Annotated in this window: 50 protein-coding genes and 1 pseudogene (1 of these 51 running past the window's edge); 28 read left to right on the forward strand and 23 right to left on the reverse strand. The window is 57.8% G+C overall.

Going from position 1 to position 57,671, the window contains the following annotated elements:
- Positions 1-187: 187 nt before the first annotated feature.
- The 9 genes and pseudogenes from IJL83_06725 to IJL83_06765 form a co-directional block, all read right to left on the reverse strand.
- Complete coding sequence (locus tag IJL83_06725) at positions 188-1,459, reverse strand: HAMP domain-containing histidine kinase (protein ID MBQ6553288.1); 1,272 nt, start codon at positions 1,457-1,459, stop codon at positions 188-190.
- Positions 1,449-2,132 carry a response regulator transcription factor gene (locus IJL83_06730; GenBank protein MBQ6553289.1) on the reverse strand — a complete coding sequence of 228 codons (684 nt, stop codon included), beginning with the start codon at positions 2,130-2,132 and terminating at the stop codon, positions 1,449-1,451. The genes IJL83_06725 and IJL83_06730 overlap by 11 nt, the downstream gene beginning before the upstream one ends.
- Positions 2,133-2,236: 104 nt before the next feature.
- Positions 2,237-3,160 carry a glycosyltransferase gene (locus tag IJL83_06735; GenBank protein MBQ6553290.1) on the reverse strand — a complete coding sequence of 308 codons (924 nt, stop codon included), beginning with the start codon at positions 3,158-3,160 and terminating at the stop codon, positions 2,237-2,239.
- 1 nt (position 3,161) lies between these two features.
- Positions 3,162-6,590 carry a glycosyltransferase gene (locus IJL83_06740; GenBank protein MBQ6553291.1) on the reverse strand — a complete coding sequence of 1,143 codons (3,429 nt, stop codon included), beginning with the start codon at positions 6,588-6,590 and terminating at the stop codon, positions 3,162-3,164.
- A gap of 29 nt (positions 6,591-6,619) precedes the next feature.
- The gene (locus IJL83_06745) at positions 6,620-7,516 is read right to left on the reverse strand and encodes a class I SAM-dependent methyltransferase (protein ID MBQ6553292.1); all 897 of its coding nucleotides are present in this window, start codon (positions 7,514-7,516) and stop codon (positions 6,620-6,622) included.
- A gap of 13 nt (positions 7,517-7,529) precedes the next feature.
- The gene (locus IJL83_06750) at positions 7,530-8,822 is read right to left on the reverse strand and encodes an ABC transporter ATP-binding protein (GenBank protein ID MBQ6553293.1); all 1,293 of its coding nucleotides are present in this window, start codon (positions 8,820-8,822) and stop codon (positions 7,530-7,532) included.
- A gap of 13 nt (positions 8,823-8,835) precedes the next feature.
- Positions 8,836-9,669, reverse strand: coding sequence for an ABC transporter permease (locus IJL83_06755; protein ID MBQ6553294.1), 834 nt, complete (start codon positions 9,667-9,669; stop codon positions 8,836-8,838).
- 141 nt (positions 9,670-9,810) lie between these two features.
- Positions 9,811-11,162, reverse strand: a pseudogene (locus tag IJL83_06760) (glycine--tRNA ligase).
- A 57-nt stretch (positions 11,163-11,219) separates the two neighbouring features.
- Complete coding sequence (locus IJL83_06765; GenBank protein ID MBQ6553295.1) at positions 11,220-11,894, reverse strand: LexA family transcriptional regulator; 675 nt, start codon at positions 11,892-11,894, stop codon at positions 11,220-11,222.
- 555 nt (positions 11,895-12,449) lie between these two features.
- Between IJL83_06765 and IJL83_06770 the strand changes: the two genes are divergently transcribed.
- The gene (locus IJL83_06770) at positions 12,450-13,346 is read left to right on the forward strand and encodes a phosphatase PAP2 family protein (GenBank protein MBQ6553296.1); all 897 of its coding nucleotides are present in this window, start codon (positions 12,450-12,452) and stop codon (positions 13,344-13,346) included.
- A gap of 49 nt (positions 13,347-13,395) precedes the next feature.
- Positions 13,396-14,262, forward strand: a complete 867-nt coding sequence (locus IJL83_06775) for a patatin family protein (GenBank protein ID MBQ6553297.1) — start codon at positions 13,396-13,398, stop codon at positions 14,260-14,262.
- A 117-nt stretch (positions 14,263-14,379) separates the two neighbouring features.
- Here the strand turns inward: IJL83_06775 and IJL83_06780 are convergent, their stop codons facing one another.
- From IJL83_06780 to IJL83_06830, 11 genes are all read right to left on the reverse strand, one after another.
- Positions 14,380-14,529 carry a hypothetical protein gene (locus IJL83_06780; protein ID MBQ6553298.1) on the reverse strand — a complete coding sequence of 50 codons (150 nt, stop codon included), beginning with the start codon at positions 14,527-14,529 and terminating at the stop codon, positions 14,380-14,382.
- 113 nt (positions 14,530-14,642) lie between these two features.
- Entirely contained in the window at positions 14,643-15,107 is a 465-nt protein-coding gene (locus IJL83_06785) for a GNAT family N-acetyltransferase (GenBank protein ID MBQ6553299.1), read from the reverse strand.
- A gap of 4 nt (positions 15,108-15,111) precedes the next feature.
- Positions 15,112-15,846: a class I SAM-dependent methyltransferase gene (locus IJL83_06790; GenBank protein MBQ6553300.1), complete on the reverse strand. Its 735-nt coding sequence runs from the start codon at positions 15,844-15,846 to the stop codon at positions 15,112-15,114.
- Positions 15,843-16,133 (reverse strand): hypothetical protein, encoded by a 291-nt coding sequence (locus IJL83_06795; GenBank protein MBQ6553301.1) that lies wholly within the window; start codon positions 16,131-16,133, stop codon positions 15,843-15,845. The genes IJL83_06790 and IJL83_06795 overlap by 4 nt, the downstream gene beginning before the upstream one ends.
- 172 nt (positions 16,134-16,305) lie before the next feature.
- A complete protein-coding gene (locus IJL83_06800; GenBank protein MBQ6553302.1) occupies positions 16,306-17,700 on the reverse strand; it encodes a DUF4340 domain-containing protein in 1,395 nt (464 codons plus the stop codon).
- A complete protein-coding gene (locus IJL83_06805) occupies positions 17,697-19,298 on the reverse strand; it encodes a GldG family protein (GenBank protein ID MBQ6553303.1) in 1,602 nt (533 codons plus the stop codon). The genes IJL83_06800 and IJL83_06805 overlap by 4 nt, the downstream gene beginning before the upstream one ends.
- Positions 19,299-19,311: 13 nt before the next feature.
- Positions 19,312-20,031, reverse strand: a complete 720-nt coding sequence (locus IJL83_06810; GenBank protein ID MBQ6553304.1) for an ABC transporter permease subunit — start codon at positions 20,029-20,031, stop codon at positions 19,312-19,314.
- Complete coding sequence (locus IJL83_06815; protein MBQ6553305.1) at positions 20,031-21,026, reverse strand: ATP-binding cassette domain-containing protein; 996 nt, start codon at positions 21,024-21,026, stop codon at positions 20,031-20,033. The genes IJL83_06810 and IJL83_06815 overlap by 1 nt, the downstream gene beginning before the upstream one ends.
- 94 nt (positions 21,027-21,120) lie before the next feature.
- The gene (locus IJL83_06820) at positions 21,121-22,377 is read right to left on the reverse strand and encodes a histidine--tRNA ligase (GenBank protein MBQ6553306.1); all 1,257 of its coding nucleotides are present in this window, start codon (positions 22,375-22,377) and stop codon (positions 21,121-21,123) included.
- A gap of 27 nt (positions 22,378-22,404) precedes the next feature.
- Positions 22,405-24,588 carry a cadmium-translocating P-type ATPase gene (cadA, locus tag IJL83_06825; GenBank protein MBQ6553307.1) on the reverse strand — a complete coding sequence of 728 codons (2,184 nt, stop codon included), beginning with the start codon at positions 24,586-24,588 and terminating at the stop codon, positions 22,405-22,407.
- 116 nt (positions 24,589-24,704) lie between these two features.
- Positions 24,705-25,130, reverse strand: a complete 426-nt coding sequence (locus IJL83_06830) for a hypothetical protein (protein MBQ6553308.1) — start codon at positions 25,128-25,130, stop codon at positions 24,705-24,707.
- 120 nt (positions 25,131-25,250) lie between these two features.
- Here IJL83_06830 and IJL83_06835 point away from each other — a divergent pair, with 120 nt between their 5' ends.
- The 20 genes from IJL83_06835 to IJL83_06930 all read left to right on the forward strand — a co-directional run bounded on the left by IJL83_06835 (position 25,251) and on the right by IJL83_06930 (position 49,828).
- Positions 25,251-26,273, forward strand: a complete 1,023-nt coding sequence (locus IJL83_06835) for a class I mannose-6-phosphate isomerase (GenBank protein MBQ6553309.1) — start codon at positions 25,251-25,253, stop codon at positions 26,271-26,273.
- A 65-nt stretch (positions 26,274-26,338) separates the two neighbouring features.
- Positions 26,339-28,756 carry an N-acetylmuramoyl-L-alanine amidase gene (locus IJL83_06840; protein MBQ6553310.1) on the forward strand — a complete coding sequence of 806 codons (2,418 nt, stop codon included), beginning with the start codon at positions 26,339-26,341 and terminating at the stop codon, positions 28,754-28,756.
- Positions 28,757-28,762: 6 nt separating this feature from the next.
- Positions 28,763-31,807 carry a fibronectin type III domain-containing protein gene (locus tag IJL83_06845; protein MBQ6553311.1) on the forward strand — a complete coding sequence of 1,015 codons (3,045 nt, stop codon included), beginning with the start codon at positions 28,763-28,765 and terminating at the stop codon, positions 31,805-31,807.
- A gap of 18 nt (positions 31,808-31,825) precedes the next feature.
- Entirely contained in the window at positions 31,826-32,953 is a 1,128-nt protein-coding gene (locus IJL83_06850) for a peptidoglycan bridge formation glycyltransferase FemA/FemB family protein (GenBank protein ID MBQ6553312.1), read from the forward strand.
- Positions 32,954-32,973: 20 nt separating this feature from the next.
- Positions 32,974-34,068, forward strand: coding sequence for an alanine racemase (locus IJL83_06855; protein MBQ6553313.1), 1,095 nt, complete (start codon positions 32,974-32,976; stop codon positions 34,066-34,068).
- Positions 34,061-35,374, forward strand: coding sequence for an aminotransferase class I/II-fold pyridoxal phosphate-dependent enzyme (locus IJL83_06860; protein ID MBQ6553314.1), 1,314 nt, complete (start codon positions 34,061-34,063; stop codon positions 35,372-35,374). The genes IJL83_06855 and IJL83_06860 overlap by 8 nt, the downstream gene beginning before the upstream one ends.
- A 4-nt stretch (positions 35,375-35,378) precedes the next feature.
- Entirely contained in the window at positions 35,379-36,377 is a 999-nt protein-coding gene (locus tag IJL83_06865; protein ID MBQ6553315.1) for a hypothetical protein, read from the forward strand.
- 29 nt (positions 36,378-36,406) lie between these two features.
- Positions 36,407-37,267: a stage 0 sporulation family protein gene (locus tag IJL83_06870; protein MBQ6553316.1), complete on the forward strand. Its 861-nt coding sequence runs from the start codon at positions 36,407-36,409 to the stop codon at positions 37,265-37,267.
- A gap of 125 nt (positions 37,268-37,392) precedes the next feature.
- Positions 37,393-37,563: a 4Fe-4S binding protein gene (locus tag IJL83_06875; GenBank protein ID MBQ6553317.1), complete on the forward strand. Its 171-nt coding sequence runs from the start codon at positions 37,393-37,395 to the stop codon at positions 37,561-37,563.
- A gap of 147 nt (positions 37,564-37,710) precedes the next feature.
- Positions 37,711-38,421: a methyltransferase gene (locus IJL83_06880; GenBank protein ID MBQ6553318.1), complete on the forward strand. Its 711-nt coding sequence runs from the start codon at positions 37,711-37,713 to the stop codon at positions 38,419-38,421.
- 4 nt (positions 38,422-38,425) lie between these two features.
- Positions 38,426-39,256 carry a 16S rRNA (cytidine(1402)-2'-O)-methyltransferase gene (rsmI, locus tag IJL83_06885; GenBank protein MBQ6553319.1) on the forward strand — a complete coding sequence of 277 codons (831 nt, stop codon included), beginning with the start codon at positions 38,426-38,428 and terminating at the stop codon, positions 39,254-39,256.
- A 9-nt stretch (positions 39,257-39,265) separates the two neighbouring features.
- Positions 39,266-39,712 carry an acyl-CoA thioesterase gene (locus tag IJL83_06890; GenBank protein MBQ6553320.1) on the forward strand — a complete coding sequence of 149 codons (447 nt, stop codon included), beginning with the start codon at positions 39,266-39,268 and terminating at the stop codon, positions 39,710-39,712.
- A gap of 13 nt (positions 39,713-39,725) precedes the next feature.
- Positions 39,726-40,892, forward strand: a complete 1,167-nt coding sequence (locus IJL83_06895; protein MBQ6553321.1) for an iron-containing alcohol dehydrogenase — start codon at positions 39,726-39,728, stop codon at positions 40,890-40,892.
- A 90-nt stretch (positions 40,893-40,982) separates the two neighbouring features.
- The gene (locus tag IJL83_06900) at positions 40,983-41,801 is read left to right on the forward strand and encodes an SDR family NAD(P)-dependent oxidoreductase (protein MBQ6553322.1); all 819 of its coding nucleotides are present in this window, start codon (positions 40,983-40,985) and stop codon (positions 41,799-41,801) included.
- Entirely contained in the window at positions 41,798-42,253 is a 456-nt protein-coding gene (locus IJL83_06905) for a GNAT family N-acetyltransferase (protein ID MBQ6553323.1), read from the forward strand. The genes IJL83_06900 and IJL83_06905 overlap by 4 nt, the downstream gene beginning before the upstream one ends.
- Positions 42,254-42,456: 203 nt before the next feature.
- The gene (locus IJL83_06910; GenBank protein ID MBQ6553324.1) at positions 42,457-43,194 is read left to right on the forward strand and encodes a hypothetical protein; all 738 of its coding nucleotides are present in this window, start codon (positions 42,457-42,459) and stop codon (positions 43,192-43,194) included.
- Positions 43,184-45,028, forward strand: a complete 1,845-nt coding sequence (locus IJL83_06915) for a TIGR03960 family B12-binding radical SAM protein (GenBank protein MBQ6553325.1) — start codon at positions 43,184-43,186, stop codon at positions 45,026-45,028. The genes IJL83_06910 and IJL83_06915 overlap by 11 nt, the downstream gene beginning before the upstream one ends.
- Entirely contained in the window at positions 45,015-45,638 is a 624-nt protein-coding gene (locus IJL83_06920) for a DUF2344 domain-containing protein (GenBank protein ID MBQ6553326.1), read from the forward strand. The genes IJL83_06915 and IJL83_06920 overlap by 14 nt, the downstream gene beginning before the upstream one ends.
- A gap of 46 nt (positions 45,639-45,684) precedes the next feature.
- The gene (locus IJL83_06925; protein MBQ6553327.1) at positions 45,685-46,509 is read left to right on the forward strand and encodes a hypothetical protein; all 825 of its coding nucleotides are present in this window, start codon (positions 45,685-45,687) and stop codon (positions 46,507-46,509) included.
- Positions 46,510-46,735: 226 nt separating this feature from the next.
- Positions 46,736-49,828: an RNA polymerase sigma factor gene (locus IJL83_06930; GenBank protein MBQ6553328.1), complete on the forward strand. Its 3,093-nt coding sequence runs from the start codon at positions 46,736-46,738 to the stop codon at positions 49,826-49,828.
- Between the two features lie 214 nt (positions 49,829-50,042).
- Here IJL83_06930 and IJL83_06935 read toward each other — a convergent pair whose 3' ends face one another.
- Genes IJL83_06935 through IJL83_06945 form a run of 3 tightly spaced genes read right to left on the reverse strand, consistent with a single transcriptional unit; the run spans position 50,043 to position 53,751 of the window.
- A complete protein-coding gene (locus IJL83_06935; GenBank protein ID MBQ6553329.1) occupies positions 50,043-50,942 on the reverse strand; it encodes a DegV family protein in 900 nt (299 codons plus the stop codon).
- 10 nt (positions 50,943-50,952) lie between these two features.
- Positions 50,953-52,617, reverse strand: a complete 1,665-nt coding sequence (locus tag IJL83_06940; protein MBQ6553330.1) for a DAK2 domain-containing protein — start codon at positions 52,615-52,617, stop codon at positions 50,953-50,955.
- A 15-nt stretch (positions 52,618-52,632) separates the two neighbouring features.
- Positions 52,633-53,751, reverse strand: coding sequence for a hypothetical protein (locus IJL83_06945; GenBank protein MBQ6553331.1), 1,119 nt, complete (start codon positions 53,749-53,751; stop codon positions 52,633-52,635).
- A 288-nt stretch (positions 53,752-54,039) separates the two neighbouring features.
- Between IJL83_06945 and rplS the strand changes: the two genes are divergently transcribed.
- The 6 genes in view from rplS to IJL83_06975 are tightly spaced (at most 53 nt apart) and all read left to right on the forward strand, a layout consistent with a single transcriptional unit that may run on beyond the window.
- Positions 54,040-54,384, forward strand: coding sequence for a 50S ribosomal protein L19 (rplS, locus tag IJL83_06950; GenBank protein ID MBQ6553332.1), 345 nt, complete (start codon positions 54,040-54,042; stop codon positions 54,382-54,384).
- Between the two features lie 53 nt (positions 54,385-54,437).
- Positions 54,438-55,346: a signal peptidase I gene (gene lepB / locus IJL83_06955; protein ID MBQ6553333.1), complete on the forward strand. Its 909-nt coding sequence runs from the start codon at positions 54,438-54,440 to the stop codon at positions 55,344-55,346.
- Complete coding sequence (gene ylqF, locus IJL83_06960) at positions 55,333-56,199, forward strand: ribosome biogenesis GTPase YlqF (protein ID MBQ6553334.1); 867 nt, start codon at positions 55,333-55,335, stop codon at positions 56,197-56,199. The genes lepB and ylqF overlap by 14 nt, the downstream gene beginning before the upstream one ends.
- Entirely contained in the window at positions 56,189-56,800 is a 612-nt protein-coding gene (locus IJL83_06965; protein MBQ6553335.1) for a ribonuclease HII, read from the forward strand. Before ylqF ends, IJL83_06965 begins: the two co-directional genes overlap by 11 nt.
- 3 nt (positions 56,801-56,803) lie before the next feature.
- Positions 56,804-57,196, forward strand: coding sequence for a YraN family protein (locus tag IJL83_06970; GenBank protein MBQ6553336.1), 393 nt, complete (start codon positions 56,804-56,806; stop codon positions 57,194-57,196).
- 47 nt (positions 57,197-57,243) lie between these two features.
- Positions 57,244-57,671: the start of a threonine synthase gene (locus IJL83_06975; GenBank protein MBQ6553337.1), read on the forward strand. The gene runs 1,048 nt beyond the window's last position; the window shows 428 of its 1,476 coding nt (coding positions 1-428); its start codon is at positions 57,244-57,246; the stop codon falls past the right edge of the window.

Consider the following 57,671-nt stretch of genomic DNA (forward strand, 5'->3'; position numbering starts at 1 on the left):
AAACTGCTCCGCATCTTAAAAAGAGAGATTTTTGTGTCGGACAAGGCGAAAGCGCGATGGAATACTGTATGTATTCCGAGCGCTTTCAACGCAGTCCGGCGCGAAAAGATCCTTTTTAAGACCGGCGTATCCCTGATTTGCACGCCCTAAGGCGGCTTCTTTATATTATTAATGTTACATCGTGTGTTTACGCTTTCTTTGTCGGCAGCGTTACGGTGAAGACGGCTCTGCCGTCCTTGAAGTCGGCGCGGATCTCGCCCTTGTGGGCTTCGGCGACCGCCTTGGCGATGGAAAGCCCGAGCCCGTAGTGAGAGCCGGCGTCGCCGCGCGCCTCGTCGCCGCGGTAGAAGCGGTCGAAAAGGCGGGAGGCCTTTTCCGCGTCGAGCCCCGCCGCGTCGTTGGCGACCGCGAGGACCGCGGAATGCTTATCGCGCTTGAGCGAAACGGCGATCTCATCGCCGGTCCCGTGCGAAAGCGCGTTGTCGAGCAGTATCGAAACGAGCTGCCGGAGCTGGTTCGGGTTGCCTTCGACGGTGACGCCGTCCTCGACGTCGGATTCAATCCTCACGCCTTTTTCAAAGGCGAGCGGCTCGAAAGGGAGCACCTCTCCGCTTACGAGCTGCGAGAAGTCCAGCGTTTCGGTCGGCAGGTCGCCGTTTTCCGCGTGGGAGAGCGCGAGCAGCTGCTTGACGAGCTCGCTCATTCGCCCGTTTTCGTAGTCGATGTTGTCGAGCCATTCGCTTTCTCCGCCCTGCCTGCGGAGCAGCTCGCTGTTGGCGGAGATGACGGCGATGGGCGTTTTCAGCTCGTGTCCCGCGTCGGAGACGAAGCGCTTCTGCCGCTTATCGTTCTCCTCAAGCGGACGGACGATGCGCCGCGCTATGAAGATCGAGATTACGAAGAGCGCCGCCAGCGCCGCAGCGCCGATTATCAGCATCAGTTTTATCAGAGTTTTCTGGTTGTTGTCGTTTATCGTGCCGTCGAGCATGGCGACGAGGGTGTAGTCCTCGCGCTCCTCGAGTATATACGTCATACTGCCGACCGCGCCGCTGCGCTTTCCTTTTTCAAGGACCGACGACGCGAGCTCGAGCAGCGATTCGTCGCTCTGCATATTCCTGTTGCCGTTGTTTATCGCGAGCACTTCGCCGCTTTCGGAGTACGCTACCGAATAGAAGGTCGAGAGGCGGAACGCCGGTTCGATCCTTCGGAAAGCGTCGTTGTCGCGCGGCTCCGGCGGCGGAGCTGAGTCGGGTTTTGCGTCGGGCTTGTCGCTTTCGTTCGGGAAGGCCGGCTGTCCGTCGAGCGTGAAGCGTTCGACGTAGGCGTTCAGTATGCTCTCGCTCTCGCGCAGGAGCGCGGCGCGGTTGGAAAAGTATATCGTCCCGAGAGTTACCGCCATCAGCGCCAGCAGGGACAGAACGACGGTGAAAACTATCTTTCTTCTCGTTTTATTGAACATCACGGCACCTCAATTCATAACCTATCCCGCGTATCGCCTTTATCTCGCAGCGCGAGCCGACGAACGCCAGCTTCTTGCGCGCGAAGGAGGTGTAGACCTCGACGTTGTTGTATTCGGCGTCGCTTTCGTATCCCCACACCTTGAGCGCGATCTGATCGCGCGTCAGGACGCGCCCCTGATTTGTAATAAGATATTCGAGAATGCGCATTTCCTTTTCGCCGAGGCGCACGCTCTTGCCGTTTTCGCAGCGGAGCTCCGCGTTTTTCGTATCGAGTGTTATATCGTCAAATTTCAGGCGGCCGTCGTCCGTCGGAACGTTGCGCCTGCCGAGCGCGCGGAGCCGAGCGAGCAGCTCCTTCGTCAAAAACGGCTTCGTCAGATAGTCGTCCGCGCCGCTGTCGAGCCCCTCGACCTTGTCGTCGAGCTCGCTTTTGGCGGTCAGCATGAGGATGGGCGTGCGGATACCCGACCTGCGCGCGCTTTTCGCCACGTCGAAGCCGTTCATTCCCGGCATCATGACGTCAAGCACGATAAGGTCGTAAAGGCCGCCCTCGATCTCATAAAGCGCGTCCTCGCCGTTTTCGACGGAGGTGACTTCGTAGCCCTCCTGGCGAAGTATCTCGCAGAGCGCGCGGTTCATTCTTTTTTCGTCTTCGGCAAGCAGAAGCTTCATGCTTTGTCCCTCCGTTTCACAGTAATAATAACTGGCGAGGATTGAAGAAAGATTGAAAAAACGCGGTTATATAACGAAAACGGCGCAGTTTACGCCGTTTTGCGTCAATAGGTCATTTTCTTTGCGTCGCGGCGGCCTCTGCGGACGGCACGGAGCATCTTTATCCTGCTGCGCTTGCGCGGATAAAGCAAGAAGCGGAGCAGCATATCCCTGAAATTCACCCATCGGTTGACGGTGGGTGATTTCACCTTGTGCTTCTTCAAAAACCACCTGTAATTTCGCGCGATGTAATAAAGGCGGAAATCCGAATGGACTGAATAATACTTCGGCCCGTGGTACTTGTGATCGCCGATGAAACGGTAAAGTAACTTATAAATCTTTATCGGTACGCGCTCGCCGATCTCCTGCACGATATACGTATCATTAGCGCGCAGGATGCGATACCCTGCGGACATCAGGCGGTAGTTGAAATCGAAGTCGACCGCGTCGATGAAAAGTTCGTCGTTCCAGCCGCCGATCTCCTTCGCCGCCCTGACGTTCGTCAGCGCAGCTGAGGTTATGCATCTGCCGAAATCGTCGATGATCTCCGTCTCCGGCATATTCCCGTCTTTGTAATGCTCGGGGGAGTTGCTGCCCCTGTGGATGATGAACGGGGAAACGATGCCGATATCCGGCTCACCTATGTAACGCCTGTATACGTTTATCAGATTCCCGTCACAGACGGTGTCCTGATCAAGTGTCAATACCCAGTCGAAACCCTCGTCGCTTGCGGCGTCGAGCACGCGGTTGAGCGCAAAGGCAATGCCTTTATTCTCACCGTTTTTTATGAAACGCACTTTGCCGTTGCCGGAGAAATGCGATTCGAGAGGGGAGAGGTCGTCCGAGCCGTTGTCGACGATGAAGAAGGCGTCAACGGATGGAAGGACGTTCTCAACGTTTGCCGCGGCTTTTTCGAAGTCGCCGTTGAAGACGACCATCCCCGCGCATATACGATCGCCTGCCGGCTGTCTTTCGATTGAATTACCCATATTAAACTACCTTATCAGTTCTCGGCAGATATTCATTGCTGTCAAGCCGCAGATTCTTGTTGAAGAAGGGGTCGCCCGCGGAAAGCTCGGCCGCCCACTTTGCTTGGAATCTGTCGATTTCGGTCTTGAAGCGTTTGATTTTTTCGGGGGTATCGTCGTCGCGCCCGCGGGATTTGGATTCGTAATGGTAAAGCCGCGCATATGGGGTATATACTATTTTCCCGCCATTCGCGCGGAGCTTCATACAAAGGTCGATATCGTTGAAAGCAACGGCGAATTTCTCGTCGAATCCCCCCGCCGCGTCGAATGCATCGCGGCGCACGAGCATACACGCTGCGGTGACTGCTCCGACCTCGCGTATGCTTCTGCCGTAGCCGAAGTAGCCGCAGTCGCTGTCGTCAAACATCTTTTCAATATGTCCGGCGACGCCGCCCAGACCGATGATCACCCCTGAGTGCTGCACCGTATTGTCGGGATAGAGCAGGCGCGCGCCTACGGCGACGACACCATCCTGCATGAGCACGGACGCCATTTCGGAAAGCCATTCCGTTCCTATCGCCTCGATATCATTATTCAACAGGAGCAGCAGTTCGCCGTGCGCTAAGGAAGCCCCGTAATTGTTTATCGCCGAGTAGTTGAAGCCGTGGTTTTCATAGCGGGCGACGGTGATTCTCGGATCAAGTGAAAGCTGATCATAAAGCTGCCTGATCTCCGCGGTTACGCTGTTGTTCTCGATAATGACTATTTCGATATTATCGTAATCGGAAGCGAGCACGGAATCGACGCACTTTTTCAAGTCTTTGGCAGAGTCTTTGTTGGGTATAAGCACGGAAATAAGAGGTTTGTATGTCAGCGGATATCTGACGCGGTAGCGGAAAGGCATATCTGAACTCAGCGCCTCACCGTCTATTCCTACGCGCTTGATGTGCGCTTCAACAGCCCTGCGCCCCGCCTCTTCGGCGTAATTCTTGCTGCCTGCGGTTGCGGCGGTGGAGGATGGGTGTACGCGCCAGTGATACAGCGGCTTCGGGATATGCTTTATCAGCGCCGCCCTTTCCGCGGCGCGCAGGAAGAGGTCATAATCCTGGGCGCCGTCGTAGCCCGCGGCAAAGCCGCCGATAGCGTCAAACAGCGTCTTTTTCAGTGCGGTGAAATGGCAGATGTAGTTGAAGGATCGCAGCGTGAAAATCGAAAAATCCGGTTTAAAATGCGGCTCAAAATACTCACCGTCGATATCGGTGAATTTGTCCTCGTCGGTGTAAATGAAATCTGCTTCCGGCTCGGCATTCACGGCATCCGCCATTTCGTACAGTGCGTCCGGCGCGAGCGCGTCGTCGTGATCGAGCAGCGCGATAAAGTCCCCGCCGGCGAGCTCGGCGGCGGCGTTCGTATTTCCTGCAATACCGAGATTGTTATCAAGGCGAAGGTATTTTATGCGCGTGTCCTTTTCGGCAAAGGAACGCGCGACTTTGCCGACATAGTCGTGCCTGGCGTCACTCGCGTCGGTAAGACAGAGCTCCCAGTGCGGATAGGTCTGCGCCTTGACGGAGGCAATCATTTCCTCGAGCATCTTTTTGTCCGTGTTATAGAGAGGAGTAAGTATGCTGAACACCGGAGTCGACGAAAACGCGCGGTTTTTCTGATTTTCAAGGGCTTCTTTATCCGGAGAGTTGCGCTTTATCCAGAGCGAATAGGCGGTTTCGGGATTATTTGCGGCAGAGTTCTTTTCGCGGCGAAGTCTGTATTTGCATCGAATGTAGTTGTACGGCGCGAACACTGTCTTGATAAATTTGTGGAGCTTTGGATGAGCATGCATGTAGTTTATGCTTCTCCTGCGGAGTTTTTTGTTTTCAATTGCCTTCAGCTCGCTTCGCAATCCGATAATGGTCTCTTCTGCCGTATAAATGTCTTTGCGTAGGGATTCGTTGCTCTGCCTGAGCGTTTCCTTATCGCTCTCGGCGGTGTCGAGTTGCGCCTGAAGCGCGCCTATGCGCTTGTCGGGTGAGACGCGGCGCACGGCATACCACTTTTTATAGAAGTCGCTGTAAACCTCGTCGGCAAAGGCGCGGTTCAGCTCTTCAAAAAGCGGCAGATATGCGGAAATTCCGAACAGCTCTAAGAGATCCTCGCTTACCGTTTCAAGAATAGCTTCGCTGTTGGTAAGCGCTCTGAAAATTACGTATTCGAGCGGCGTGTTATCAAAACGCCATTCTTGATCGTAGAATACACAGCGCCCGTCCTCGACGAAACAATTCTGAAAGATCATATCCATATAGCCGCGCTTGAGAAAGTGCAGCTCGGCACGCTGCTCATCGGTCAGCTCGACGGAGAATCTGTCGAAAATTGTGTCTGTGTTACCGCCCTCGCCGCATGCGTCGGATACGGCGGCAAAGAAATCATCCGCCGCCTTTTTTAAGGCGCTGATTCCATCCCGGCGGTATTCGGCGAGCAGATGCATATCGAAGGGCTCTCCCTCGCATATGCGGCTGGTAACGACGTGATCGGAATATGAATCGGGCGTTTCGATGTCGTTTTCAGCGAGCTCGGATATGTTTCTGCCGACGCTCTCTATATGTGGGTACGCCTCCGGAACGGCGGCGTACTTATACGCGTTTTCGTCGCTGACGACGGTGAATACCTGGTATTCCGGCTTGCGGTAGACGGAGAAGCAGACGAGCTTCGGGGTCTTCGGCGCTTCGGAGCGCGACGCCTCGACGAGAAATGCGTCGGCAACGAGCGGATATGAGTTCCTGTCGGCTTCTATAAGGCGGCGCAGGTAGGCGTTTTCGCTGAACGTCGCTGTCGGATCGGACGGAAAGTATATCAGCCGGCGCTTTATGCTTTCGCTGTCGGGCAGCTGGCGGTCGCTGAATATCACGTTGGTGAAGCGGTAATCCGGAGCTGGATAAAGCATAGAAGAATACTTCAGTCCCGCGCTCTCAAGTATAGTGCGGAACTCCGCAAGCGAATAGCCCTTGCGCGTATAGGTTTCGGCGGCTCTGCCGGAGAGTCTGCCGGCGGCAAGGGAGTTATCGACCGCGATGATAAGTTTTCCGTCGGGCTTGAGGTGCTCACAGACGCGTTTCAAGAAACCGACTTCGTTGCCGTTCGCGCAGTCCTCGAGCGAGCCGATCAAAACCGCGCAGTCGAAGTCGCTTCCGACGTTGTCGAGCACGCCCGCAACAGTGGCTTGAGGATATCTCTCACGCAGTGCGGCGGCGCGCTCGGGGTCGGCTTCGACAGAAGTTACGTCGCCCTTGCGGAGGAGCGCGCCGGTGACAGCGCCGCGTTCCCCGCCTATCTCGAGTATCCTTCCGCCTATGTCGCACCATGCCGCTATGTTTTCGCGTATCGGCGAATAATTGTATATGCTTTCGTAGTCGCTTCCATTGAATTGACTACAGTGCATCTTGTTTTCAACTTCACTCATAATAACGTGACCTCATTGTCGAAATTATGCTAAAAGCCCGCTTCTACGAAAAACGAATTAGAGAAAAATGGAAAGACGCCGTTTTTCACAAGCGGAGGTATAAGCGCCTTCTCGTCGTAAATAACCGGAGATTCATACGGATGCGGATCGACTATTCCCGCAAGCGCACCTGCATCGTCCGGCAGATTGTCGTCGCTGAAAACCGCGAGCGGCATTTTATAGTCGGGATAAGGGTAATAATATTTGAGCGCGCCGAAGCCGGAGGAATTGAGGAGCTCGGATAACTCCGCCTTTCCGAACGTGCGCACAAAACTGACGCCGTCGTATCCGTTTATTCCGTCGAACGGCTTCCCGGTATGGTCTTCGGGAGCGCCGCACCAATACTTCAGCCCGTAACGGTTTTCAATCGCGATCAGCAGCTTGCCGTCGGGCTTTAGCAGGGACCCGACGGCTTTGAGAAAATCTTCATAGGGATGCTCGGATGCAGTGAACGAAAGCGCGTATTCCAGCACTCCTATCAGCGTGATATAATCAAACTTTTCGTTAAAATCGATATCGTTCAGGTTTCCGACGATGATGTCGAGGTTTTTACGCTTTTTGTGGCGTTCATAGAGCCCTTCCGCGCGTCGCTTTGACAGCTCAACGGCTGTCACGCGCTCCGACTTGTCGCAAAGCGCGCCGGTCACGGCGCCGAATCCCGCACCGACCTCAAGCACGGAGGAGTTCGGCTTGAAGGAGTAGAAGTTGACTATGTTTTCGCGCAGCGGCGTCAGATGGTAAAACGTTGCCCAGCAGTCGTCTTGCTTGAACACCTTTTCAAGATGTCTGTTTCCGTACTTTTTGAAATAACCGAGAATATCGTTTTCGATATCCCCGTCGCTGTATTCGTCGGTGCCGGAATACCATTTGTAGTTTATGGTTGCCATAACGCGCCTCCGGTTATCTTTCAATGGTTATTCGGCTTTCGAGATCGAACAGGCCTACCGAATTGGGGCGGGCGGCTATGTCGATAAAGAAAGCGTCGTAATGACGGCAGTATATTTCGAGAGCTCCGTCATCGTTGTAGCTGGTGCAGCCGAACGATACGGAATATTTGTTAGTTGCGAGCGGAACAGTCAGGGAAAACTTGACGTCGGCAGTCTGTCCCTTGTCAAAGTGGCCGGTCTCAACTTTGTGGCTGAAAGTGTTTACGCCGCAGAGCTCGAGCCCCTGGGCGTTCTTGAATCCGACGGCGAAGATGGGCTCGTCCAGCGGCTCGTTGAACTTTACCTTCATTCTGATGGTTATCTGCTCGTGGCTCTTGATAGAGTTAGTCGGCTTGCCATCTGCTCCGAAGAGGCCATAATCGATGATTTCGGCCTTTTGGTTGCCGTAGATCAGAATATCGCCGTTGAGCTCGTGGTTCTTCTTCATTTCGCCGCTTTCACACTCCGCAGATAACTCGACGGATGCGTCTGCGGCCGCTTGCCGGCCGGTTTCTCCGTTGCGGTTTTCGTTCATATCGATACCGCTCATCAGCTTTTTGTACCGTTCTACGCCTTCCTTGGCGTCGCCGTCGAAGATGCACCTGCCTTGCTGAAGGATTAGTGCGCGGGTGCAGTTAGTGAGAATATCGTTGACGTTATGCGAAACGAAAAGTATCGTCTTTTTGCGCTCCTTGAACTGCTCGAACTTCTTGAAGCACTTCATCTGGAACGCCATATCGCCGACGGAGAGCACCTCGTCGACGATCAATATATCCGGGTCGACATTTATCGCACACGCGAAAGCGAGACGCGCGAACATACCGCTCGAATACGTCTTGACCGGCTGGTTTATGTGGTCGCCGATGTCGGCGAAGTCGATTATCTCCTGTTCGCGCGCCTTGATCTCGGCGTTCGTCAGACCGAAGATCTGGCCGTGCTGATAGATGTTCTCAACGCCGGTAAGTTCGGGGTTGAACGCTGTGCCGAGCTCCAGCAGGGAACTGACGCGTCCGCCGAGCTTTATTTCGCCCTCGGTGGGCGCGACGACGCCGGTTATCATCTTCAGCAGCGTGGATTTGCCCGCGCCGTTGCAGCCGAGGACGCCGACGGATTCGCCCGGATAGACGTCGAATGACATATTATCGACCGCCGTGAAGAGGGAGTGGCGGTTCGCCTTCGGGAACATCGCCTCGACTATGATGTCCTTCTTGCGCCCGAAGACCTTGTAACGCTTGCTCAGGTTCTTTACGCTGATAATTGGCTCCATGTCCGCACCCCCTTTAAAGCACGTCGGCAAAGTCTTTTTTGTTTTTGTTAAAGACGTAGTTGCCGTAGAGGAAAACGAGCAGGGTTATTGCCCAGAAGCCCGCGGTGTAAAGCCCGTATTTCGCCGTTATTATAGGCAGGTAATCCGCCGTAAACGCCTGGCGGAAGCCGTAGACGAGGTAGGTGAACGGCGAGAAACGCAGTATCTGTCCGAGCACCGGTACCTTCGCGTCGAGTATCTTTATGTCCCAGAGGATCGCGGAGAACCAGAAAATTATCTGGATGAAGATATTGATGACCGCCGTAACGTCCGCGACCTTAGTCGCAAGCGCGGAGGTCAGGCGCGTCAGCGCCGCGAGGAAGATGAACGCGGAGGGTATGATATAAAGGGCGAAAAGAATGTTCGGGAAGAGAGGTATGCCGGAGACCGCTCCGTAGACGGTGCAGACGATGCCGGCGATGCCGAAGACCACGAGCGACACTATCCCGTTCGAAAGCAGCGTGAACACCGGAATTATATCGACGTTGAATACCGTCTTTTTGACGAGGTAGGAATAGGTGCGTATCGAGGTCGTCGCGCTCGTCAGTCCGTCGCTGATAAAAAGCCACATCGAGAAGCCGCTTAAAAACCAGACGACAAAGGGTATCTGCAGTCCGGACGGCGTGACGATATCGCCGCTTTTGAGTACGTAGTTGAATATGACGTAGTAGATCGTCATAAAAACGAGCGGCACGGCGAAGCCCCACACCGTTCCCAGCGACATGCTGGAGAACTTGTTGCGGAAGTCGTTGCGGCTCATCTGCCATACGAGCCGACGGTTTTTGAATACGTTTTTGATAAAATTCATTTTTCTTTCCCGTTTCGTAAGTTTCCCGCGCTCAGCGGTGCGCCGCGTGAGCGTCAAGCCATTATATTACTTATGGTAGGAAATGTCAATACGGCAAACGGACAGGGCGCGCTCGCCTTGCCCGTTTGAATATGCGCGTTATCAGAAGCGGAGCTTTTCGGCGATATACTTCGCGGCCTCGCTCATCGGGATGCGGACCTGCTCCATGGTATCGCGGTCGCGGGCGGTAACGCAGCCGTCCTGCTCGCTCTCGAAGTCGTAGGTGAAGCAGACGGGCGTGCCGATTTCGTCCTCGCGGCGATAGCGCTTGCCGATGGAGCCGGCGTCGTCGAAGTCGACGTTGAATTCGCTCTTCAGCGTGCGGTAGAAGGCGAGGGCGCCTTCGTTGAGCTTCTTGGAGAGGGGCAGCACCGCCGCCTTGAAGGGCGCGATCGCCGGATGCAGGCGGAGCACGACGCGGACGTCGCCTTCGCCGACGGTCTCCTCGTCATACGCTTCGATCATCAGCGCGAGCGTGACTCTGTCCGCGCCGAGCGACGGCTCGATGACGTAGGGCATATATTTCTCGTTCGTTTCGGGGTCGAAGTATTCAAGCGGCTCGCCGGAATGTTCGCTGTGCTGACGCAGATCGAAGTCGGTGCGGTCGGCGATGCCCAGAGCTCGCCCCAGCCGAAGGGGAAGAGGTACTCGAAATCGGTGGTCGCCTTGGAGTAGTGCGACAGCTCCTTCTGCTCGTGCTGGCGGAGCTTGAGGTTTTCCGGCTTCATGCCGAGGGAGTAGAGGAAGTCGCGGCAGTAGCCCTCCCAGTAGTCGAACCATTCAAGGTCGGTGCCGGGCTTGCAGAAGAACTCCAGCTCCATCTGCTCGAACTCGCGGATGCGGAAGATGAAGTTGCCGGGAGTGATCTCGTTGCGGAAGGACTTGCCTATCTGGCCGACGCCGAAGGGGATCTTGCGGCGCGTGGTGCGCTGGATGTTTTTGAAGTTGACGAAGATGCCCTGCGCGGTCTCGGGGCGCAGGAATAGTTCGCTCTTGCTGTCTTCGGTGACGCCCTGGAAGGTCTTGAACATGAGATTGAACTTGCGGATATCGGTGAACTCCTTGCCGCCGCAGGCGGGGCAGGTGATGCCGTTGTCGCGTATGTAAGCCATCATTTCCTCAAAGCTCATGCCGTTCGGGTTTCCGCCGGCGGCCTCGATGAGCTGATCCGCGCGGTGGCGCGCCTTGCAGCTCTTGCAGTCGGTAAGCGGGTCGGAGAAGCCGCCGACGTGGCCGGAGGCGACCCAGACCTGAGGATTCATAAGTATCGCGCTGTCGAGACCGACGTTCGTTTCGGATTCGGTGACGAACTTCTTCCACCACGCGCGTTTGATGTTGTTTTTCAGCTCGACGCCGAGCGGGCCGTAGTCCCAGGCGTTCGCCAGGCCGCCGTAGATTTCGGAGCCGGGGTATACGAAGCCCCTGTTTTTGCAGAGGGCGACTATTTTTTCCATCGTTTTTTCGGTGTTGTTCACGGTAATATCTCCTTTTTAATTATTATCTGTTCGGGATTATACTATCTTGCGGCGCAGCTCGACCGCGATCCCGCCTATAACGAGGGGAAGGGCGGCTATCTCGCGCTCGGAAAAATAGAGCGTGCGGTACGCCTGGTTGTTCGGCTTCAGCGTGACCGAGCGGTTGAAGTCGAGGAAGACCTTTTTCAGCGTGCCTTCCTGCTGACCGATGAAGACGAAGGCGTCCTGCCCGTTGCTGCAGACGGTCTGACGGCGGATGATAACGACGTCGCCGTCAAGATAGCGGGGCGCCATGGAATCTCCGCGCATGAGGATGCCGTAATATTCTCCGTTCCAGTCCTCGGGAATATCAAGAGTCTGTATGACCTCGGCGTTGCCGGAGGCAAACTGCGCGGCGTTCAGCGAGGAATAGACCTTGATATATCTCGTCGGCTCCGGCGGAGGCGGCGCCTGCACCGGCGGCTGGACGAAAACGAGCTGCGCGCCCGCTTCGGGCAGCACTCCGGGCGGAGTGCCCTTCGGAACGTCTCTTCCGAGCACGTAATCAATGCTGACGCCGAAAAGATCGGCGAGCAGGATCTGCTTTGCCGTATCGGGAAGAGCCCTTCCGCATTCCCAGTAGGAAACCGCGGACTGGTCGACCATCAGTTTTTCGGCAAGCGCTTTCTGCGTCAGCTTATTCTGCTTGCGCAGTTCGCATATTCTGTTCATCGTTCGCCTCCCAATTAAGACTGATTGGCGGTAAGGGCAACACGGTTTTGAACGACAGATTTTGCCCCGTTCCGTGTTAAAATGCTCGGCAATACAGCAAGTATTGCCTTGCGCTTTTGCCTTGAACGAAACAAAATCGGTCCGTTCAAAACTGCTCCGCACCTGAAAGCGAGGCAAATCCGAGGGATTTGCGGCGCGGAGGACGACGGCGGGCTGGCGCCCGCCGAGGACAACAAACTGCAAAGCTCCGGATTTGACCGCTTATCAGGCGTATTGTCCTTATCGCCAATCAGTCAATGACAATAACACATAATGACACTAATAATCATTATTATACCCATTATATGAGTCAACTTCATATTTGTAAAGGGTTTTTCTGAAAATAATTCATAATATGAACGAAATTCATACAAAAAGCGGGTTTTGATGTGTTATAATCGAGGAGAAACAGGGAAAACCGTCGAATTGTCAACAAAAATCGACCAATTTGACTGACAATAGGTTATTTTATGTGAAATACGCGCCGTTTGCGGCTTTTTATACCGGAGGTATGTGATGGAGCTTGATATTCTGCAGTTTATTCAGAAGATAGGCAGTGATTTTTTCGACTTCTTCTTCGGCATTTTCTCAACTCTCGGCGGAACGGCCGTAGTCGCGGCTTTTGTTCCGGTTATTTACTGGTGCTTTGACAAGGCGATGGGGGAGGAAATTGCGCTCGACGTTTTCTCCGGCTGCTACGTAAATTCTTTGCTGAAGGGAATAATCGCAAGAGCGCGTCCGGTCGCGACTCACGAGAACGAACTGCGCAGAGGCAAATACGATTACATTTACGATTCGCAGCTGCACGACGGCGAGTATCTCGCCGAATCTTTCCCGAGCGGACACTCGCAGGCGTCCGCCTCGCTTCTTTCCGGTATTGCTTACAGAAAAGGTCCGAAAAAGTACTGGCCGCTTCTCCTGATTCCCGTGCTGGTCGGCGTGTCGCGTCTTTACTTCGGAATGCACTGGCCGACGGACGTACTCGCCGGGCTCGCCGTCGGATTCTGCGTCAGCGCGGTCGTGCATATCTGCGTGAAGATCAATAAGAAAAAGACTCTCGTCGCGATCCCGATTGTCGCCTCCGCGCTTATGTTTTTGAACTTTTTCGGAGTCGAGAGAAAGCAGCTGCTTATCACCGCCGCGCTGCTCGCGCTGATCTGGGGCGGCTGCCTCGGGATGTTGACGGAGAATAAGTATATTGAGTTCTCCACCGGAGACATAAAGTGGTGGATGCGCGTCCTGCGCCTGCCGGTCGGACTCATTGCCGTCGGGCTTTGCGCGGGCGTGGTATTCCTGCCTCTGTGGCTGCTCGGAGCGGACAAATACGTTATGATGATACCGGTTGCCCTGGTGGGCGGATTCGCGATGGCGACCGCCGCGCCGCTGGCGTTCAGGATGTTCCGGCTGATATGAAAAACGTCCCCGCGCCTCGTGCGCGGGGATAAATGCAAAGGACGGAATCATGACGGAAGCGAAAGAAAAAACCGCGCTCATTATGGAGGGCGGGGCGATGCGCGGGATGTTCACCTGCGGCGTCATCGACGTGATGATGGAAAACGGAATAGACTTCGAAGCCGCCGTCGGCATTTCCGCGGGGGCGGCGTTCGGCTGCAACTACAAGTCGCGCCAGATCGGCAGGGCGATAAGGTATAACAAAGCGTACTGCAAAGATCCGCGCTACTGCAGTCTGCGCTCGCTGCGCAAAACGGGCGACCTTTACGGCGTGGACTTCTGCTACCGCGAGCTCCCGCTGGAGCTTGACGTTTTCGACCGCGAGACCTTCGCCGCGGACCCGATGGACTTTTACGTCGGCGCGACGGATATAAACACCGGCGAAGCGGTATATCACAAGTGCTCGGACGGCGGCGAAGCCGACTTCGAGTGGATGCGCGCCTCCGCGTCGATGCCGCTCGTTTCGCGCGTCGTGGAGATCGACGGCCGCGAGCTGCTCGACGGCGGCGTCGTCGACGCCGTGCCGTATCGCTTTATGGAGTCGCTCGGCTATAACCGGAACGTCATAATTCTGACTCAGCCGAAGGGCTACCGCAAAAAGAAAAGCAGGGCGCTGCCGCTTGTCAGACGCAAGCTCCGCAAATACCCGAAACTCGTCGAGGCGATGGCGGAGCGCCACCTGATGTATAACGGACAGATGGACGAGATCGACGAACGCGAACGCGCCGGCGCCGCCCTCGTTATCCGCCCTCCCGAACCGCTGAATATAGGCCGCACGGAGAAGGACCCGGACGAACTCGAGCGCGTTTATCAAATCGGCAGGGCGGAAGCGCTGCGCAGACTTGACGAACTGAAAGCGTTTCTCGCCGGAGAATAAGCGCTTAAATAAATCCGATAAAAAACAGAGCGTGGTATCACGCTCTGTTTTGGTATTCCATCAGTTTTGCGACGGAAATGAATACCGGACACAAAACGATAGCCGCCAGCCAGACGCTCATTCGTCTTCTCCTCCTTCGTAGTCGTAATCGGGCTCGGGATCGGTAAAATCCTGCTCTTCCGCGGCGAGCAGCGCGAGCAGCATTTCGCTGAAATCGACGTCGCCGAGGCCGCTGTCGTCAAACAGTTCGTCAATATCCTCCTCCATTTTCACCACCTCTTTCCGCGGAGTTTTTTCCGCTTTACGACCGTATTATAAAACGGCCGCTGTCCGATAAACAGGACAGCGGCCGCGTTTTTTATTCTTTTTTGAAATTGCCGTTACAGCTTCAGCTCCATGTGCCTGCACTGCGTTATGAAGCCGAGTTTTTCATAAAACGCCTTCGCGTCGGCGTTGGCCTCCCAGACGTTCAGCTCGAGCGAATCAGCGCCGATCTCGGCCGCGTATTCGCGTACGAATGCGATCAGCGCGCCGCCGATCCCGCGTCCGCGGAAGGCGGAATCGACGCAGAGGTCGTCGAGGTAGAGCACTTTGCGCGGAAGCATCTGCGGCGCGGCGGGCTGCCGTATCTCGCAGAGCGCGTAGCCGACGCAGACGCCGTCCTCTTCGGCGGCGAAGGAGGGGCGGTCGGGGCGCGTCAGCAGCGCCTCCAGCTCGGCCGTGTCGAACTTCTCGCGGTCGGCGCGGAAGACGTCCGGCCGCAGCTCCGCGTGCAGGCGCAGTATCTGCCCGAGCAGCTCGTGTATGCGCGGTATATCGCGTTTTTCAACGGGTCTGATAAGCATAGCGTTAAACCTTTTTGAAAACGTAGTGGATGCGCCGGCTGTCCGCCTTCGGAGGCGAAAGGGTGTAGGCGTCGTACTCCGCATCGGGCGCGAAACCGCACTCCTCGAGCGTTGAAACGAGCTCATCGCGCGTCCAGCAGCGCTGCTCCTGCTCCTCGTCGAAGCGGCGCCACGTGCCGCCGTCGCGCTCGAACCAGGTCAGCTCGTACCTCGCCTTGCGCGTGCGGGGAGAATACCCGGTGTTCCAGACGAGGTAGAGGTCGTCGAGGTCGTAGGTGTACGTCCCGTCTGCAAGCTCGTCGGTGAACTTGCGTTCGCCGTCGGCGTCGAAGATGAAAACGCCGCCCTTGTCGGTGAAGATCGCGAGCCGCTTGAACGCCGCCTTCAGCGCGGTTTTCGTCGTGATATAGTTGACGCTGTCCATCGTGCAGAAGCAGACGTCGACGGTGTCGTTCAGGTCGAGCTCGGTCATGTCCTGGCAGAGCAGGAGCGTATCGGCGGGCAGACGCTCCTTCGCGAGCGAAAGCATCTCGGGCGAGCCGTCCGCGCAAACGGGATCGAAGCCGAGCTTAACTAGCTCCGCCGCGAGCCGCCCGCTTCCGCAGGCGAGGTCGAGCGGCTTGAGCATCGGACTGCCGTGCTTTTTCGCGAGCTTAACGAGGTATCCCGCCGCGCCGGCGTAGTCGAAGTCGCTCATCAGCCGGTCGTAGACGGCGGAAAAGCTGCCGTATCCGCTCATTTTTGCTCCAATCTGTCGGCGCCGAGCTTGTAGCCGCCGCTGCCGTATTTCAGGCAGCGCTTGACGCGGCTGACGGTGGCGGTCGAAGCCCTCGTCTTCTCGACTATGTCGGCGTAGACGCCGCCCTTGAGCAGCAGCCGCGCGACGGCGAAGCGCTGCGCCATCGTGTTGATCTCGTTTTCGGTGCATACGTCGTCGAAAAATACGTAGCATTCCTCGCGGGTTTTCAGAGAGAGTATTGCGTCAAACAGGCAGTCCGCCTGGGAATCTGCGGTCTTGTTAACCATTTCGTTGCGGCGCGGATTATCCGCGCGTCCTTTCTATATAATAGCGGAGCGCACGAAAAAATGCGTACGCTCTCACATACGCATTTTAACACTAAAAAGCATAAAAGTAAACACTTTTTTGCGATATTTTTCAAACCTTAACGAAAGACGAAAAATACTTAAAAAAGCATTGTCAAATTGTGCTCTTGATCGGCTTGTTCTGCGCGACGAGCGCGGCGTCTGAGATTATCGCGTCGACCTGCGACTTGAGCACGAAGAAGACGCCTTCGCCGTCGATGAGGTAGGCGTAGCGCATGTTGTCGACCGGTACGAACTCGACCTTGACGTCGGCGCTTCCGTCGTTGAAGGAATAGGTGAGCGTCAGCGCCGCGGGCGCGGCCGGAACGGAATCCAGGCGTCCCTCTGAGAGCGTCATTATCAGGTTCTCGTAGAAGAGCTTGAAGTTATCCGCGTCGAGCTTCAGTTCGCCGCAGTAGGGGATTATTCCGCCGCCGTCGCGGTCGACTTTGAAAACGTGGGCGCCGCCCGCGTAGTTCACGGTGAGTCCGGAGAGGGCGGAGAGCTTCTTTGTGAAGGTCAGGCGCGACATATACGTGTCCGCGGGGTTGGAGAGGAATGAGGTGTAGGTCGGATAGGCGGTGAATACCGCGTCGAATCCGTCCATCTTCGCGTAGCAGAACTCGCCCGCGTCGGCGAAGCCGATACGCACTTCCTTGTCAGCGAAGCGGAAAACGAGAGTGTAATCGGGATCGTCGAGGCCGTAAAACGCGACGCGTTCGGGAGTCGGGCGTATCTCGACGCATTCCGTGAAACTCATTCCCGAAGCGTAGGTCACAAGGTCGCCCGTCGTCGTGGAGTTGACGGGGTAATCTATCGGCTGCGTCATGACGTAAGGCGTCGACGCCGTTTCGTCGCTGACGTAGTTCGGATCCATGATTATCTCGACGTTCTCGGCGCGTTTTTTGCCGCCGATGAAGACGTATTTGACGTTTGTATCCGTTCCTTCGGGGAAGTCGTCTTTTGAGGGGATAACGTCGGTCTCGACGTAGGACGCCGCCGAGCGCGTCAGATAAAGCGGCAGGTTGTGGGTGACGATATAAACGCCGTCCTCGCCCTGAAGGGACATATAGCGTCCGCCGGAGGGGGCTTCGTTGCCGAGCAGCAGCGTCTTCGCCGCGCCGTCCGCGAGCTCCACGCGGCAGGTCGCGGCGGGGGAGTCGAGCCCGTATTCCGAGAGCGCCCCGGGCGAAGCGACCGTGCGCGAAGCGTTCGGCGCGAGCAGCTTGTCGCCGACCCAGCTTGTCGAGTACGCGTTCGTTTCGAAGCCATCGTCTTCCTTAACGGTGTAGCCGTCTGCGGTTTTCACAAGCGTGAAGCCGCCGGCTCCGTTGCTCACGGAGGCGCTTACGAATTCGTCGCGGGTGACGGAGTAGATGAGCGTCGCCTCGCTCGGCTCGTCGGAGGAAACGGTATCCTCCGGCGCGGTGAGGAGTATGACGGCGACGCCCGCGGCGAGGACCGCGGCGATCGCAAGCAGTATTAAAAGCAGACGTTTGTTCTTGCTCACAGGTTCTTCCTCTTGACGAAAACGAACGTACCCACGCCGATGATAACGGCGGGGAAGAGTATGGAGAATACCAGCGCGAAGATCCTGACCTGATTGTTGGTCAGATCGATTACCTCGGTGGCGAGATCCTTTTTGACTATCGTAACGGGATCGGATTTTTCCTGCATCGATTCAAGTATGCTCGTGATCAGTGTGCCGTTGCCGTAGGTGTTGGAGGAGCCGGAATTAAAGTAGAAGTCGATAAAACCGTCGCTCGTTACGAGTACTCCGGAAGATTCTTCGACCGGCAGATTGGTGTTGCGCTTGCGCGTAAGCGTCATAACGGCGAATTCGCCGGTCACGTCGTCGTCGCGTTTCGTTATCGCCGCGGCGGATTCGCCATCCGGCGTTTCGGAAACGGCGCGCTTGAACGCGGTGTCCGAAGTGGTCAGCAGGGAGGTTACGGTGCGTATGTCGCGTTCTTTCCAGAGAATCTCAATCGGCTCCGGATTCTGTATGACCGTCTTGACACCCGCGTTGTTGAGTTCTTTGGTTATATCGCTGTCGGAGTCGTATTCTGTTATGACGTAGAACGGATAAACGATGCAGTTATCCTGGTCGTAGACGCGGGAATTCGGGTCGATCCTCACGCCCCAGTTCAGTTCGAGGTATCCGTAAAGATTCGGCAGGTCGGCGGTGCCGCCGTCGAAATAGAGCAGGTTGCGGCCGTAGTCCTTGCCGTTCTGCAGGAACTCGTCGAGCTTGGTTACCTCCGCCTGCGAGAAGTCGCGGGTAGGCGCGACGACGGCGAGGAACTTGGCGTTCTGCGGGATCGCGTCCTTCGCGAAGTCGATGCTCTCGACGCTGAGCCCGTTGTTCTCGAATATGCCGCTGATAAAAGCGAGGTTGCTCTCGTCCTCGGTGCGCTCGCCGTGTCCGTTGACGACGGCGACGGAAACGACTTCGTCGCGCAGCACGTAGCCGACGGCGTTGATAAGCGGCTGCTCGGTGAAGTAGTAGTAGGTGTAGCTTTCCGAGTCGGTCTTATAGCTCGTCGTTTCTCCGAAGTCGGTGTTGATGAAGTCGGTCAGCTCAACGAGTTTGTAGCGCTTGGGGCTTTCGACCAGAAGGAACATTTCAGGGCGCGACGGCTGTGAGATCATATCATACTTGTTCAAGAAGTTGGGGTTGGCGTCCATATCGACGTATTTGACGGTGATGCGCTCGTTTTTCGCGACCTCGGAGAGTATCTCAGGCAGGCGGCGTATCGGCGCCTCGTAGATCGTTCCGTCGTAGCCCGCGTCGGAGAACGCGGAAAAGGCGCGCAGCTTCGCTTCCGTTGTCAGCGCGGTTATCGTCACGTCGCCTTCCACGGAGTCGAAGTACGCCTTCGCCTCGTCGGTAAGCGAGAAGAGGCGGTTCGCAGTGATATCGAAGCGCAGATCGGCGCGTTCGCCGATGAGCGTGACGGCGACGTTGAGCAGGATTATCACGATTATGACGACCGCGGTTATCGCCGTCGCGAGCGAGCCGTGCTTGAAGCGCGGGTTGGAGAAGAAACGCTTCTTCGGCGTTTCCTGAATGCTGCCCTTGGGGGCGCCGTTGAGATTGCCGTTCATATCCGCGCCTCCCTTAAGACCATCTGCGCCGTTCCATTACTCTCACGGTGAGGAAAAGGAAAACGGCGGTGAAGCTTATATAAAACAGAATGTTGCTTATGTCGAAAATGCCGCTTGTGAAGTCGACGTAGCGCGTGTGCAGTGAAACAAGCCCCAGCAGCGTTTTCAGCACGGGGCTCGAAACTATCGAGGAAAGCAGCACCGGCACGAAGGTCAGCACTATCGCGCCGAAGGTCGCGAACGCCGCGACCACCTGGCTTTCCGTAAGCGCGGAGATGAATTCGCCGACGGCGATGAGCGCCGCGCCGATAAGGAGTATGCCGACGACCATCCCTATATACTCTACGAAGTTGAGCTTGCCGAACGCCGCGATGACTATCGCGAAAAACGCGGTCGTTCCGACGGCGATGGAGTATATCGCGAAGGCGGAGAAGAACTTGCCCATGACTATCTGCCCGAGACCGACGGGGGAGGTGAGCAGAAGTTGATCGGTCTTCTGCTTACGTTCCTCGCTCAAAAGGCGCATGGTCAGCACCGGAACGAGCAGCACGAGCACGAAGTAGATGAAGCCGAAGAAGTTAGACATACCGCTCGAAACGACTCCGCTTTTCTCGCCGCCAATGATAGAGACGTAGAAGAACACGCCGTAGAAGATCATAAAGAGCGTGAAGAAAACGTAGCCGATGACGGAGGTGAAATAGGTCTTGAACTCACGCCTGAAAATCGTAAGCATCAGAGATCGGCCTCCTCTCTCTTTTTGACGGAACGCTTCGCTTTTCCGCCCGGCGCCCTGCGGGAGCCGCCGGTAAGGTTTATGAAGACATCCTCGAGCGACGAAGCGACGGGGTGTGTTTCGATAAGCGGAGTGCCGAGCGAAACGCAGACGTTGAATATCGCCTTGCGGATATCGGTATCTTTTTCCGCTTCCACGAGGTACTCGAAGGTGCCCTTTTCCTTCTCCGCGATGCGCTTGACGGAGGTGACTCCGGCGATGCCGCGCAGCGCGGCGATCACCTGTCCCTCAGCGCCGTCGATCGTGACGGAATAGGCGGGCTTGCCGCCGGCGTTGCGGGTGAGGTTTTCGGCGGAGTCGTCGGCGACGAGCCGCCCGCGGTTGATGACGATTATGCGTCCGCATACCGCCTGCACTTCGGGGAGGATATGCGAGCTGAGTATGACGGTGCGCTGTTTGCCGAGGTCTTTGATGAGGTCGCGTATTTCGATTATCTGCCGCGGGTCGAGCCCGACGGTCGGCTCGTCGAGGATGAGCACCGGCGGATTGCCGATGAGCGCCTGCGCCAGTCCGACGCGCTGCTGATACCCCTTAGAGAGATGCCCGATTATGCGGCCGCGGACGTCGGAGAGCTTCACGACGTCGCATATCTCGGCGACGTGGGACTTCATATCGAGGTCCTTGCATTTCTTGAGCTTAAAGACAAACTTCAGGTAGGCGTCCACCGTCATATCGGAGTAGAGCGGCGGATGCTCGGGGAGATACCCGACGAGCTTTTTGACCTCGTTGGGATTCTCGAGTATGTCGAAGCCGCCGACGGAGGCGCTGCCGGAGGACATCGAAAGATACCCCGTCAGAATGTTCATCGTCGTGGTCTTTCCCGCGCCGTTCGGGCCGAGAAAGCCGACGATCTCGCCTTCGTTGACCGTGAACGAGATGTTGTCCACGGCGGCTTTTTTGCCGTATTTCTTTGTCAGATTCGTTACCGTGATCAAGCGGACGTCAGTCCTTTCGGAAGAATGCGGCAAGCCGCTTCTTGAATTATCTTATCGCGTAATGGTGAAATATCCGTTAATGCCGGGTGAGAGATCAGCGAAAAAAGCCGACGAGGTCGGAAATTTTGATTTCCCGCGTTTCGCCGTCGCTCATGCGCTTGACGCGGCAGACGCCGCTTTCAAGCTCGGAGTCGCCGAGCACGACGGTGTATCCGGCGCGTATCTTGTCGGCGTATTTCATCTGCGCCTTGACGCTTCTGCCGACGGAGTCGTATTCGGCGGCGACGCCCTCGCGCCGCTGCGCGAGCGCGAGGCGGAACGCTTCCTTCTCCGCCTTTTCGCCCATCGAGCCTATGAAGACGCGGCAGCCCTCGGCGGCTTCGGGGAAGAGCCCTTGCTTCTCGAGCAGGAGCAGCATGCGCTCCAGCCCCATGCCGAAGCCGAGCCCGCATATCGGGGAGCCGCCCATCTGCGCGGCGAGCCCGTCGTAGCGGCCTCCGCCGCAGACGGTGCCCTGCGCGCCGATGTCGCTTGAAATGAACTCGAAGACGATGCCGTTGTAATAGTCGAGCCCGCGCACGATGCGGGGATTTACGGCGAAGCCGACGCCGCTTTCGGTCAGCAGCGCCTTGACCTGTTCGAAGTGCTCGCGGCAGTCGCCGCAGAGGTAGTCGGTGATCTTCGGCGCGTTCTCAACGTCGCCGTCGCAGTCGGGATCCTTGCAGTCGAGCACGCGGAGCGGGTTGGTGTTCAGGCGCTCGCGGCAGAGCTTGCAGAGCTTGTCCTCGTGCTTTTTGAAGTATTCGACGAGCGCTTTTCTGTATTCGGCGCGGCATTCCGGGCAGCCGATGGAGTTGATGCTGAGCGAAACGCCCTTCACGCCGAGGCGGCGGATGCACTCGTCGGCGAGCGCGATTATCTCGCAGTCCGCCTTTGGGGTCGCCGCGCCGAAGAACTCGACGCCGAACTGGTGGAATTCGCGCAGACGGCCGGCCTGCGGCTTCTCGTAGCGGAAGCAGGGGATGAGGTAATACGCCTTGACCGGCAGAAGTCCCTTGTCAAGACCGTTTTCGAGCAGGAGGCGCACCGCGCTGGCGGTACCCTCCGGGCGCAGCGTGATGCTTCTGCCGCCCTTGTCCTCGAAGGTATACATCTCCTTCTGCACGATGTCCGTCGTGTCGCCGACGGAGCGGTTGAAAAGCTCGGTGTGCTCGAAGGTCGGGAAGCGTATCTCGGAGAAACCGAAATCCGCCGCCGTCTTCGCGAGCGTGCTTTCGAGCCATTGATTTTTGAAGCTGTTTTCGGGAAGCAGGTCCTGCGTCCCTCTGGGTGCGGTGGTGATAAGCGCCATCGTGTTTCACCTTTCTTTATGTAAAAGTTATTTTTCTTTTTTCGCGTTCGGCTTGAAAAAGCGCAGTCGGAGCGAGTTGCCGACGACGAAGAGCGAACTGACGCTCATCGCGGCGGCAGCCCAGACGGGGGAGAGCTCCCAGCCGAGCAGGGAGGAATACGCTCCCGCCGCGAGCGGTATGCACAGGGCGTTGTAGAAGAGCGCCCAGAAGAAGTTCTGCTTGATGTTGCGCAGCACGGCGCGGCTGAGGCGTATCGCGGTCGGCAGGTCCGCGAGGTCGTCGCGCAGCAGCACTATATCCGAGGAGCGCAGAGCGATATCCGTTCCGGCGCCCATCGAAATGCCGATATCCGCCTTCGCGAGCGCGGGTGCGTCGTTTATGCCGTCGCCCGCCATCGCGGTGATTTCTCCGCTTTCGCGCAGGGCGGTCAGCGCCGCCTCCTTGTCCTCCGGCAACAGGTCGGCGCGCACGTCGTCGATCCCCGCTTTCGCGGCGATGACGGCGGCGGTGTTGGGGTTGTCCCCGGTGAGCATAAGCACTTTTATGCCTTCGCTCTTCAGCTCCGCCACCGCGTCCGCGGAGGTGGGGCGTATCGAATCGGCGGCGGCGATCAGCGCGGCGAGCGCGCCGTCCGCGGCGAAGTAGATGACCGTCTTGCCTTCGGCTTTCAGCGCCTCCGCTTTTTCGGCGGCGGGGGAAATATCTACTCCGTTTTCCTCCATCAGCGCGGCGTTGCCGGCGAGGCAGCGCGCGCCTTCGACTACGCCGGAAACGCCCCTGCCGGTGAAGCTCTCGAAGCCGGATACCTCCGGCAGCCCGAGCCCTTCTGCGTAAGCGCAGACGGCAGAAGCGATCGGATGCTCCGAAAGCTTCTCGAGCGCCGCGGCGGCGGGCAGGGGATCGCCGTCGCCGTAGTTTATGACGTCGGTTACCTCCGGCTTTCCGCCGGTGACGGTGCCGGTCTTGTCCAGCGCGACGGCGGTTATCTTGCCGGTGCGTTCGAGGATTTCGGCGGAGCCGTAGAGTATCGAAAGCTGCGCGCCTCTGCCGGTGCCGACCATGACGGCGACGGGGGCGGCGAGTCCAAGCGCGCAGGGGCAGGAAATGACGAGCACGGATACCGCGTGAAGCAGCGCGGATTCAAATCCGCCGCCGACGAGCATCCATATCGCGAATGTGAGCGCTGCGATACCCATTACTACGGGTACGAAAACGCCGGCGATCTTATCGGCGAGGCGCTGGATCGGCGCCTTCGACGCCGCGGCTTCGGAAACGAGCTTGACTATGCGGGAAAACGACGTGTCCTCGCCGACCTTATCGGCGCGGAAGCGCAGGTATCCGCCATGGTTGACGGAGGCGGAGATTATCGCGTCGCCCGCCTGCTTGAATACGTATTCGCTTTCGCCAGTGACCGCCGACTGATCGAGATACGAGCTCCCTTCGACGACCGTTCCGTCGACGGGCGCGGACATGCCGGGCTTCAGCGCGATCACGTCGCCGACGCGCAGTTCGTCCGCGGGTATCTCGGTTTCTGCTCCGCCGCGGACGACGATCGCCGTTTTCGGAGCCATATCCTCGAGCGCGTCGAGCGCGTCGCCCGTGACGCGCTTGGAACGCGCCTCCAGGTATTTGCCGAGCGTTATCAGCGTCAGTATCATCGCGGCGGAATCGAAGTAATAATGCTCGCCGCCGGTCAGCAGGGAATACAGACTGTAAAGGAAGGACGCCGCGGAGCCGGTCGCGATCAGGGCGTCCATATTCGGCGTGCCGTGAATAAGCGATTTGCCGCCGCCGATGAAGAAGCGGCGGTTTATGACCATCACGGGCACGGTCAGCGCAAGCTGTATCCAGCCGACGACCTTGTGCGTCATAAAGTCCGGCAGCTTCGCGCCGAACATATGCAGCATCATTATCGCCATCAGCGGGATGAGGAACGCGAGAGAAAGGACGAAGCAGCGCCACAGCGTCTTTGGCTCGTCGTTTTTCGGGCGCGGCTTGCCGTCCGCTTTTTCCGCCTTGTAGCCGGCGGCTTTGACGGCGGCGCGGATATCCTTTTCCGAGAGCGCGTTTTCGTCGTATTCGACGACCATCGATGCGCCGAGCAGGTTGACGTCGGCGGAGGAAACGCCGTCAAGCCGTTTGACTGCGCGTTCAACTGCGGCCTGGCAGGCGGCGCAGTGCATTCCGGTAACGTTGAATTTTTCGGTCATAACGATCCACCTCGTGGGGAAAGCGGCACGAGCCGCAGTTTTTTACACATATATTATAACCGAAAAAAATGAAAATTCAACCATTATGTGAAAATAATGGCGTTTCACCGGCGCTTTCAGGCGTATTTTTCGTAGACGGCGCGCAGCTCGGCGAGCTCGCCGTCGGTCAGGCGCTCCGCCGCGAGCGAGTTGAAGTACGCGCGCTCCTCGTCGCTGACTCCGTCGGACGCCATCGCGACAAGTGCCTCAAGCTCCGCCTCCGTTACCTTCGACGAGAAGAGGGTATAGAGCCGCATCTTTTCCGTCGCGTTCATCTTTTCGTAGACGGCGATCATTTGCGAAAACTCCGGCTCCTGCGCCGAAACGGCGGCTTTTCCGCCCTCTTCGCGTCTTGCCGAATAGTAGGGCGAGACCGGCCCCTCCGCGAGCGCCTTCGTCGGGAAGATTATCCCGAAAATCAGCGCGAAAAACAGCAGCGCGATGAGAAACACGACGACGAAAAGCGCCGCGTATTTGACGGTTCCGTTTAACCTTTTTGCCATAAAAAAACCACACCTTTCGGACTTTATAAAAAATACTATGCGGAAGCGCAAAAGATTAAAACAATCGTTGACGAAACCGATATTATGTAGTATAATATAAAATCAGAAAGGAATGATTAAATGGAACTTCTTAAACTCAAACCCGTTTTCAAGGAAATGATATGGGGCGGCGGCAAGCTCGGAACGATCTACGGCAAGCCGATCCCTTCAGACCGCACCGGCGAAAGCTGGGAGGCCGCCGAGCATAAGAACGGCTGCTCCCTCGTCGACGGCGGCAAATACGACGGAATGAAAATAACCGAGGCGCTTTCCGATATGGACGGAATGGGCTCGCTCAACGCGGGCGCGGAAAAATTCCCGCTGCTTATAAAGTTCATCGACGCCAACGACAAGCTCTCCGTGCAGGTGCATCCCGACGACGCCTACGCCGCGGAGCTCGAGCAGGGCGAGCTGGGCAAAACGGAGATGTGGTACATACTCGATGCCGCGCCCGGCGCTAAGCTCATCTACGGGTTCGACCGCGACGTTACCCGCGAGGAGTACGCGGAAGCGATAAAGGAAGGCCGCCTCAACGAGCTGCTCAACGTCGTCGACGCGCGCAAGGGCGACGTCTTCTTCATCCCCGCCGGCAGAGTCCACGCGATATGCGACGGCCTGCTCATCGCGGAGATACAGCAGAACTCCGATACGACTTACCGCCTCTTCGACTGGAACAGAGTCGACAAAAACGGCAACCCGCGCCAGCTTCACATAGAGAAGGGCGTGAAGGTATCCGACGTCGCCTCCAGCAAGGGCAGGGAGTACACGACTCCGCTTGAATACGCGGCCGGGGACGCGGAAATCTCCGTGCTCGCGATGTGCCGCTACTTTGCCGCCGAACGCGTGAGCGTCAGCGGAAAAGCGAAGTTTGAATGCGGCTCCGGCAGCTTCAGCATCTTCACCGTCCTCGAGGGCGAAGGCGGGATCGCCGGCAGCGCCGCGAAGGCGGGCGACAGCTTCATTATGCCCGCGGGCTTCGGCGGATACGCCGTCACCGGCGAAATAACCTACATCAGATCCTACGTTCCCGATCTCGCGGAGGAGCGCGCGCGGCTCGAAGCCGCCGGCTTCACCTCGGAACAGATCGACGGAGTCATTAAATAACGGTCAACGTTTCGGCCGCGAACCCCGCGCAAGCGGGCGAAATGCAGAAAAGCAAAGGAAAGCGTATGAAAAAGCTTGTATCGTTCATTTTGATATTCGCGTTCGCTGCGGCGCTGATACCGGCGGCGACGGCTTCGGCGTACCATAACTTCGTCGAAACCGCGCACGTCGATCCGACCTGCACCGAGGACGGCTACGTCGACTACGTATGCGCCGGCGGCTTCGTCGTCGAGGACCCGCTTATGATCCTGGGCGACATCGTGCTGACCGCGGAGGATCTTTACGCCTATTCCGAGCCGCAGATTCCGAATATGCGCCTGACCTGCACGATCGAGGAGCTTATAAACTACTACCTGACGATCGGCGCGAAGTATCACCTTCGCGGCGACCTTGCGTACCTGCAGGCGATAAAGGAAACCGGATGGTTCAAGTTCAACCGCCCGCAGAGCTACCTCGCGCCGGACGGCGAAGGCGGCTGGGTGCGCGTATACGAGCCGCGTCCGGAGGGACTTTACGCCGTGCCGACGGATAACAACTTCTGCGGACTCGGCATTACCGGCAAGCTCGGCGACGAGGCGAGCTTATGCCGTTTCGCGACCGCGGAGCTGGGCGTTACCGCGCATATCCAGCACATTTACGCTTACGCGACCGCCGCCGCGCTTCCGGAAGGGGAAGAGATCGTCGATCCGCGTTTCTACTATATGGAGCACGGCAGCAAGCCGTCCTGGATAGAACTCGGCACGAACGACTGGACAAGCGATCCCGATTACGGCGGTTCGATCATTGCGGCATACACCAAGGCGCTCACGAAGACCGCGCACGGCGAAGACTGCGGCGAAACGAAGCACGAAGTACTGCCTGCGACGGGACACGACTGGGGAGAGTGGATGGTAACCGTTCCCGCCGGCGAGGAAACGCCCGGCAGCAAGGAACGCGTCTGCGCGACCTGCGGCGAGAAGGAGACCGTTGAGATCCCTCCGACGACGGAGCATACGTGGACGGAATGGCGCGTGACCGTTCCGGCGACTCACACGACCGCCGGCGAAGAAACGCGCGTCTGCCCGCATTGCATGAAGCGCGAAACGCGCGCCGTCGAAGCAGTACCCGAACGCTGGGGCGACTTTGACCGCGACGGCGTGACGACGGTTTCGGACGCGCTCGGAGTTCTGCGCGGCGCGGCGAAGCTCGCGGAAGTGTCCGGCGCGCAGTTCATTCTTTCCGACGTCGATCGCGACTGTAAGATTACGGTCGCGGACGCGCTGACAGTCCTGCGCGAAGCGGCGCGGATCGAAGCCGTGCCGCAGCGCGAATACCCGACCGGCAGGGCGGCGACGCTGAAAAACACCCGCAACGAAACGTTTAAACCGACCCCGAACGACAGCGACACGAGCTATCCTCAATATTTCTGGCTGCCGGGAGGCACCACGGATTACATAACCGGCGAATCTATATGCTCGAGCGACAATACGCTGAGCTATTTCACCCTGCGCGGCGGCCACCGCGTTTATCAGAAGGATTCGGAGGTAAAGAACGGCGTCAGCATCCTCACGAACGAGCTGCTTGCCGCCGAGCTGAAGAGCGAGGGCAAATACACTTATTTCACCGTCGCGACGACGCAGAAGACGCCATTCAAGGTCGTCGTTCACGGGCTCTACTCCGGCGACACGGCCGCGACCGACGCGTACTGCTCGAACTTCACCTCCGTCAGCGTGACGTTCAGCGACGCGGCGGGCGCTCCTGCCGTCAGCGCGGACGCGAACCCGCTTTTCTCCGCCGCTTCGGTCGCGGAGGCGGACGGGGCGGTGAAATATACCTTCACGCTGAAGCGCAAGGGGATGTTCTGCGGCTTCAACTCTTACTACGACGCGAGCGGCAACCTCGTTCTGCGTTTCCATAACCCGATAGACGCCTCAAACGGCCGCCTTGACGGCGCGGTCATCTGCCTCGACGCCGGACACGGCGGTTACGACACCGGCGCGAGCGGCAACGGACTGAGCGAGGCCGAAGAAAACGTCAAGGTCGCCAAGGCGCTCCGCACGAAGCTTCAGGCGCTCGGCGCGACGGTCTATATAACCCGCGAGGAACAGTTTTACTTCACCGACGGCGTGCGCGTCAACAAAGACACCGAGCGCGTGCACCGTCTCGAGCTGATCTCTTCCTACGATCCCGACCTGCTCATAAGCGTACACCACAACTACTATGAGAACACCTCCGCAAACGGCACCGAGGCGCTGTATTTCTACGGCTTCAATCAGGCGCTGGCGCAGAAGGTGAGCGACGCTATGCACGACGTCAGCGGGATGAAGAACCGCGGAGGCAAGTATCATAACGTCTTCGTCTACCGCAACCACGATTTCATGTCGATACTGCTCGAATGCGGATTCCTGTCAAATAAGAACGACGCCGCGTGGCTCAAGGCGTCAGGCAACACCGACAAGCTGGCGAACGCCGTCGCGAACGCTGTCGTAGAGTATTTCAGGTAAAGGATTATGAAAAGCAAGGTTCTCAAAAAAACAATATCGTTTCTAATGTCCCTGCTGCTTTTCGCGGGTTGCTTCGCATTGCCCGCGTATGCGGACGGGGAAACGAACGGCTGGAGCATCGCCGAAACCGACTACGCGGGCGGAACGCTGACCGTGGAAACGTGGTCGCTTTCGGCAGGCGAAATGACGCTCACGCTTGACGGCGCCGCCGTTTCCGGAGGCGCGGTCACGCAGTCGGAGGGCTACTACCGCCGTGCGTTCACCGTCGATACCACCGCTTACACTGACGGGGAAAAGACTTTCGTCTTCTCGGTAGGCGGAGAGCAGGCGGCACAGAAGACTGTCCGCTTCGACAACACCGCTCCGTATATCAGAAGCTGGGAAGCCATCGACGCCCTCGGCCGCAAATACACGGCTTACGATATGGAGATATATCCCGACGATATCATCGTCCTGAGCGACGGCCAGACCATAGATATAACATTTAACCCGACGGACGACGGCTGCGGCGTCGCGTCGGTCACCGCCGTGCTTGACGGGCGGGACATTACCCCTCCGTACGAGCTGGAATACGACTTCATCACCGGCGGCTACCACAATATGAGCTATACGCTGACGGATAACCTCGGCAACAGCGCGACGAGCAGTCTGCGCTTCGAGGTGCGCAAGCCGGCGCCGGCGTATTCGAATATGAAAGTATCGGCCGTGGACGGCGGCTACCGCCTTTCCGCCAAGCTGACCGGCTCGTTTACCCGTTATGAAGCAAAGTTCTGCCTCGCGGAGATCTTGAAAGCGTCTGCAAGCGAGAACGTGACACACGCTGATATCTCCGCCGAAGTCCCCGCGGGTGAACGCCCGATCAGAGCGGAAAAAGACGGAGGGTTTCTTACCCGTACCGAGACAGGCGGCGAGATTTACCAGACCTTCGGTATCGACGTTTCCGGCAAGAACGGAAAGGTCTGCGCCGATTTCACCGGAGAAGCCGCGGTCGGCGACAGAATCGAGATGAGTATTTTCAACGGCGTTTCGGGCGAATGGGAAGTCTTCAAAACCAAGACCAGCTTTACCGGAGAGGTGAGCTTCAACCTCGGCAAAAACGGAGTGACCATCGCGGACTACGCCTCCGGCGGCGTGATGAAGATTCGCTTCCGCGTCGTTTCCGACAGCGCAGTGAAGTATCTGAAGACGACGTCCTTCGTGCCGAGCGTCCGCTTTAATTCGCAGATAGGCGATACGCAGTCCGGGCTGAAAAACAGCACCGCGGCGGTCGTTTATACAGGCAACGTTACGTCCTCGCTCGGCTGGTACATCTACGGTACCGCCGACCTTTACAACTCATATTCGCCGACGAGACCGTTTGAGATTCCCGTAGACAATTCCGCCGCGCTGGAGCAGTTCAACGCTACCTTCGTGGGCGATTCCGCCACGCGCGTTTCGCTGACGTGGCAGTCCGCGTCGGATATGAAGACCCACGTGCAGCTGCTGCCTTACGGAAGGATCTATCCCGATTTCAACTCTAATGATACGAAAAACTACACCGGCAGCACGACTTTCAGCGAAGAGACCGGCAAATATATCCATAAGCTGCGTATTACCGGTCTGAAAGCCGGCACTCGCTACTGGCTGCGCTACGGCGATAAGAATCAGGGCGTATGGTCGCGTCCGTGCGTGATCGAGACCGCCTCCGCCGACGAGACCTTCGCCTTCGCTGCCGTCGCGCCGGGCGGAAGCGAAAGCGCGACGGACGCCGCATGGAACGCGGCGTACTGGTCGGCCGCGCCGTCCTTCCTGCTGACTGCCGGCGGCGAAGCGTCCGGAGAGGCGGCGTGGAAGGAATACTTTTCAACGATGTCCGGCGTTTTCAATAACGTCCGCTGTGTTCCCGCCGCCGGCGCTTCCGACAGTGCCGTCTGGTGGACGAAGTACAACCTTTCCGAGCAGACCGGCGCGGGTCACGCGAACGGCATCTACTACTCGTTCGTATACAAAAACGCGCTTTTTATCGTCCTTAATTCCAACGACGTCGACGCTGAAGGCAAACTGAATTCAAAGCAGCTCCGCTGGCTTGAAACCACTCTTAAAGCCGGCGTTTCCGACTGGAATTTCCTGCTGTTGAACACTCAGCTTACCGGCGGCTCATCCGGCTCCGCGCTCGCCGCGCAGCTCGTTCCGCTCGCGGAGCAATACAATGTCGACGCCGTGTTCAGTTCGGGCGGTGCCGCCGTTTCCTGCGAAACGGGCAATGAAACGGTAACGCTCGACGGCGTCGATTACTTCGCCGCCGCGGGCGTCGCTTATGTGAATCTCGCCTCCGCCGCGCAGGGGATGGCAACGGTGAGCATAGACGGCTGCAAGCTGCGGCTGAACTACGGCGAAACCGCGCTCGACCTTTTCTCCGCGTCGCGCTTCGAACGCGTCGACGCGCGCATAGCCGCGCTTCCCGCGGCGGAAAATATAACGCTCGCGAACGCCGCGGAGATCGGCGCGATTCGCGAGGCGTACGACGCGCTCGATCCGGATCTGCGCGAGCGCTTCGTGACCGACCTCGCAACTCTCGAAGCCGCGGAAGCGGCTCTCGCGGCAATCATCGCGGCGATACCTCCGGTGATCACGGTAAGCGGCTCGATACCGAAAAAGGCGGCCCTCGGCAGCGTTTTCACTCCGCCCGCCGCATCGGCGACGGATAATCCGGACGGCGAGATAGCCGTTACCGTGAGCGTAATCGATCCGGACGGCGCGGAGGCGCTCTCCGGCGGCTCGGCGACTTTCGATAAATACGGCGTTTACGCCGTAACGTATACCGCCGTCGACTCGGACGGCAACGAAACGAGCGTTTCTTACCGCATAACCGTGCGCGAATACACGCGCTTCGATATGAACAACGACGGCTTCGTGACCGTCAGCGACGCGCTCATGGCGCTTCGCATAGCGGCGAAACTCGTTACCGCCGACACGCTCGATATCGCGGCGGGCGACGCGGACGGCGACGGCGTGATCACCGTCTCGGACGCGCTTCAGATACTCCGCGCGGCTATCGGCCTGAGCGACTGACAAAGGGAGACAAACGTAATGGAAATACTCAAACCGGAGAATTACGCTGAATTCGAGAAGTTCAACAGAAGCCACCCGCGCGGACACTTTATGCAGTCCGCGGAGTGGGCGGCGCTCAAAAACGACTGGAAGCGCGAGGTCGTCGTCACACGCAACGGCGACGGAAGCATACGCGGAGGAATATCCATCCTCGTGCGCAAGATACCCATGACGCCGTATACGCTCATGTACGCGCCGCGCGGCCCGATTTTTGACGAGGGCGACTCGGCGGCGTTCACGGATATAGTCAACGGCGCGCGCCGTCTTGCCAAACAGCACCGCAGCGTCTGCCTGCGTATGGACCCCGACATCCGCGCCGGTTACGAGCCCTTCAAAAAGGCGCTCGAATCAATGAAGCTGAAGGTCAAGGGCGGCAAGAACTTCGAGACCACCCAGCCGCGCTTCGTCTACCGCATGGATATCAAGGGCAAGACGGAAGACGAGGTCATGGCGAATTTCACCTCAAAAACGCGCTATAACGTGCGCGTCGCCATCAAAAACGGAGTGGAAACGCGCGTTGTCAACGGCGATCCCGAAGCGATCGCGCAGTTCCACGCGCTGATGAAGGTAACCGGCGAGCGCGACGGCTTCATCTGCCGCTCAAAGGAATACTTCGAGCGCCTGCTCAAATCGCTCGGCGAGGACGCCCGCCTTTACGCCGCCTACTACAACGGCGAAATGATTGCCGGCACGCTCGCGATAAGATACGCCGACAAGGTCTGGTATCTCTACGGCGCCTCCTCCAATAAAGAGCGCAACAGGATGCCGAACTACCTGCTGCAGTGGGATATGATACGCTGGGCGATCGAGAGCGGCGTTTCCGTCTACGATTTCCGCGGCGTCTCGGGCGATATGGACGAGAGCAACCCGCTTTACGGGCTTTACAGATTCAAGCGCGGCTTCAACGGCGAGCTGGTCGAATTCGTCGGCGAGATCGACGCGGTGTTCAAACGCTTCGGCTATTCCTTCACCGAGTTCGGCACGCGCACCTTCAAGCATCTGCGCAAGCGCCGCTTCCTCGCGAAGACGAAGGATAAGCGCCACAGCGTTCCCGCGCCACAGCACAAAGAAGAAAAGCGGGAAGGTGGAGCCGAAAAGGCGGAGTGATTTCGCCGGGAGGAGCAGAAATGGGAGCAAGATTGATTGTCGAAAAGGACGCCCTTATAAGAAACTACCTCAAGCTGCGCGAAACGTGCGGCGTTGAGGTCATACCCGTGCTGAAGTCGAACGCCTACGGGCTCGGTCTGCTTCAGGCGGCGGGCATATACGTCGAGCTCGGCGCGAAGCGCATCGCCGTCAGCAGAGTGGGGGAGGCGGAGCTGCTTTCCAACTACGGATGCGAAGCGGAGCTTATACTGCTTTCGTCCAGCGATCTGCGCTCGGATATCGAACGCGCGGTCGCCACCGGCGCGACGCTTGCCGCCGGCAGTATGCTTTCACTCAAGCTCATCAACGAGGTCGGCGACAAAGCCGGCAAAAAGGTGAAAGTGCATCTGCTCATAGACACCGGATTCAGCCATTCCGGTCTGCGCGACTTCGAATACGAGCGCGCCGCGAATATGCTTCCCACGCTGCGTTACGTCAACGTCGCCGGCATCTTCACGCAGTTTACCGAGAGCCACGCCGAAAAGCCGCTTTTCACGGAGCTTCAGAACGAGCGCTTCGAGAACGCCGTCAAGTTCTTCTCAAAGAACGTCGGCACGAAGCTGCTCGTCCACGCGGCGAATTCCTGCGCCGCGGTGAAATACCCCGAAACGCGCTACGACGCGGTGCGCATCGGCTCCGGTCTGCTCGGAAGGATGCCCGCCGGCTTCGACGCGGGTCTGACGAAGATCGGCCGCCTCGAATGCGACGTCGCCGAGGTGAAACTCATAGAAAAAGGTCAATACGTCGGCTACAGCCGGCAGTTCAAGACAAAGCGCAAGACCAAGCTCGCGCTGCTGCATATCGGTATGTCCGACGGGCTCGCCGAGGGCAAGCTGCCTTACGGCAGGAAGCGCATTTCAAAGCTGAAGGACGCCGTAAAAGGGCTTTTCAGAGCGTTTGACGACGACAGGATCTTCGGCCGGGTGAACGGCAAAAAGGTCCCCGTCGTCGGCAAGATCTCACAGCACTGCCTCGCGCTCGACGTGACCGACGTTGAATGCGAGGTCGGCGACGTAGTGCGTTTCAGCGCGAACCCGCTGTTCGTTCCCGCCGGCGTGGAGAGAAAATATGTCTGAGCTTGAGCGCGTGATAAGAGAACACGCGGAGGGCTCGTTCGCCTCGTTCCATATGCCCGGCCACAAGGGCAGAAGGCCGGACGGCGTCCTGCCGTACGAGCTTTACGGCTTCGACGTGACCGAGCTACCGTTTTCCGACGAGCTTTTCGAGGCGGACGGCGCGATCGCGCAGCTCGAAGCGGACGCCTCGCGGCTTTTCGGCAGCGGCGCGACGCTGATCTCGCCCTTCGGCGCGACCTCGTGCATACAGGTTATGACTGCGATCGCCGCCGCGAAGGGCAAGCTGCTTATCCCGCGAAACAGCCACTATTCCGTTTTCAACGCCGTCGGACTCTGCGGCGCGGAAGCGGTGCTGCTCACGCCCGAGCCGAGCGGCGCGACGCCGGCGGGCGTCGTTTCGCCCGAAGCGGCCGAAGCGGCGTTCAAGGCGGACGGCGGCATTTCCGCCCTGTTTCTGACCTCTGTCGATTATTACGGATACATCGCGGACGTCGCGGCGTTCGCGGAGATATGCCGTAAACATAACAAGCTTTTGCTGGTCGACAATTCCCACGGCGCGCACCTTCGCTTCGTCGAAGGGTTCAGGCACCCGCTTGAATGCGGCGCGGATATCGTCACCGATTCGATACATAAAACGCTGCCGGCGATGACCGGCTCCGCGCTGCTACATTTTGCCGATCCCGCGCTCGCCGCGGAGGGCAAAAAACTGATGAAGCGCTTTTGCTCGTCAAGTCCGTCATACCCGATAATGCTCTCGATCGCCGCGGCGCTCGAATGGGCGAAGGACGAGGGCGAAAAGGCGTATAACACGCTCGCGGAGCGGCTCGGGCGGCTGAAAAAGGATATTGAAGACTACGGTTACTCCGTAACGCGCGGCGAGCCGTGCCGCCTTTACGTGACCGGCGGAAGCACGGGCCTTTCCGGCGCGGAAATATCCTCGCGCCTTGCGCGGTTCGGCTGCGTGCCGGAGTTCGCCGACGAAAGCGGCGCGCTGCTTATGTTCTCCCCGATGAACACGGAGGAGGAGCTTTCGCGGCTGACCGGAGTTTTCATCGGCGCGGAAAGGAAAAACGCGGTATTGCCAAAGCCGGCGCGGCGTGATATAATACCCCGCAGGGCGATGAGCGTCGCGGAAGCTTTCCGAGCTGAATGCGAGTGCGTTCCCGCCGCAGAAAGCGCAGGCAGGATCGCCGCCGAATGCGTCGGCGTCTACCCGCCGGGACTTCCCGCGGTGATAACCGGCGAATATATCGAAACGCTCCCGGAGGGGCTGAATATGAAACGAATCCTCGTGGTAAAGGAATAGCGGTATGCGGCTTGATCTGACTGAACTGAAAGGGAATAAGGCGCTGCTTTCCGCGTTTTCATCCGCGGTGACGGCGGGAGCCGTGCCGCACACGTGGATAATCGAGGGGCCGGACGGCTCCGGCAGACATACCTTCGCGTCGCTTTTCTGCCGCGTGATGATGTGCGAGGGCGAAACGCGCCCCTGCGGCGTCTGCGGCAACTGCAAACGCGCCGCGGCGGGACACGTCGACGTGCATTATATCGTTCCGCTGAAAAGCGAGAACAAGACCGTCGGCGTCAGCGAGATCCGCGCTTTGCGCGAGGAGGTCTACGTCAACCCCACGAGCGCGAGGTGCAAGGTGTATATCGTCGAGGATGCCGAGGCGGTGACTCCGCAGGGGCAGAACGCCCTGCTGAAACTCGCCGAGGAGCCGCCCGATGACGTATATTTCCTGCTGCTGACACATAACCGCCACGGCCTGCTGCCTACGCTCGTTTCCCGCGCCGTCTGCTACTCGATGGAGCCGCTTTCGGAAGCGGACGCGAGAGCGGCGCTGGGCAAGGTGAGGGGTGCCGACGACGCGAAGATAGAGACGGCGATCCGCCTTTCCGGCGGCTTCGTCGGAGCCGCAAAAAGCTTTCTGAAGGGCGAAACGCTCGCCGCCGGCATAACCGCGGCGGAGAAGTTCCTGGGCGCGCTCGCCGCGGGCGACGAATACGCGCTGATGATGACCTTCTCATCGCTTCCCGACAGCCGCGACAAAGCCCGCAGTCTGCTGACGGCGATCGCGGCGGCGGTCGCGGAAACGGTGCGCGTCAAGGCGGGCGCGCCGGACGCGTCTAAGCTGCCTATCGAAGCGGCGGAGCGCAAAGCCGCTTCGGCGGTAGGATACCGGACGCTGATCAACGTGTACGAATCCGTTACGGCGGCGGAAAACGATATTTCCGCCTTCGTCAACGTCAACGCGGCCGTGACCGAGCTGACCGTAAAGGTCGCCGCGGCGCGCCGTGAGAATAAATGAATAACGCTCGGTGAGCGAGAGGTGATATTATGACAGAAGTAGTAGGCATAAAGTTCAAGGAAGGCGGAAATATGTACTATTTCGCCCCAAACGGACTTAAACTTTCTCTGGGCGAAAACGCCGTCGTCGAGACCGCCCGCGGACTCGAATACGGTTCCGTCGTCCTCGCCAACAAGATGCTGGACGACTCCGAGATCGTTTCTCCGCTGAAAAATGTCGTCCGCAAGGCGACGAAGGCGGACGACGAGGTCTACGAGAAGAATAAGGAAAAAGAAAAAGAAGCGCTCCGCATCTGCGAGAAGAAGGTCGCGGAGCACGGGCTCGAAATGCAGCTTGTCGACGTCGAATACACCTTCGACCGCGGCAAGATACTGTTCTACTTCACCGCGGACGGCAGAGTCGACTTCCGCGAGCTCGTAAAAGACCTCGCGGCGACCTTCCGCACGAGGATCGAGCTGCGCCAGATCGGCGTGCGCGACGAGGCGAAGATGATCGGCGGGCTCGGCATCTGCGGCAGACCCTTCTGCTGCTGCGCGTTCCTGGACGATTTCAAGCCGGTCTCCGTCAAGATGGCGAAGGAGCAGAACATGAGCTTGAATCCCGGCAAGATCTCCGGCACCTGCGGCCGCCTTATGTGCTGCCTGAAATACGAGGAGGAGGCCTACCGCTCGCTCTGGAAAATGACTCCCAAGGTCGGCGCGCAGGTCAGAACTCCGGACGGAAAGGGCACCGTCACCGAGGTCTCGCTGCTCCGCGGCGACCTGAAGGTCACGCTCGATAAAGCGCCCGAGAGCGTCAGAAGCTACAAGCGCGACGAAGTCAAGCTCCTGAAGGACGGCGACATCAAGGTCGACAAGAAGGAAATGGACGATCTGAAGGACCTCGAGTAGCCGTTTGCCGCGCGAAATACGCGCCGCGGACGCCTTTGCGCCGCGATTTTCGGCGGTTTTTTGAAAAAAAGTGTTGCATATTTCAGAATATGTGCTAAAATGTTACTCAAACGGAGGTGTTATGAATGGCTTATTTTATCGGTGAAGAGTGCATCGCCTGCGGTTCCTGCGAGGCGGAATGCCCCAATTCCTGCATTTCTATGGGCGACGACAGATACGTGATCGACGCCGAACAGTGCATCGAGTGCGGCGCTTGCGCGTCCGTGTGCCCGGTGGATGCTCCGAAGCAGCAGTGATCTGCGCGCTTTGAGCTGAAAAATCGTACGCAACAGGGTGCGAGGCTGAAACGGAAAACGGAGATATCCGAGTCTGTTTTGTGCCGTGCGCCCTATTGTTGTATATAGACGGTATTTGCCGGCCGCGCGGCCGGCCTTGAGGTGCTTATGAAGGAAACGGTCGATCTCGGCGGCGGTTACACGCTCTTTCAGCCGAAGGGGGTATATCCCTGCGGCACCGACGCGGTGCTGCTCGCCGCCTTCGCCGCGGAACGCGGAGAAGGCAGCCGTTTCTGCGACCTCTGCTCCGGCAGCGGAGTAATCCCCGTGCTCGTATGCAAACGCAGACCGGAGGTATCCTTCGCCGCCGTGGAAATATCCGGAACCGCCTGTGAAGCCGCAGTAAAAAACGCTTCCGTCAACGGCTTCGGCGGCAGGATAAACGTGATAAACGGCGACGTCGGACGGGTTGACAAGCTGCTTGAAAAGGCGACTTTCGACTGCGTCACCGTCAACCCACCGTATATGAAGGCGGGCGGCGGCAAAGCGCCGTCGGACAGGATGACCGAGATAGCCGTTCGCGAGACGCTCTGCACCGCGGCTGACGTCGTGAAGGCGGCGGCGTTTCTGCTCCGCGACGGCGGCAGTCTGTTCATCGTCCACCGCGCCGAACGCAGAGAAGAGATACTCGCGCTGATGCGCGAAAACGGCCTCTGCCCGAAGCTGATCCGTCCTATCGTGCACGAGCGCGGCGCGAAGGCGAAAACGTTCCTCGCGCAGGCGGTAAAGGGCGCCTCCGGCGAAGCGCAGGAGCGCCCGTTCATACTTTACGAAAACGGCGCGTACACCGCGGAAGCGGCGCGCGTCTACGGAGAGTGAAGCTATGGTTTTTGAAAAAGGCACGCTCTATATAGTCGGAACGCCGATAGGCAATCTTTCCGACCTTTCGCCCCGCGCGGTCGAGGTCTTCGAGAACGCCGACTTCATCGCGGCGGAGGACACCCGCGTGACGATGAAGCTGCTTAACAGCGTCGGCGTGAAAAAGCCGCTCGTCAGCTATTACGAACACAACGAAGCGACCCGCTCCGGCGAGATCGTCGAGCGGCTGAAGGCGGGGGAGATATGCGCCCTCGTCAGCGACGCGGGAATGCCGCTGATTTCCGATCCGGGCGGCGAAATCGTCGCGCTCTGCGTGAAAGAGGACGTTCCCGTCTGCGTAGTCCCCGGGCCGAGCGCCGTGATTTCCGCGCTCGCGGTCAGCGGGCTTGAAACGGGCAGGTTCGCCTTCGAGGGCTTCCTCTCGGTCAACGCCAAGCGCCGCAGGGAGCATCTGGACGAGGTGAAAAACGACCGCCGCACGCTCGTGTTTTACGAAGCGCCGCACAAGCTCCGCCGCACGCTCGCGGATATGCTGGAGGTGTTCGGCGACCGCCGCGTCGCGCTCTGCCGCGAGCTGACGAAGCTGCACGAAGAAACGCTGCGCACGACGCTTTCGGAGGCGTGCGCTTACTTTGAAGAAACCCCGCCGCGCGGCGAGTTCGTGCTCGTCGTCGAGGGCGCGAAGGAGCAGGCGGAGCCGGACTCCGCCGACGCGGAAGCGGTAATGCGCGAACTGCTCGCCTCCGGAATGAGCCGCAGCGCCGCGGCTAAGGAGACGGCGAAGCGCACGGGGCTTTCGCGCGGCGAAGCGTACAAGCTCTGCGCCGGCGAATAGGAGGCATATATGCTCGTTTACAAACGTAAAGCGCACTATCACGAAGTCGACAAAATGGGCGTCGTCCACCACTCCAACTACGTCAAGTGGATGGAAGAGGCGCGCATAGAGGCCGTCGCGGAATTCGGGATCAGCTTCAAGGAGGCCGAGGAGAACGGCATTCTGTCGCCCATCGTCAATATTTCCGTCGACTACAAACGCCCCGTCGCGTTCGGCGACGAGGTCGAGATCCGCGTTACGATCCTGAAATACAACGGCGCGGTCATGGAGCTCGGCTACGAGTTTTACAACCTGACGGCCGGCTGCCTCTGCACCGTGGCGACGTCGCGCAACTGCTTCGTCGTCGGCGGGCGCGTGACGTCGCTGAAAAAGGCGGCGCCGGAGGCGGACGCGAAGCTTCGCGCGATCTACGAAGCGCAGCAAACTCAGGCCGCGTCTGAACGCGGCGGCGACTAAAAGGAGGTCAACTATGCTCAATTACGTCCACAGTATCCCCACAAAGCTTTACTTCGGAAAGGGGCAGATCAGCCGCCTCGACGGTATCCTCCGTCAGTTCGGCAGCAAAGTCCTGCTTACCTACGGCGGCGGCTCGATAAAGAAGATCGGGCTTTACGACGAGGTGACGCGTATCCTAAACGACGGCGGCTTCACCGTGACCGAGCTCGCCGGCATCGAGCCGAATCCGCGGATCGAATCGGTCGAGGAGGGTGTCCGTCTCTGCAAGGAGAACGATATCGACGTCATCCTCGCGGTCGGCGGCGGCAGCACCATCGACTGCTCGAAAGCCATCGCGGCCGGCGTCTTCTACGAGGGTGACCTCTGGCAGATGGTCGCTTCGCGCCACGGCGCGCTGAAGGCGCTTCCGCTCGTGGATATCCTCACGCTCAGCGCCACCGGCTCGGAGTTCGACGGCGGCGGAGTCATCACGAATCTTAAAACGAACGAGAAGCTCGGCAATATGTATACCTATCCCGCCGCGTCCATCTGCGACCCGACCTACACCTTCTCGGTGTCGAAGTATCAGACCGCCGCGGGAACCGCCGACATAATGAGCCACATCTTCGAGGGCTACTTCTCGCGTACGGAGGACAGCGACCTTTCCGACTGCATCGCGGAGGGCGTTCTGAAGACCGCGATAAAATACCTTCCCGTCGCGCTCGCGGAGCCGGATAACTACACCGCGCGCGCCAACCTGATGGCGATAGCGTCCGTCGCCTGCTCGGGCATTCCAGAGTACGGCAAGCAGGATACCGGCTGGCCGTGCCATTCGATGGAGCACGAGCTTTCCGCGTTCTACGACATCACCCACGGCGTCGGGCTCGCGATACTGACTCCGCGCTGGATGCGCTTCATACTGAAAAAGGACCCCTCCTGCGCGTGGAGGTTCGTCAGATTCGCAAAGAACGTCTGGGGCATCGACGGTGAGGATGAGCTTTCTCTCGCGAACGCGGGAATCGACAAGCTCGAGAGCTTCTTCAAAGAGTCGGGCATCCCGATGACGCTCCGCGAACTGAACATTGACGAAGAGCACTTTGAAGAGATGGCGGCGCACGCGAATTTCGGCGGCTACCTCAAAAACGCCTTCGTCGCGCTCACGAACGAAGATATTGTCGAGATATACAGAGCGTGCCTCTGACGATCAAAGGGGAGTGTAATTACGGCTCTTTCGGAAAAAACGAAAAAATATTTAAAAGAGAACTGCGCACGCTCCCTTGAGGGCAGGACCGTGCTGATAACCGGCGCCAACAGCGGCGTCGGCTTCAAGACGGCCGAAACGATGGCGTACCTCGGCGCGTCCGTGATAATGGCGTGCAGGAATCTTGAAAAAGCGTCGGCCGCGCGCGAAAAGCTGCTCGCGGACTATCCCGAAGCGGATATCTGCGTGATGCGGCTCGACATGGCGGACTTCGCTTCGATAGACGCTTTCGCGGAGCAGCTGCCGGACGTTGACGTCTTCATCAACAACGCGGGGCTTTTCCACCGCCGCGGCGAGAAGACGAAGGACGGCTTCGATCTGGTGATGGGCACGAACTATATCGGCGTTTATTACCTGAGCGAAAAGATACTTCCGAAGCTCGCGGCGTCGGGGCGCGAGGTCGTGTATATCAACACGATTTCGCTTATCCACAAGGTCGCGCGCGTGAAGCTTTCGCGCTTCGACGACAGCCGCGGCGCGTACGCGCGTTCCAAGCTCTGCCTCGCGCGCTATTCGCGCTACCTCGCGGAGAAGTACAGGGATACGAACGTCCGCGTTTATATGGTCCACCCCGGAATCGCGAAGACGCCGATCGCGTCGCACTTTCTCGGCGGGATGGACGCGCTGTCGAAGATCGTGCCGATAAATTCAGCGGAGAAATCGTCGCTCGCGGCGGCGTGGATACTGTCGCACGACGTTCCGGACGCCTGCGTCGTCGGGCCGAATAAGATATTCGGCGGCTGGGGTTACCCGAAGCTGAACCGCACCTGCCGCAGAGCGAAGCGGGATATAGAGCCGCTCGTCGAATTCACGAAAGAGCAAATAGAAACGCGGAGGGCTGCGAATTGATAAAGCTTACCGGCGTTACCGAAGATAACTGGCTCGAGGTCGCTTCTCTGACCGTCAGAGACGACCAGAAGGAATACCTCGCGCCCGCGATAGGCATTATCGCGAGAGGATACGTCTACCGCGACTGCAACGCGAGGGTTTTCGCGGTCGAAAACGACGGAACCGTCGTCGGCGTCGCGCTCGTCAGGGAGTTCGCCGACGAGCCGCTCGGATACGACCTGCAGCAGTTCATGATAGGCGCGGAGTATCAGGGCAGGGGCTACGGCTCCGCCGCGCTCGCGCTGATCCTGGACGAGCTGCGAAAAGAAGGGCATTACGATCACGTCGAGGTCTGCGTGAAAAAAGCCGACCTCGCGGCGATACGCCTTTATGAAAAACACGGCTTCACCGATTCCGGATATATCGACGATGACGCGCCGGATTCGCTTAACATGATATGCCGCCTCTTTTGATATTTCGCTTGCATTAACGGTGAAACCGTGATAGAATAAACACGTCATACAGAGTAGGCGCGGACGCGTGAAGTGCCGTCGGGACGGGGAGTTGCCCGGCGGACGAAGGAACGTTCCGCGGTGTCCGCGCCGCATCCCGCTGTCAATATCGGCTGAAATATCTTCCCGATATCATTGCGAGAATGTATGGGGGAGGTATTGTTATGAATGAAACAAAAACCGAAAACGAACGGCTCGTAAATCCGTTCAAGGTACTGAAGGCGTCGGCGCTGGAGCTGACGAAGCTGCCGACCGTCTGCGTGCTCGCGGTCATGCTCGCGTGCTGCTACGTCTTCGGAATGCTCACGATACCGCTGCTCGGGCAGGCGCTGCAGATCAAGTTCTCGTTCCTGATCTACGCGCTCTGCGGCGCGCTGTACGGCCCTGTTCCGACGGTGCTGCTCGGCGTTATGGATCAGCTTCTCGTGGAAACGCTGATGAAGGGCAACGGCTTCCTGCTCGGCTACGTGATATCATTCGCGTTCCGCGGACTGCTTTTCGGCTCGCTGCTCTATCACCGCGCGCTCCCGCAAAAGGGGCTCTCCGTCGGCCGCGTCGCGCTGACGAAGGCGGCGGACACGGTGTTTTACAACGTCCTGCTGAATACGTATCTGAACTATCACTACGGCTTCATAAGCGCGGGCTCGTTCGCCGCGGCGGTCACCGTCCGCGTCGGCAAGAACATAGTCCTGCTGCCGCTTGAAATATTCCTGCTCTGTGTCTTCCTCGCCGCGATGCTCCGCGCGCTTCCGCATATCGGCGGACTGCCGGAGGTGAAGACGGAGAAGATAACGAAAAAGCAGACGGCGGTCATCATCTCCCTCGCCGCGCTCGGCATGGGACTGCTGCTGGCGTATCTGTTCATACCTTCGTTCCGAGAGGTGTTGAAGTTTGGCTTATAGCGATATCGAAAAAAGACTGACGGAAGTAAAGAAGCCCTCCCGCTACTGCGGTGGAGAGGTCAATTCCGTCATCAAAGATCCGGCTTCTACCGAGGTCAGCTACGCGTTCTGCTTCCCGGACCTCTACGAAGTCGGCATGTCGCATATCGGTATGAAGATACTCTATTCCGCGGCGAACCGGCTCGACTTCGTTCGCTGCGAGCGCGTTTTCGCGCCGGACCGCGATATGATAGAGCTTATGCGCGAGACGGATACTTCGCTCTTTTCGCTTGAGAACAAGCTGCCCGTCGCGTCCTTCGACCTCGTCGGGTTCTCGCTTCAATACGAGCTTTCCTATACCACGATGCTTCAGATGCTGAAGCTCGCGGGCATCCCGCTTTACTCACGCGACCGCGGCGAAGACGACCCGCTCGTCATCGTCGGCGGCCCGTGCTCCTACAACAGCGAGCCGATCGCGGACTTCGTCGACCTCGTCGTGCTCGGAGAAGGGGAGGAGGTCGGCGACGAAACGCTCGAGCTTATCCGCACCTGCAAGCGCGAGGGCTGCGGCCGCGCCGAAACGCTTCGCCGCTTCGCCGGTATCAAGGGCATATACGTCCCGTCCTTCTACGACGTCGAATACGACGGCGTGAAGGTCAGATCGATAACCCCCAACCGCCCGGAAGCGCCGGCGCGGATAAGAAAGCGCATCGTCGAGGATCTCGACAAAGCGTTCTATCCGGAGAGCTACGTCGTGCCTTACGGCGAGATCGTCCACGACCGCGCCTCCGTAGAGGTGCAGCGCGGCTGCATACGCGGCTGCCGCTTCTGCCAGGCGGGCTTCATCTACCGCCCGTTCCGCACGAAGAGCGCGGAAAAGCTGAACGCGACCGCGAAGACGCTCTGCGACAACACCGGCTACGACGAGCTTTCGCTGCTGTCGCTTTCGACCAGCGACTACCCCGAATTGAGCGGCCTCGTCGACGGACTCAACGAGTGGGCGGAGCCGAAGGGGATAAACCTCGCGCTGCCTTCTCTGCGCGTCGACAACTTCTCTATCGAGCTGATGAAGCGCGTGCAGAAGCTCCGCAAGAGCGGGCTCACACTCGCGCCCGAAGCGGGCAGCGAGCGCATGCGCAACGTGATAAACAAAAACGTGCACGAGGCGGACATAATGCGCGCCGTGAACGCGGCGTTCGGCGGCGGCTTTACCTCCGTCAAGCTCTACTTTATGCTCGGCCTGCCGTTTGAAACCGACGAGGATATCGTCGCCATCGCCGACACCGCGCAGAAGGTCGTAGACGCCTACTACGCGAGCGAGGGCAGGCAGAAGGGCAAAAGCGTTTCCGTTTCGCTCTCCGTCGCGGCGTTCGTGCCCAAGCCCTTCACGCCGTTCCAGTACGTGCCGCAGGACACCGCGGAGGAGCACTCGCGCAAGCAGAAGCTTCTGCGCGAGCACGTCCGTTCGAACAAGATAAAGCTCTCCACGCACGACGCGGATACGTCGTATATCGAAGCGGTGCTTGCCCGCGGCGACCGCCGCCTCGTTCCCGCGATGGCGCTCGCCGTCGAGCGCGGAGCGTATCTGGAGGGCTGGAGCGAGAACTTCTCACTCGATTTCTGGAAAGAGATCTTCGCCGAATGCGGCATAAACGGCGACGACTACGCCTGCCGCGAACGCGGTACGGACGAGCTGCTCCCATGGTCGCATATAGACATAGGCGTAACTGACAGATTCTTCATATCCGAATACGAAAAAGCGAAGCAGGCGGCCGCCTCGCCCAACTGCGCCGAAAAATGCCTCGGCTGCGGCGCCGCGTCGCTGGGAGGGGGAAGGTACTGTGCGAAACGTTAGAGTCAGATACGAGAAGACCGGCGACGCGCGTTTCGTTTCCCACCTCGACCTCGTGCGCACCTTCGCCCGCGCCGTCCGCCGCGCCGACCTGAACGTGTATTACACCGAGGGCTACAACCCGCATATAAAGATGAACTTCCTGCCGCCGCTTTCGCTCGGTTACGAGAGCCTGTGCGAAGCGTTCGATATGCGTCTGACGGACGAAACGCCATGCCCGGAGGTCGCCCGGCGGCTCCGCGCCGTCCTGCCGGAGCTGCTGCGCGTTACCGACGCATACGAGCCGGAGACCGACCTTTCCGACGCCGCCTCCGTGCAGTACTCGCTGCGCTTTGACGCCGACGCGGACAAGGCGGCGGAAACGCTTTCGCGCGGCGGGCTCGTCATCGAGAAGAAGACGAAGCGCGGGCAGATAACCGTCGACGTACACGACGCGCTGATAAGCGCGAAAAGCGCGGACGGCGCGCTCGAGATAACGCTTCCGATGGGGGAGAGCTGCCTCAATCCGCGCCACGTCGTCGAGGCGCTGAATACCTACGGCGGCTTTGAGATCGAAGACTTCCGCTGCGTCCGCAGGCAGCTTTTCGCCGCCGACGGCAGCGTATTCAGATAACATAAGAAACGCGCCCGACGGGCGCGTTTTCGGCAAGGAGGCAATTATGAAGATAAAATTTCTCGGCACCGCCGCCGCGGAGGCGATACCGGCGCTGTTCTGCACCTGCGAGACCTGCCGCGAAGCGCGGAAGGCGGGCGGCCGCGAACTGCGTCTGCGTTCGCAGGCGCTTATCAACGATACGCTGCTCATCGATCTTAACGGCGACACCGCCGCGAACGCGCAGCGCTTCGGGCTGGATATGACGCGCGTTTTCCATTGTCTGATAACCCACGTCCACAGCGACCACTTCTGCGTGCCGGAGTTTTTCTACGTCAGCCCCGGCTTTACACACCGAGACGGAATGCCGCCGCTGACCGTGCACGGCAGCGAAGACGTCGCCGAAGCGCTTGAAAAGAGCGTCGCCGCCGCGAAGGGCGCGCTCGTCTGCCGCTTCGAGCCGCCGTTCACGCCGTTCAACGCGGGCGGCGTGCGCGTGACTGCGCTGAAGGCGAGCCACGGCATCCCTCATCCGTATATCTACCTGCTCGAGCAGGAGGGCAAGGCAATCCTCTACGCGCACGACACCGGCCCCTTCCCTGAGGAAACCTGGGATTACCTCGGTCGGTCGAACGTCCGGCTGTCGCTCGTTTCGCTCGACTGCAACGACGGCGACGTTGACGATATCGAATACGACGGACATATGTGCGTCGGGCGCTGCAAAAGGGTGCGCGACAGACTGAAGTTGCTTGGGATCGCGGACGAAAGCGCCGTTTTCGTGCTAAACCATTTTTCTCACAACGGCGTCCGCACGCTCTACCGCGATATGTCGAAGATCGCCGAACGCGAGGGCTTCATCGCCTCCTACGACGGACTTGAACTGACGGTTTAAAAATAGAATAGTTAAACAGCCGCCCTCGGGGGCTCATAAAGAGGATTCTGCTCACGGCTGTTCTCAAGAGTAGGACGGACAGAGAATTGCCCGTCCTTTTTGATAAAAATTCGCTTTTTACCCAACCTTTTTCTCCTCTCATTTGTCTAATAGGCAGAGTGCTCGAAAAAACAAAAAGGAGTGATCGACCATTTACAGATCGTACGACGATGAAACGCTCGTTTATATGACGCTTGCAGGCGATCAGGACGCGTACGGCGAACTTGTACTGCGCTGGCAGAGCGCGGCGCTTGCGCAGGCGAATTCGGTCCTGCAATCGGTATATCTGTCCGAGGATGCGGCGCAGGACGCGTTCGTCGCGGCGTGGCTGAAGCTTAACACGCTCTCCGATCCGTCAAAGTTCGGCGCGTGGGTGTGCAAAGCCGCAAAAAACCGCGCAAAGAACATACTCGTCCGTTACAGCGGCTGGATGGATTTTTCAGCGTACGAAAATACCGCGGCGGACGATACTTTCTCGCCGACGGTTGCACTGATAGGCACGAGCGAAAAGGAAGAGCTGCATAACGCGATAAAGTCTTTGCCTGAAAAAGTGAGAACGGTTATAACTCTACACTATTTTGAAGGGCTTTCCGTCGCAGAAATAGCGGACAAAATGAGGATATCAGTCGGCACGGCGAAATGGCATCTATCCGACGGAAGAAAGAGATTGAGAGGGGAACTTATGGCGACAAACGAAGATTATAACGACACGCTCACAGAGCGCGTGATGAAGAAGGTCGAAGAGCTGAAATTATGGTCGTCCAAAACGGATAAGACCGGATTTGAGCTCGTGTATAAGGACGTTCTGACGGACGTAGAAGACCTGCCGGAGTCGGAGAAAAAGTATCACGCAATGGCGGACGTGCTTCTGCGCGGCTTCTGGTGGCTGCCCGGCAAAAAGAACGACAGCCTGGTCGTGCGCATCGCGGACGCTGCAGAAAAAGGCCATAACGACGAGGCGACGGCTTTCATATGCTCGAAGGAGGACGCAAAGCTGTCCGGTGAGGCAAAGATCGAATTCATCCTCGACAAGCAGATACCGCGTCTGACAGGTGAAGATCTGCCAATCGCACTTGGTTCCGAATGGCTGGCACTTGCCAACGCATATCTTGAAACGGAACAACACGAAAAGGGCTTGCAGGCACTTAAAAAGGCAAGGGAAATACTGCCGAAGAACAGCGTGCAGTACGCGAGCATATTTTACGCAGAAGACTTGGTCGAGCTGCGCGATACAAAGTATAAAGAAAAAGACAAATACAAATTCAGAGTATATTCGTCCGGATATGAGATTTCTTTAAAGAACGGATATCCGTTAAAGACAAATGAACAGTTTTTTAACTATAAAGGTGAATGGACCCCCGCGGTTGGCGGTTGGTATCGTATTTTAGCTAACGCATCATGCTGCGACGGGATATTTTTTACTGAGGGCGCAGATGTCGGATACGTTAAAACTGCATCGGATAAAACGACGCTAACGCTTTTAAGTAAAACAGAGACCGTAGATACTCCCGCAGGCATATTTGAAGACTGCGAGCTGTGGGAAACGTTACCCGCTGATTCGTACATATCCGAAGTCTACCGCGCGTATTACAAACGCGGTGTCGGTATGGTAAAATTCTGCGAGATCATAAACGACGAGGTTGAAACGGTAGTTTTGTCCTCTTACAACGTTAAGAAAAGCGACAGCCTGATGCCGCTTGATAAAGACAATACGTGGGAATATACGCGGCAGTCGGAATATCCGTCCGTCTATCATGATGTAAAAATCAAAGTCGTTTTCAAATCCGATGAAAAAGTAACGCTTGCAGTCTTCTCGGAGACGGAACGGTTGTATTACGACGAACACAGCTTTGCCGATATGGCTTATGCGGTACGTTCCGAATATTACGATTTCGAGGAAAAAATAATAGATGTACGCGATTACATAAAAAAGCTTTCTGCCGCCGCAAAAACAAAACTGCAGAAGGCGCACGCAAAGGTCGCTTCATCCGTTATGGACAGACTGATGGACGAAAACGGCATAACCGAAAATGATCAATATGAAAACACCTGGAACTTCTTTGAGTATAAAACTTTCAGCCAAAGAAACGGAAACGTGGTATGTCAGGAAAACCGTGATTTCGCTTTTGAATGGAAGTGTGTCAGAGGTACGGTATATGACGACCAGGTGCTTTTCAATTATATCTATGATTTTCTGTCTGACAATTTCGGCTGCGTCTATTCGGATCAATGGGTCCCGGGCTTCCGTACCGTAAAAGAGCTTTACGATTACAATGACGATTCTGTAAAAACGGAGCTGATATGTGAAGATGCGGGTAAAGTCAAAGTTGCCTGCGGTGAGTTTGACGACTGCCTGCGTGTAACTATCGATACGACCGGTAAATTGGAATACCACGAGTATTACGGCGGCAAAAAGACATATATTTTCGCAAAAGGTGTAGGTATAATCAGATCAGAAAACTATTATGCCGAAAACGCGCTATGCGCCGTATACGAGCTGACGGAGTACGAAGGGACAGGCGAAGGATATTTTCCGCTTGATGACGGGTTACACCGCCACTATGACCTGATAAACCCGAAAAGAAACTACGTCGGATATACAGACTACACGTTTGTAAAAGATAATTACGGCAGGACGGTGGTTTTTTCGGACAAGCGAGGTTCAAGGAAAAAGGCGGAGCTATTGGAATACTATAAAACGAAAGATGAGAAAGAAGTCGGAGAGCTTTGGGATAAGCGCGATTTTGACGAGTATTACATCCGTCAGGGACTTGTCAATCTGAAAATACAGATACATGCGTTGTTTGAGGCAAATCCCACAAACTGGTTTGACGCATGTTTACCGGCGGCGCACAATCAATTTTCAATGCGGGTTATTGAGAGCTTCGGAGAGGGCGGCGTACCGGAAATATGGTACGGAGCGTACGCGAGAAAGAGCCTTATAGCAGCCGCGGTGTTGTTCGCCTGCGGCAAGACCGAAAAAGGCAGACAGTATATGGAAACAGCGTTTACATACTACGAGAAATGGAACGCGATCCCGAAAGTAACAAAGCTGCCCGTCGGCGCGCCGTGGCTGTTCGGAAACGTAACTGCCGAAAAAGGAAGCGGGATCCTTACGCTGTCCAACGGCAGCAAGGAAGTGCTTGACATTGTTATTTTCAGAGAAAGACCAATGTCGGAAATCAGTGCAGCGCTGAACAGCTGGGGATGGTTTGACTCGGTGAGAAAAGAGCCGTTCTTCGCAGAATACATAAAACGGGCTGAAGAATATAAGGATTAAAAAGGCGGCGCCGCGGACGAAAGCACAGTTTTCGTGCTCAACCACTTTTCGCATAACGGTGTACATGTGCTCTACCGCGATATGTCTAAGATCGCGGAACGTGAGGGCTTCACAGCTTCCTACGACGGATTGGAGATCACGGTCTGACGGCGCAGATACAACGAAAAAACGCACGCCCGCGGGCGTGCGTTTTATACTGTATTACTGTGTTTGCTTATTTATTCAGCTCTCTTATCTTCGGGTCGCCGTAGAAGCCGAGGATTATCGTGCCGGGGCCGACGGAGGAGCCGATGCCCTGCTCGATATAGCCGAAGTGGAAGTTTATCTTCTTATCGGGGAAGAAACCCTGTATCTCGCTGGCGACCTGCTTTGCGTCGGCTTCGCAGTCGGCGTGGGCGATGCAGACGTTGTTGTTCGCGTCGAGGTCGGCGTAGTCGCGGACGAACTCGGCGCTTCTGGTCAGCGACGCTTTCCTGCCTCTGACCTTCTCGACGGCGACGTTGTGGCCGGTCTCGTCGTAGACGATCATCGGCTTGACGCTCAGCAGCCCGCCGAAGAAGGCGGCGGAGGCACTGACGCGTCCGGCGCGGCGCAGATAGGAAAGATTCTCGACGGTGCCGGCTTCATTGAAGCGGCTCCTGTTGTCGAGCACCCACTGATGCACGTCGTCGATGCTCATTCCCGCGTCGCGTTTTTTGGCGGCTTCGATGAGCATCATCGCCAGCGAATAGCAGCAGTTATAGGAATCGACGCAGTATATCTTCCTGTCGGGGAACTCCGCCCGCAGCTTTTCCCCGGCGACGATACTTTCGGAAACTGAGCTGGACAGCGCCTTGCAGCAGGAGATCGAGAGCACGTCGCGCCCCTCTGAGAGCGCCTTGCGGAACGCCTCCTCATAGGCGGCGGACGAGACCTGCGACGAACGGAAGCGCGCTCCGCTCTTCACTATGTCGTAATACTGCTGCGGCGTGAACTGCCCCCAGTCGCGGTCTGTCAGATATTCGACATCGTCGATATAGATGTGCATCGGCAGGGAAGGCTCGATGCCGTATTCGTTCAGCTGCTCACTGGTCAGATTGCAGCTGGTGTCGGTGAAGATCGCAAATTTTTCCATAACTTTTCTCCTATTCAAGAATTACTATGAAGTCGTAGACCTCCTGTTTGCCGTCTATTTCGTAAAACTCCTTGCCGGAGTATTGCGAAGCGAAGAGCGCGCGGACGTTTTCCTTATCCGCGTCGGTGGCGTCGGCGCCGTAAAAAACGGTGGCGATGTCTTTTTCGGCGATGCCGAGGCGGTCGCAAAGGAGCCGCAGCGCCTCGGTCTTGTCGGGGGAAGAGGAGATGATCTTTTTGTTGGTGAAGCCTATGTAGTCGTTGTTTTTGACCGAAACGTCGTTGTATTCGACGCTGCGTATCGCGCGGCAGACCATGCCGGTCAGCGCGTAGTCCATGTTCTCGATAAAGTTCCGCTTTATCGTCTCCGCGTCGCCGGAGCTGTAGTCGAGCATCGAAAGCCCGGCGTAAGCCTGGCCGAGATTGACCGACGGGATGACGTGTATCGTCGATCTCTCATAAAGCCGGCCCGCCTGCTCGGCGGCCATAAAGATGTTTGAGTTGTTCGGAAAAACGAAGATGTCGTCGGCGTTGATCGCGTCGAACGCCTCGATGAAGTCCTTTATCGAGGGGTTTTTGCCCTGTCCGCCTTCGATTATGCAGTCCGCGCCGAGCTCGCGGAAGATCTCGATCACGCCGCTTCCGCTCGTCACGACGCAGGCGGCGAACTTCGCGCGCTGTTTCTGCGCTTTGGGGAGCTCCGCTGCCTTTTTCAGCTCGTGCTCGTTGTGCTGGAGCATCATATTCTCGATCTTCACTGTGAGGAATTCGCCGAACTGCTGGCAGAACTCCAGCGCCTTCGACGGAGTCATCGTGTGCACGTGCACCTTTACGACGGAGTCGTTTTTGAACGCGACGATCGAGTCGCCGATCGTGGAAAGATAGTCGATTATAACGTTTTCGTCGAACGCGTCGACGTCGCATTTCGCACTCATAAGCCTCAGCAGGAACTCCGTGCAGTAGCCGAACTCGAACTTATCGTCCTTGCCGAAAAGCGATATGTCCGCGGCGGCGGTCGCCTGCGCCGCGCCTTCGCCGAGCGAAAGCTCGTTGCCCTTGATCGCATCGAAAGCGCCCTCCGCGATGAGATAAAGCCCCGCGCCGCCGCTGTCGATAACGCCGGCCTCCTTGAGCACGTCCAGCAGCTCTGGAGTGTTGGCGAGGGAGGCGTTCATGCGTTTGATGATGAGATCGGTGAATTCGCCGAGAGTCGTGTTTTCGTTTATCAGCGGGAAGATATCGTCGACGGATTCCCGTGCGACGGTGAGTATCGTGCCTTCTACGGGGGAAACGACCGTTTCGTAAGCGCGTTTCGCGCCGTTGATAAAGGCGGCGGCGAGGTCGTTTATCGAGGCGGTCTCCACGCCCTCGAGTCCGGTGCTGATGCCGTAGAATATCTGCGAGAGGATAACGCCGCTGTTGCCGCGCGCGGAAAGCAGCATGCCGCTTGCGAGCGCACGCGCTTTTTTGCAGACGGAGTTAGCCGGCTCCTTGCGCATTTCCGCGACGCCGCCGGAGATGGTGCGGAACATATTGTCGCCGGTGTCTCCGTCGGGGATGGGGAAGACGTTGAGGTCGTTTATCTGCTTGATGTTCTGCTGCAGCTTTGCGGCTCCGTTGGCGGCGAACTTCTCGAGCATCAGCCCGTCAACGAGCTTGAAATCGTAATAATTCATAAATTATCAGTCCGCTCAAATGGATTTTTTGAAGCAGCGTCTGCGTTTGTTCTGCACCTTGTCAAAGTGCTTCATGAGGTTGATTATGTGGTGGTTATCCTCGAGCATAAGGTTCGTTTCGAGGTGGTGCAGGTCGCTCTTCTGCAAAAAGTCTATCAGCAGTCCGATCATCGCGGTCACGACGCCCTTGGATTCGTATTCGGGCAGTATACCGATGAGACCGAGGTCGATGACCTTCGGATGCTTTTTGGAGCGCAGGAAGCGGATGAGGAATGGAAGCGTCATGCGGCCCTTTGACTTTCTGACAGCGTCGGAGATCGACGGGAACATCAGCGAGAAGCCGACGGTGCGGTCCTCCTTGTCCTTTATCATCATTATATCGTGAGGGCGAACGACAAGCTTGAAATCCTTTATGTAGTTGTCGACTATTTCCTGATTCAGCGGCATGGTGCCGTAAAGGCGGGCGTACGTCTTTTCGATGACGTCGAAGATGCCGTTGATGTGCTCGTCGACGAGCTCCTTGATGGAATCCGCCTGATAGAGATGCAGCCCGTACTTGTCGAGCATGCGGTTGCTGACGCGGATGATCTTTTCCGGGCTTTCCTTCGGGCTGTAAAGCTGATGCTCCAGCCAGTCGACATCCTTCACGAAGCCGTGCGCCTCGATCAGCTTCTGATAGTATTCGTAGTTATACTGCTCCTCGAAGGTCTGGAACTGGTCGAAGCCTTCGATCAGCAGGCCCTCGCGCTCGAGGTCGGAGTAGCCGAGCGGGCCGACGAACTCCTCCATGCCCTTATCCTTCGCCCACTTTTCGACGGCGGCGAAGAGTGCGCCGGAGACTTTTTCGTCGTCGATGGAGTCGAAGCGGGTGAAGCGGACGCGCTTCTGATCCCACTTTTCGTTCGCCTCGCGCTGGATTATGCCCTGTATGCGCCCGACGGTCTTTCCGTCCTCATAAGCGATATAGCAGACGGTGTCGCAAACCTTGTTGAATGGGTAGTCCGGCTTGAAGATATCAAACTCCCCGCCGTAAAGCATCGGCACGAAGTATTCGTTGCCTTTGTACAGCTTCAGCGGGAAGCGGACGAAATCCTTTTGTCCCTTCTTGGTTTTGACCTCTCTGATTTCCAACACGTTCCGTCACTCCTTTTTGAAAGAGTTTACATATGTGTCAATTCTATCACAGAAGTATGAAAAATTCAATACAAAATAAAAACCTTGTCGTTTCCTATCGAACGTGTGTTATAATATATTCGTTGACGGCGGAGAAAACTTTTTTCAAAAAAACGAAAAAAAGACTTGATTTATTCGAAATTGTGTGTTATTATGTCTCGGTTATAAAAGGGAATTTCCGCTGTCCCGCGGCCGAAAGCAGCCGCCGAAGTATGGGAGAATGAAGTTTCCGGAAGGGAAAGAATAAATATGGACTATGTAAAACAGCTTTCTGAGCAACAGCTCAAACAGGAGATCCCTCAGTTCGCGATCGGCGACACCGTCAGAGTGCACGTTCTGATCAAAGAGGGCTCGCGTGAGAGAATCCAGGTTTTCGAGGGTATCGTGATCGCCCGCAAGAACGGCGGCATTTCCGAGACCTTCACCGTTAGGCGCGTGACATACGGCGTCGGCGTCGAGAGAACCTTCCTTCTCCATTCCCCGAAGGTCACCAAGATCGAGGTCACGAGAAAGGGTAAAGTTCGCAGAAGCAAGCTTTATTATCTGCGCGACAGAGTCGGTAAGGCGGCCAAGACGAAGCAGTCGTTCAAATAAGCAACGGGAAGGGGACGTAAGTCCCCTTTTTGCAATGTTTCAAGAGGTTTCTTATGTCTGATTTCGACAAAGAAAAATACGGCGATTACGAAGAAGCGATGAAGCGGCTTATGTCCGACCCCATCTTTGATGATATCGACGGTGAGGGCGCGAAGCCGGACGCGCCGCAGGCGGAGCCCGCCGCGGAAGAAATCGCTGCCGATTACGCTCCGGCCGCGCCGGAAGCCGCGCCCGAGCGGGAGTTCGCCCGCGCGCCCGAGGAAGCCGACGCGCCTTCGTATCCGGAACCGGAAGCGGAAGAGCGCGAAACCGCGGAGCAGTCGGAGGAGTATCTTCCCGCCGCCGCTGTCACGGCTCCCGCGCCGAGCGATGAAAAGAAAAAGCGCAAGGACCCCGTCACCGGCGTTTTCGAGTGGGTGGAGTCCGCGATTTTCGCCGTCGTGGTCGTTATATTGCTGTTCACCTTCATTTTCCGCATCGTCGGCATCGACGGCAGGTCGATGGTGCCGACCCTGCAGAACGACGACAGGGTTGTCATCAGCAACCTTTTCTATACTCCGAAAACCGGCGATATCGTCGTTCTCGACACGAGCGAAGACATGATATTCTTCAACGGCAGACAATACTCTAAGCCGCTTATCAAGCGCGTGATCGCGACCGAAGGACAGACCGTTGAAGTCACGGCCGCGGAAAACGGCGGGCAGAGAGTGTACGTTGACGGCGTGGAACTGAAGGAAGACTATATCAACTTCCAGACCGTCACGCGCAGCTCCGGCCAGGCGAAGCTGACGGTGCCGAAAGACCATATTTTCGTTATGGGCGACAACCGCGGCGAGAGTCTCGATTCCCGCTCCTTCGGCTGTATCAGCGTTAACGCGATAGTCGGCAGGGCGCTGTTCAGAATATTCCCGCTGTCCGAAATGGGACTGCTGACAACAGACGATCCTTATGGAGAACATTAACTGGTACCCCGGACATATGCGTAAGACCGAGCGGCAGATTGCGAAGGATCTGACGCTCGTTGACGCAGTTATAGAAATACTCGACGCGCGCATCCCGCGCAGCAGCAAGAATCCGGATATGGAGCGCATAACGCGCTCGAAGCCGCGCGTCCTTGTTTTCAACAAGATCGACCTTGCGGACCCCGACCTCTCGACGAAGTGGGCGGAGCATTACAAAAAGCAGGGTTACAAATGCGTTTTCTGCGACTGCAAGGGCGGCAGGGGAGTCAACAAGGTGCTGCCCGCCGTGCGCGAGCTGCTCGCGGACAAGATAAACGCGAGAGCCGCCAAAGGAATGGGCGGAATGGCGATACGCGCGCTCGTTGCGGGCATCCCGAACGTCGGCAAATCCTCCCTCATCAACCGCCTCGTCGGCAGCGGCAAGGCGAAGGTGGAGGACCGCCCCGGCGTGACGCGCGAAAACCGATGGCTCACGCTTTCCGACGGCACCGAACTGATGGACACCCCCGGCATCCTCTGGCCGAAGCTCGACGCGGAAAGCGGCCCGAAACTCGCCTTCACCGGAGCGATAACCGACCGCATAACCGATACCGAAGGTCTCGCCGCGCAGCTGCTTGAGTTCGTGCGCGACGCCTATCCGGACTTCATCGGCGCGCGCTACGGAGTGGAAGCCGCCGCCGGCTTTGAAATGCTCGAAGCGGTCGGCCGCCGCCGCGGCTGTATGGTCAAGGGCGGGGAGATAGACACGCTCCGCGCGTCCGAGCTCGTGCTCGACGATTTCAGGGGCGGAAAGCTCGGCAGGATCACGCTCGACCTGCCGGACGGGGAACGGACGATTGCAGATGAAGGATAATTCTTCGCTTTTCGAATACGATTCCGCGATCCGTGCCGAAGCAGGCGTCGAGCTGCTCTGCGGCGTCGACGAAGCGGGAAGAGGCCCCCTCGCGGGTCCGGTCTGCGCCGCCGCGGTCATTCTGCCGGAGGGAGTCCGCATACCGGGCGTAAACGACTCCAAAAAAATATCAGAGCCGAAGCGCGAGGAGCTGTTCGGCGTTATAACCGAAACCGCGCTCGCGTGGGCGGTCGCGTTTTCGGACGAAAAAGAGATAGACGAGATCAACATACTCAACGCCGCGATGCTGGCGATGAAACGCGCGGTTGAAGCCCTCGGAGCGAAGCCGCAGCTCGCGCTTATCGACGGCAACCGCGTTCCGAAGCTTTCGGTACCCGCGCGCTGCGTGATAAAGGGCGATGCGACAAGCGCGTCGATCGCCGCGGCGTCGATACTCGCGAAGGTCAGCCGTGACCGGCTGATGTACGAATACGACGCCAGGTTTCCCGAATACGGCTTCGCGCAGCACAAGGGATACGGCACGAAGCGGCATTACGACGCGATCGACCGCTTCGGAGTGCTGGATATACACAGAAAAACCTTTTTGAAGGGCAGGGCGTGATCCATGTACACCCGAGCCGCGTCGAACGGTAAATGGGGCGAGATATACGCGGCGCGTATGCTTCGCGAAAAGGGCGGTTACGAGCTGATCGCCTGCGATTACCGCGTCCGCGGAGGCGAGATAGACCTCATCGCGATACACGGCGAAATGCTTGTCTGCGCCGAGGTGAAGGCCCGCGGTAAAAACGCGATAGGAGAGCCGCGCGAATGGGTGACGGAGTCGAAACGGCGCAAGCTCATCACCGCCGCGAAACTCTTTCTGGCGCAGGACGGCCGCCGCCTTCAGCCGCGTTTCGACGTTATCGAGGTCTGGCTGGACGATTCGTCGCTCCCGCCGAAACTATTGAAAATAAACCACATCGAAAACGCGTTCAGCTGCGAGGACGAGATATTCTGAAACCGGCGGCGCGTTGCACTTTTTACGGTACCTACGGAGGTAAAAAAATGAGATACCGCAGCACGAGAAACGAAAGTGAATACGTCTCTTCCGCGAGAGCGATCATCAACGGCATCGCTCCCGACGGCGGACTTTATATTCCCGAGAGCATCCCGCGCCTGACCGGCGAAGACGTCGCCGCGATAATGGAGTGCGACTACGGAAAGACCGCGCTGACGGTGCTGAAAAAGTACCTCACGGACTTCACCGAAGCGGAGCTCGCGGAAATGGTGAACGCCGCCTACGCCTCCTTCGATACGCCGGACGTCGTTCCGCTCACGAAGCTTTCCGGCGCGGACTACGCGCTCGAGCTCTGGCACGGGCCGACCTCCGCCTTCAAGGACGTCGCGCTGCAGATCCTGCCGTACTTCATCACCGCCGCCGCGAAAAAGACGGGGCTCGACAAGACCGTGCATATCCTCGTCGCGACCTCCGG

It is taken from the genome of Clostridia bacterium, assembly GCA_017438525.1.
Taxonomy (GTDB): domain Bacteria; phylum Bacillota; class Clostridia; order Oscillospirales; family RGIG8002; genus RGIG8002.

Bases quoted from the DNA above. Each gene is read 5' to 3' on its own strand.
- IJL83_06895 (MBQ6553321.1), top strand. From the start codon at position 39,726: ATGCTCAATTACGTCCACAGTATCCCCACAAAGCTTTACTTCGGAAAG.
- IJL83_06910 (MBQ6553324.1), top strand. From the start codon at position 42,457: ATGAATGAAACAAAAACCGAAAACGAACGGCTCGTAAATCCGTTCAAG.
- IJL83_06785 (MBQ6553299.1), bottom strand. From the start codon at position 15,107: ATGCTTATCAGACCCGTTGAAAAACGCGATATACCGCGCATACACGAG.
- IJL83_06865 (MBQ6553315.1), top strand. From the start codon at position 35,379: ATGCGGCTTGATCTGACTGAACTGAAAGGGAATAAGGCGCTGCTTTCC.
- IJL83_06745 (MBQ6553292.1), bottom strand. From the start codon at position 7,516: ATGGCAACCATAAACTACAAATGGTATTCCGGCACCGACGAATACAGC.
- IJL83_06965 (MBQ6553335.1), top strand. From the start codon at position 56,189: ATGAAGGATAATTCTTCGCTTTTCGAATACGATTCCGCGATCCGTGCC.
- IJL83_06970 (MBQ6553336.1), top strand. From the start codon at position 56,804: ATGTACACCCGAGCCGCGTCGAACGGTAAATGGGGCGAGATATACGCG.
- IJL83_06740 (MBQ6553291.1), bottom strand. From the start codon at position 6,590: ATGAGTGAAGTTGAAAACAAGATGCACTGTAGTCAATTCAATGGAAGC.
- rsmI (MBQ6553319.1), top strand. From the start codon at position 38,426: ATGGTTTTTGAAAAAGGCACGCTCTATATAGTCGGAACGCCGATAGGC.
- IJL83_06870 (MBQ6553316.1), top strand. From the start codon at position 36,407: ATGACAGAAGTAGTAGGCATAAAGTTCAAGGAAGGCGGAAATATGTAC.
- IJL83_06730 (MBQ6553289.1), bottom strand. From the start codon at position 2,132: ATGAAGCTTCTGCTTGCCGAAGACGAAAAAAGAATGAACCGCGCGCTC.
- IJL83_06940 (MBQ6553330.1), bottom strand. From the start codon at position 52,617: ATGAATTATTACGATTTCAAGCTCGTTGACGGGCTGATGCTCGAGAAG.
- IJL83_06765 (MBQ6553295.1), bottom strand. From the start codon at position 11,894: ATGAACAGAATATGCGAACTGCGCAAGCAGAATAAGCTGACGCAGAAA.
- lepB (MBQ6553333.1), top strand. From the start codon at position 54,438: ATGTCTGATTTCGACAAAGAAAAATACGGCGATTACGAAGAAGCGATG.
- IJL83_06890 (MBQ6553320.1), top strand. From the start codon at position 39,266: ATGCTCGTTTACAAACGTAAAGCGCACTATCACGAAGTCGACAAAATG.
- rplS (MBQ6553332.1), top strand. From the start codon at position 54,040: ATGGACTATGTAAAACAGCTTTCTGAGCAACAGCTCAAACAGGAGATC.
- cadA (MBQ6553307.1), bottom strand. From the start codon at position 24,588: ATGACCGAAAAATTCAACGTTACCGGAATGCACTGCGCCGCCTGCCAG.
- IJL83_06850 (MBQ6553312.1), top strand. From the start codon at position 31,826: ATGGAAATACTCAAACCGGAGAATTACGCTGAATTCGAGAAGTTCAAC.
- IJL83_06820 (MBQ6553306.1), bottom strand. From the start codon at position 22,377: ATGGCGCTTATCACCACCGCACCCAGAGGGACGCAGGACCTGCTTCCC.
- IJL83_06845 (MBQ6553311.1), top strand. From the start codon at position 28,763: ATGAAAAGCAAGGTTCTCAAAAAAACAATATCGTTTCTAATGTCCCTG.
- IJL83_06935 (MBQ6553329.1), bottom strand. From the start codon at position 50,942: ATGGAAAAATTTGCGATCTTCACCGACACCAGCTGCAATCTGACCAGT.
- IJL83_06805 (MBQ6553303.1), bottom strand. From the start codon at position 19,298: ATGAACGGCAATCTCAACGGCGCCCCCAAGGGCAGCATTCAGGAAACG.
- IJL83_06925 (MBQ6553327.1), top strand. From the start codon at position 45,685: ATGAAGATAAAATTTCTCGGCACCGCCGCCGCGGAGGCGATACCGGCG.
- IJL83_06810 (MBQ6553304.1), bottom strand. From the start codon at position 20,031: ATGCTTACGATTTTCAGGCGTGAGTTCAAGACCTATTTCACCTCCGTC.
- IJL83_06725 (MBQ6553288.1), bottom strand. From the start codon at position 1,459: ATGTTCAATAAAACGAGAAGAAAGATAGTTTTCACCGTCGTTCTGTCC.
- IJL83_06875 (MBQ6553317.1), top strand. From the start codon at position 37,393: ATGGCTTATTTTATCGGTGAAGAGTGCATCGCCTGCGGTTCCTGCGAG.
- IJL83_06795 (MBQ6553301.1), bottom strand. From the start codon at position 16,133: ATGGTTAACAAGACCGCAGATTCCCAGGCGGACTGCCTGTTTGACGCA.
- ylqF (MBQ6553334.1), top strand. From the start codon at position 55,333: ATGGAGAACATTAACTGGTACCCCGGACATATGCGTAAGACCGAGCGG.
- IJL83_06755 (MBQ6553294.1), bottom strand. From the start codon at position 9,669: ATGAATTTTATCAAAAACGTATTCAAAAACCGTCGGCTCGTATGGCAG.
- IJL83_06860 (MBQ6553314.1), top strand. From the start codon at position 34,061: ATGTCTGAGCTTGAGCGCGTGATAAGAGAACACGCGGAGGGCTCGTTC.
- IJL83_06930 (MBQ6553328.1), top strand. From the start codon at position 46,736: ATGACGCTTGCAGGCGATCAGGACGCGTACGGCGAACTTGTACTGCGC.
- IJL83_06855 (MBQ6553313.1), top strand. From the start codon at position 32,974: ATGGGAGCAAGATTGATTGTCGAAAAGGACGCCCTTATAAGAAACTAC.
- IJL83_06835 (MBQ6553309.1), top strand. From the start codon at position 25,251: ATGGAACTTCTTAAACTCAAACCCGTTTTCAAGGAAATGATATGGGGC.
- IJL83_06880 (MBQ6553318.1), top strand. From the start codon at position 37,711: ATGAAGGAAACGGTCGATCTCGGCGGCGGTTACACGCTCTTTCAGCCG.
- IJL83_06770 (MBQ6553296.1), top strand. From the start codon at position 12,450: ATGGAGCTTGATATTCTGCAGTTTATTCAGAAGATAGGCAGTGATTTT.
- IJL83_06735 (MBQ6553290.1), bottom strand. From the start codon at position 3,160: ATGGGTAATTCAATCGAAAGACAGCCGGCAGGCGATCGTATATGCGCG.
- IJL83_06830 (MBQ6553308.1), bottom strand. From the start codon at position 25,130: ATGGCAAAAAGGTTAAACGGAACCGTCAAATACGCGGCGCTTTTCGTC.
- IJL83_06775 (MBQ6553297.1), top strand. From the start codon at position 13,396: ATGACGGAAGCGAAAGAAAAAACCGCGCTCATTATGGAGGGCGGGGCG.
- IJL83_06750 (MBQ6553293.1), bottom strand. From the start codon at position 8,822: ATGGAGCCAATTATCAGCGTAAAGAACCTGAGCAAGCGTTACAAGGTC.
- IJL83_06780 (MBQ6553298.1), bottom strand. From the start codon at position 14,529: ATGGAGGAGGATATTGACGAACTGTTTGACGACAGCGGCCTCGGCGAC.
- IJL83_06840 (MBQ6553310.1), top strand. From the start codon at position 26,339: ATGAAAAAGCTTGTATCGTTCATTTTGATATTCGCGTTCGCTGCGGCG.
- IJL83_06790 (MBQ6553300.1), bottom strand. From the start codon at position 15,846: ATGAGCGGATACGGCAGCTTTTCCGCCGTCTACGACCGGCTGATGAGC.